Annotated in this window: 53 protein-coding genes and 1 tRNA gene (1 of these 54 running past the window's edge); 23 read left to right on the top strand and 31 right to left on the bottom strand. The window is 59.1% G+C overall.

The annotated features are described in order from the left end of the window. The first annotated feature begins 34 nt into the window (after window positions 1-34). Entirely contained in the window at window positions 35-568 is a 534-nt protein-coding gene (locus WH7805_RS04095) for a hypothetical protein (protein ID WP_006041720.1), read from the top strand. Here WH7805_RS04095 and WH7805_RS04090 read toward each other — a convergent pair. Further along, window positions 507-1,502 (bottom strand): LCP family protein, encoded by a 996-nt coding sequence (locus WH7805_RS04090; RefSeq protein WP_006041719.1) that lies wholly within the window; start codon window positions 1,500-1,502, stop codon window positions 507-509. The genes WH7805_RS04095 and WH7805_RS04090 overlap by 62 nt on opposite strands. 84 nt (window positions 1,503-1,586) lie before the next feature. Here WH7805_RS04090 and WH7805_RS04085 point away from each other — a divergent pair, with 84 nt between their 5' ends. Beyond that, on the top strand, window positions 1,587-2,795 hold the full coding sequence (locus WH7805_RS04085) for a Coenzyme F420 hydrogenase/dehydrogenase, beta subunit C-terminal domain (RefSeq protein ID WP_006041718.1): 1,209 nt from the start codon (window positions 1,587-1,589) through the stop codon (window positions 2,793-2,795). A 12-nt stretch (window positions 2,796-2,807) separates the two neighbouring features. Beyond that, a complete protein-coding gene (gene malQ / locus WH7805_RS04080) occupies window positions 2,808-4,340 on the top strand; it encodes a 4-alpha-glucanotransferase (protein ID WP_006041717.1) in 1,533 nt (510 codons plus the stop codon). Here malQ and WH7805_RS04075 read toward each other — a convergent pair. The 4 genes from WH7805_RS04075 to WH7805_RS04060 form a co-directional block, all read right to left on the bottom strand. Then, complete coding sequence (locus WH7805_RS04075) at window positions 4,304-5,167, bottom strand: RodZ family helix-turn-helix domain-containing protein (protein ID WP_006041716.1); 864 nt, start codon at window positions 5,165-5,167, stop codon at window positions 4,304-4,306. The genes malQ and WH7805_RS04075 overlap by 37 nt on opposite strands. Beyond that, entirely contained in the window at window positions 5,164-5,907 is a 744-nt protein-coding gene (locus WH7805_RS04070; RefSeq protein ID WP_006041715.1) for a pseudouridine synthase, read from the bottom strand. The genes WH7805_RS04075 and WH7805_RS04070 overlap by 4 nt, the downstream gene beginning before the upstream one ends. A gap of 13 nt (window positions 5,908-5,920) precedes the next feature. Then, complete coding sequence (locus WH7805_RS04065) at window positions 5,921-7,012, bottom strand: cell wall metabolism sensor histidine kinase WalK (protein ID WP_006041714.1); 1,092 nt, start codon at window positions 7,010-7,012, stop codon at window positions 5,921-5,923. 65 nt (window positions 7,013-7,077) lie between these two features. Next, window positions 7,078-7,806 (bottom strand): response regulator transcription factor, encoded by a 729-nt coding sequence (locus WH7805_RS04060; protein WP_006041713.1) that lies wholly within the window; start codon window positions 7,804-7,806, stop codon window positions 7,078-7,080. Window positions 7,807-7,915: 109 nt separating this feature from the next. On the opposite strand from WH7805_RS04060, the gene WH7805_RS04055 reads away from it, so the two are divergent. Beyond that, on the top strand, window positions 7,916-8,884 hold the full coding sequence (locus WH7805_RS04055) for an RpoD/SigA family RNA polymerase sigma factor (RefSeq protein WP_006041712.1): 969 nt from the start codon (window positions 7,916-7,918) through the stop codon (window positions 8,882-8,884). A gap of 10 nt (window positions 8,885-8,894) precedes the next feature. On the opposite strand, the gene WH7805_RS04050 is transcribed toward WH7805_RS04055, so the two are convergent. Continuing rightward, window positions 8,895-9,374, bottom strand: a complete 480-nt coding sequence (locus tag WH7805_RS04050; protein ID WP_006041711.1) for a hypothetical protein — start codon at window positions 9,372-9,374, stop codon at window positions 8,895-8,897. A 71-nt stretch (window positions 9,375-9,445) separates the two neighbouring features. Further along, a complete protein-coding gene (locus tag WH7805_RS04045; RefSeq protein WP_038004385.1) occupies window positions 9,446-11,092 on the bottom strand; it encodes an AarF/ABC1/UbiB kinase family protein in 1,647 nt (548 codons plus the stop codon). Window positions 11,093-11,374: 282 nt separating this feature from the next. On the opposite strand from WH7805_RS04045, the gene WH7805_RS04040 reads away from it, so the two are divergent. Then, a complete protein-coding gene (locus WH7805_RS04040; RefSeq protein WP_006041709.1) occupies window positions 11,375-12,772 on the top strand; it encodes an aminotransferase class I/II-fold pyridoxal phosphate-dependent enzyme in 1,398 nt (465 codons plus the stop codon). Then, window positions 12,706-13,704 (top strand): phosphatidate cytidylyltransferase, encoded by a 999-nt coding sequence (locus tag WH7805_RS04035; RefSeq protein ID WP_006041708.1) that lies wholly within the window; start codon window positions 12,706-12,708, stop codon window positions 13,702-13,704. The genes WH7805_RS04040 and WH7805_RS04035 overlap by 67 nt, the downstream gene beginning before the upstream one ends. Here WH7805_RS04035 and WH7805_RS04030 read toward each other — a convergent pair. The 5 genes from WH7805_RS04030 to WH7805_RS04010 form a co-directional block, all read right to left on the bottom strand. Then, a complete protein-coding gene (locus WH7805_RS04030) occupies window positions 13,701-14,330 on the bottom strand; it encodes a DUF2993 domain-containing protein (protein ID WP_006041707.1) in 630 nt (209 codons plus the stop codon). The two genes, WH7805_RS04035 and WH7805_RS04030, sit on opposite strands and share 4 nt — an antisense overlap. Window positions 14,331-14,333: 3 nt before the next feature. After that, window positions 14,334-15,200 carry an alpha/beta fold hydrolase gene (locus WH7805_RS04025; RefSeq protein WP_006041706.1) on the bottom strand — a complete coding sequence of 289 codons (867 nt, stop codon included), beginning with the start codon at window positions 15,198-15,200 and terminating at the stop codon, window positions 14,334-14,336. Next, window positions 15,197-16,318, bottom strand: coding sequence for an iron-containing alcohol dehydrogenase family protein (locus WH7805_RS04020; protein ID WP_006041705.1), 1,122 nt, complete (start codon window positions 16,316-16,318; stop codon window positions 15,197-15,199). The genes WH7805_RS04025 and WH7805_RS04020 overlap by 4 nt, the downstream gene beginning before the upstream one ends. 5 nt (window positions 16,319-16,323) lie before the next feature. Next, window positions 16,324-18,897, bottom strand: coding sequence for an ATP-dependent Clp protease ATP-binding subunit (locus WH7805_RS04015; protein ID WP_006041704.1), 2,574 nt, complete (start codon window positions 18,895-18,897; stop codon window positions 16,324-16,326). A gap of 132 nt (window positions 18,898-19,029) precedes the next feature. Continuing rightward, the gene (locus WH7805_RS04010) at window positions 19,030-19,527 is read right to left on the bottom strand and encodes a GNAT family N-acetyltransferase (RefSeq protein ID WP_006041703.1); all 498 of its coding nucleotides are present in this window, start codon (window positions 19,525-19,527) and stop codon (window positions 19,030-19,032) included. A gap of 59 nt (window positions 19,528-19,586) precedes the next feature. Between WH7805_RS04010 and lysA the strand changes: the two genes are divergently transcribed. The 7 genes from lysA to WH7805_RS03975 are packed head-to-tail and all read left to right on the top strand — an operon-like array spanning window position 19,587 to window position 26,089. After that, window positions 19,587-20,948: a diaminopimelate decarboxylase gene (lysA, locus tag WH7805_RS04005; RefSeq protein WP_006041702.1), complete on the top strand. Its 1,362-nt coding sequence runs from the start codon at window positions 19,587-19,589 to the stop codon at window positions 20,946-20,948. A 17-nt stretch (window positions 20,949-20,965) separates the two neighbouring features. Continuing rightward, window positions 20,966-21,847 (top strand): diadenylate cyclase CdaA, encoded by an 882-nt coding sequence (cdaA, locus tag WH7805_RS04000; RefSeq protein WP_038004383.1) that lies wholly within the window; start codon window positions 20,966-20,968, stop codon window positions 21,845-21,847. Next, window positions 21,844-22,641, top strand: a complete 798-nt coding sequence (locus WH7805_RS03995) for an isoprenyl transferase (protein ID WP_006041700.1) — start codon at window positions 21,844-21,846, stop codon at window positions 22,639-22,641. The genes cdaA and WH7805_RS03995 overlap by 4 nt, the downstream gene beginning before the upstream one ends. Before the next feature lie 26 nt (window positions 22,642-22,667). Then, entirely contained in the window at window positions 22,668-23,645 is a 978-nt protein-coding gene (gene bioB / locus WH7805_RS03990) for a biotin synthase BioB (RefSeq protein WP_006041699.1), read from the top strand. Beyond that, window positions 23,642-24,589, top strand: a complete 948-nt coding sequence (locus WH7805_RS03985; RefSeq protein WP_006041698.1) for a rhodanese-related sulfurtransferase — start codon at window positions 23,642-23,644, stop codon at window positions 24,587-24,589. The genes bioB and WH7805_RS03985 overlap by 4 nt, the downstream gene beginning before the upstream one ends. Before the next feature lie 2 nt (window positions 24,590-24,591). Beyond that, window positions 24,592-25,587 (top strand): DUF952 domain-containing protein, encoded by a 996-nt coding sequence (locus WH7805_RS03980; protein WP_006041697.1) that lies wholly within the window; start codon window positions 24,592-24,594, stop codon window positions 25,585-25,587. 4 nt (window positions 25,588-25,591) lie between these two features. Beyond that, complete coding sequence (locus WH7805_RS03975) at window positions 25,592-26,089, top strand: hypothetical protein (protein WP_006041696.1); 498 nt, start codon at window positions 25,592-25,594, stop codon at window positions 26,087-26,089. Here WH7805_RS03975 and lipA read toward each other — a convergent pair. Together lipA and recR are read right to left on the bottom strand one after the other, a co-directional pair. Then, window positions 26,074-26,973: a lipoyl synthase gene (gene lipA, locus WH7805_RS03970; protein WP_038004999.1), complete on the bottom strand. Its 900-nt coding sequence runs from the start codon at window positions 26,971-26,973 to the stop codon at window positions 26,074-26,076. The two genes, WH7805_RS03975 and lipA, sit on opposite strands and share 16 nt — an antisense overlap. A 10-nt stretch (window positions 26,974-26,983) precedes the next feature. Further along, on the bottom strand, window positions 26,984-27,553 hold the full coding sequence (gene recR / locus WH7805_RS03965) for a recombination mediator RecR (protein ID WP_038004380.1): 570 nt from the start codon (window positions 27,551-27,553) through the stop codon (window positions 26,984-26,986). A 104-nt stretch (window positions 27,554-27,657) separates the two neighbouring features. Here recR and psbP point away from each other — a divergent pair, with 104 nt between their 5' ends. Continuing rightward, on the top strand, window positions 27,658-28,212 hold the full coding sequence (gene psbP / locus WH7805_RS03960; protein WP_038004378.1) for a photosystem II reaction center PsbP: 555 nt from the start codon (window positions 27,658-27,660) through the stop codon (window positions 28,210-28,212). Between the two features lie 216 nt (window positions 28,213-28,428). Here psbP and WH7805_RS14325 read toward each other — a convergent pair whose 3' ends face one another. The 4 genes from WH7805_RS14325 to WH7805_RS03940 are packed head-to-tail and all read right to left on the bottom strand — an operon-like array spanning window position 28,429 to window position 33,715. After that, the gene (locus tag WH7805_RS14325) at window positions 28,429-28,779 is read right to left on the bottom strand and encodes a hypothetical protein (RefSeq protein WP_006041692.1); all 351 of its coding nucleotides are present in this window, start codon (window positions 28,777-28,779) and stop codon (window positions 28,429-28,431) included. A 48-nt stretch (window positions 28,780-28,827) separates the two neighbouring features. Beyond that, window positions 28,828-29,733, bottom strand: coding sequence for an LCP family protein (locus WH7805_RS03950; RefSeq protein ID WP_006041691.1), 906 nt, complete (start codon window positions 29,731-29,733; stop codon window positions 28,828-28,830). Window positions 29,734-29,788: 55 nt separating this feature from the next. Further along, window positions 29,789-31,894 carry a cation:proton antiporter gene (locus WH7805_RS03945; protein ID WP_038004375.1) on the bottom strand — a complete coding sequence of 702 codons (2,106 nt, stop codon included), beginning with the start codon at window positions 31,892-31,894 and terminating at the stop codon, window positions 29,789-29,791. Window positions 31,895-31,906: 12 nt separating this feature from the next. Next, window positions 31,907-33,715, bottom strand: coding sequence for an ABC transporter ATP-binding protein (locus WH7805_RS03940; protein WP_006041689.1), 1,809 nt, complete (start codon window positions 33,713-33,715; stop codon window positions 31,907-31,909). A 98-nt stretch (window positions 33,716-33,813) separates the two neighbouring features. Between WH7805_RS03940 and WH7805_RS14910 the strand changes: the two genes are divergently transcribed. Beyond that, a complete protein-coding gene (locus WH7805_RS14910; RefSeq protein WP_006041688.1) occupies window positions 33,814-34,008 on the top strand; it encodes a hypothetical protein in 195 nt (64 codons plus the stop codon). Between the two features lie 17 nt (window positions 34,009-34,025). Here WH7805_RS14910 and WH7805_RS03930 read toward each other — a convergent pair whose 3' ends face one another. After that, window positions 34,026-34,373, bottom strand: a complete 348-nt coding sequence (locus WH7805_RS03930) for an RNA-binding protein (RefSeq protein WP_006041687.1) — start codon at window positions 34,371-34,373, stop codon at window positions 34,026-34,028. Between the two features lie 246 nt (window positions 34,374-34,619). On the opposite strand from WH7805_RS03930, the gene WH7805_RS03925 reads away from it, so the two are divergent. Continuing rightward, a complete protein-coding gene (locus tag WH7805_RS03925) occupies window positions 34,620-34,817 on the top strand; it encodes a hypothetical protein (protein WP_006041685.1) in 198 nt (65 codons plus the stop codon). Here WH7805_RS03925 and WH7805_RS03920 read toward each other — a convergent pair. From WH7805_RS03920 to WH7805_RS03890, 7 genes are all read right to left on the bottom strand, one after another. Beyond that, window positions 34,814-35,092: a hypothetical protein gene (locus tag WH7805_RS03920; RefSeq protein ID WP_006041684.1), complete on the bottom strand. Its 279-nt coding sequence runs from the start codon at window positions 35,090-35,092 to the stop codon at window positions 34,814-34,816. The two genes, WH7805_RS03925 and WH7805_RS03920, sit on opposite strands and share 4 nt — an antisense overlap. Continuing rightward, window positions 35,089-36,912 carry a DEAD/DEAH box helicase gene (locus WH7805_RS03915; RefSeq protein WP_006041683.1) on the bottom strand — a complete coding sequence of 608 codons (1,824 nt, stop codon included), beginning with the start codon at window positions 36,910-36,912 and terminating at the stop codon, window positions 35,089-35,091. Before WH7805_RS03915 ends, WH7805_RS03920 begins: the two co-directional genes overlap by 4 nt. A gap of 104 nt (window positions 36,913-37,016) precedes the next feature. Beyond that, window positions 37,017-37,379, bottom strand: coding sequence for a phosphomannose isomerase type II C-terminal cupin domain (locus WH7805_RS03910; protein ID WP_038004997.1), 363 nt, complete (start codon window positions 37,377-37,379; stop codon window positions 37,017-37,019). A gap of 8 nt (window positions 37,380-37,387) precedes the next feature. Continuing rightward, the gene (locus WH7805_RS03905; protein ID WP_006041681.1) at window positions 37,388-38,986 is read right to left on the bottom strand and encodes an ATP-dependent RecD-like DNA helicase; all 1,599 of its coding nucleotides are present in this window, start codon (window positions 38,984-38,986) and stop codon (window positions 37,388-37,390) included. Continuing rightward, window positions 38,983-42,672, bottom strand: a complete 3,690-nt coding sequence (locus tag WH7805_RS03900; RefSeq protein ID WP_006041680.1) for a UvrD-helicase domain-containing protein — start codon at window positions 42,670-42,672, stop codon at window positions 38,983-38,985. The genes WH7805_RS03905 and WH7805_RS03900 overlap by 4 nt, the downstream gene beginning before the upstream one ends. Then, window positions 42,669-45,986, bottom strand: a complete 3,318-nt coding sequence (locus tag WH7805_RS03895; RefSeq protein WP_006041679.1) for an exodeoxyribonuclease V subunit gamma — start codon at window positions 45,984-45,986, stop codon at window positions 42,669-42,671. The genes WH7805_RS03900 and WH7805_RS03895 overlap by 4 nt, the downstream gene beginning before the upstream one ends. Beyond that, window positions 45,980-46,636: a metallophosphoesterase gene (locus WH7805_RS03890; protein ID WP_038004373.1), complete on the bottom strand. Its 657-nt coding sequence runs from the start codon at window positions 46,634-46,636 to the stop codon at window positions 45,980-45,982. Before WH7805_RS03890 ends, WH7805_RS03895 begins: the two co-directional genes overlap by 7 nt. 87 nt (window positions 46,637-46,723) lie before the next feature. Between WH7805_RS03890 and WH7805_RS03885 the strand changes: the two genes are divergently transcribed. Beyond that, complete coding sequence (locus WH7805_RS03885) at window positions 46,724-46,969, top strand: hypothetical protein (protein WP_038004371.1); 246 nt, start codon at window positions 46,724-46,726, stop codon at window positions 46,967-46,969. Between the two features lie 171 nt (window positions 46,970-47,140). Here WH7805_RS03885 and WH7805_RS14670 read toward each other — a convergent pair whose 3' ends face one another. From WH7805_RS14670 to nrdJ, 3 genes are all read right to left on the bottom strand, one after another. Beyond that, entirely contained in the window at window positions 47,141-47,281 is a 141-nt protein-coding gene (locus WH7805_RS14670) for a hypothetical protein (protein WP_006041676.1), read from the bottom strand. A gap of 25 nt (window positions 47,282-47,306) precedes the next feature. Beyond that, a tRNA-Ser gene (locus WH7805_RS03880) sits at window positions 47,307-47,391 on the bottom strand. A gap of 71 nt (window positions 47,392-47,462) precedes the next feature. After that, window positions 47,463-49,814, bottom strand: coding sequence for a ribonucleoside-triphosphate reductase, adenosylcobalamin-dependent (gene nrdJ, locus WH7805_RS03875; protein WP_083773560.1), 2,352 nt, complete (start codon window positions 49,812-49,814; stop codon window positions 47,463-47,465). A 202-nt stretch (window positions 49,815-50,016) separates the two neighbouring features. Between nrdJ and WH7805_RS03870 the strand changes: the two genes are divergently transcribed. The 4 genes from WH7805_RS03870 to WH7805_RS03855 all read left to right on the top strand — a co-directional run bounded on the left by WH7805_RS03870 (window position 50,017) and on the right by WH7805_RS03855 (window position 53,611). Next, window positions 50,017-50,730, top strand: a complete 714-nt coding sequence (locus WH7805_RS03870) for a class I SAM-dependent methyltransferase (RefSeq protein ID WP_006041673.1) — start codon at window positions 50,017-50,019, stop codon at window positions 50,728-50,730. Continuing rightward, the gene (locus WH7805_RS03865; protein ID WP_006041672.1) at window positions 50,727-52,364 is read left to right on the top strand and encodes a peptide chain release factor 3; all 1,638 of its coding nucleotides are present in this window, start codon (window positions 50,727-50,729) and stop codon (window positions 52,362-52,364) included. The genes WH7805_RS03870 and WH7805_RS03865 overlap by 4 nt, the downstream gene beginning before the upstream one ends. Window positions 52,365-52,623: 259 nt before the next feature. Continuing rightward, complete coding sequence (locus WH7805_RS14905) at window positions 52,624-52,845, top strand: hypothetical protein (protein ID WP_038004995.1); 222 nt, start codon at window positions 52,624-52,626, stop codon at window positions 52,843-52,845. A 76-nt stretch (window positions 52,846-52,921) separates the two neighbouring features. Then, complete coding sequence (locus WH7805_RS03855) at window positions 52,922-53,611, top strand: CPP1-like family protein (protein ID WP_006041668.1); 690 nt, start codon at window positions 52,922-52,924, stop codon at window positions 53,609-53,611. On the opposite strand, the gene hslO is transcribed toward WH7805_RS03855, so the two are convergent. Further along, the gene (gene hslO, locus WH7805_RS03850; RefSeq protein ID WP_006041667.1) at window positions 53,612-54,520 is read right to left on the bottom strand and encodes an Hsp33 family molecular chaperone HslO; all 909 of its coding nucleotides are present in this window, start codon (window positions 54,518-54,520) and stop codon (window positions 53,612-53,614) included. A gap of 21 nt (window positions 54,521-54,541) precedes the next feature. Continuing rightward, window positions 54,542-55,174 carry an ABC transporter ATP-binding protein gene (locus WH7805_RS03845; protein WP_006041666.1) on the bottom strand — a complete coding sequence of 211 codons (633 nt, stop codon included), beginning with the start codon at window positions 55,172-55,174 and terminating at the stop codon, window positions 54,542-54,544. 91 nt (window positions 55,175-55,265) lie between these two features. Here WH7805_RS03845 and WH7805_RS03840 point away from each other — a divergent pair, with 91 nt between their 5' ends. Both WH7805_RS03840 and WH7805_RS03835 read left to right on the top strand, forming a co-directional pair. Then, a complete protein-coding gene (locus WH7805_RS03840) occupies window positions 55,266-55,715 on the top strand; it encodes a DUF3531 family protein (RefSeq protein WP_006041665.1) in 450 nt (149 codons plus the stop codon). Between the two features lie 6 nt (window positions 55,716-55,721). Then, window positions 55,722-56,227 carry the 5' portion of a 16S rRNA (uracil(1498)-N(3))-methyltransferase gene (locus tag WH7805_RS03835; RefSeq protein WP_006041664.1) on the top strand. Its footprint extends 250 nt past the window's final position, so only the first 506 of its 756 coding nucleotides appear in the window; the start codon lies at window positions 55,722-55,724; the stop codon falls past the right edge of the window.

The raw sequence follows: 56,227 nt of genomic DNA, 5'->3' as shown, positions 1-56,227 counted from the left end.
TCTTCCACCCATCCACTACTTCTAGGCTGCGGTGATGGCAAACAACCTTCTTGTGGTGATTGGAGCCGGAACGCTGGGTACGGGTGCCATGACAGCCGCCTGTCGAAGCCTGGCGGAGGCGTTTGGGGCCACCCTGATGGAACAGACTTCCGGTGCCGCACCCCATCCTTGTCTGCAAGGAATCACCAGCCGATCCACTGACGGACCATTGGAGCCCAAGCTCCTACGGGTGAGTGGCGATGTGGCCGTGGATGAGTGCGGGGAAGGCAGCTGGCTTGAGGCCCTCGCCTGCTGGCATGTCCCTGTTTTGATGCTTGTTGAGCCCAGGGACGACGGACGCTTTGCCGGCATCGTTCCAGCATCAGTCGCCCTGGCCCGTTCGCTTCACGTTGAGCTTCTCGGTCTTGTGCAATTGGGCGGAACCTGGAATCGTGCCGCCCGCAGGGCTGATGGCCTTCCCTGGTGCGGATGTCTCCAGGGGGCTGATGATGATCTCTGCGGCTTGATCAGTTGCCTGCGGACGCGTTGGGCTCAGGTGGCCAGAGGGGAAGGGGCTGATCCGGCTTGAGCTCCCGCAGCTGCTGCTGCCCGGCCCGCGGCGCGAGTTCCAACTGGTTGATCACGGGGGGCTCGGAGCTACTGAGGGCTGCTGCGGTGAGACTCAGTATTTCCGCGGAGCTGAGGTTGGTCGAAACCTGCGCTGAAACTTCGCCGATCACGTCAGGGAGAAGCATTAAGGCATTGGGTTGTCGGAGCTGGTCGTGAATGCCGCGCAGCAAACTCTGTTGGCGGAGTCTTCTTTCAGTGTCGCCATTGGGATCAGGGCGATGCCTGGCCAGCTGTTCGGCTTGACGGCCATTGAGCGTCTGGCGGCCTGCCTGCAGATTCACGCTGTAATTCTGTGCTTTGTCTTCGCGGTTGTACGACTGATTGAGGCTCACTTCCACTTCGCCGAGGCCGTCGACGAGGGCTCGGAGGGCTTGGCGGGGCATCACCAGATAGCGATCAAGTTGGCCTGCAGGAAGTCCGATCATTTCGGCGATGACGTCAGCGGTGAGTGCCACTCCGCCAACGCGGTAGGCACTGGCAAGGGACTGCAGCCCTTCCCGGCCGGGCAGTTGCACAGCAAGCTCCGTTGGCACCTGAAGCACTTGCAGCGCTTCTTTCGCTGTGACATGGATCAGCATCAGACTGTCTGCATTGGCCGGGCCTTTGGGTGCTGCACGGTTTGACGGATCATTGATCGCCTCCGAATCAACGCCAACCAGCAGAACCATGACCGAGCGTTGCGGTAGAGGTGCCAGGCTTGCAGGGTCATCAGGGGTGGGTGGAGCAGCTGCAATCGGATCAGGTTTCGGCCAGATCAGAGCAAGCCCTCCTCCAATGAGTCCTGCTCCGATCACTGCGGCAGCGACCCTCAGCACTGTGCGGATTGGTTTTGTGCCCAGCCATCGCTTCAGACGTGGTTGCGCTGCGTCTCCTGCCGGTGCCGAACCCTCCATGACGCGCAGTGATTGCTTCAGGCGTTCCAGTCTTGCTCAACTCTCACTGATTAGCGTTGACCTCTCTCCAGGCTCGAGCTGTCTGTGACGTCTTCCCCCGCTTCACCGCTTCCCCACGACCAGGCGCGGCCGATTCCCCGTGATCGGATCCGTCCTGCCAAGGACCTCTGCAGTGATTGCGGCCTCTGTGATTCGCGCTGGGTTGCCTATGTCCGCCAGGCCTGTGCCTTCCTGCATCAAGATTTCGATGGGATGGAACGCAAGGCCCATGGCCGTACCCGCAATCTTGATCAAGAGGACGAGCTGTATTTCGGGGTCCAGCAGCGGATGCTCACTGCACGTTTGCAGACACCGATCGATGGAGCCCAGTGGACCGGGATTGTGAGTCGTCTGGGCGTCCGCGCCCTGGAGAGTGGGCTGGTTGATGCCGTGCTCTGCGTTCAGCAGAGCCCTGACGATCGCTTCACGCCGATGCCTGTTCTGGCACGCACTCCGGCGGAGGTTCTTGCGGCAAGGGTCAATAAGCCCACCTTGTCCAACAACCTTTCGGTTCTCGAGCAATTGCCAGGCAGTGGGATCAAACGACTGCTGGCGATTGGTGTGGGCTGCCAGGTTCAGGCGCTGAGAGCCGTGCAGGACACCCTGCCGCTCGACGCGCTCTACGTTTTGGGCCTCCCCTGTGTGGACAATGTCTCTCGCGAGGGGCTTCAGACCTTTCTGGAGAGCGCCAGTGCCTCGCCGGACACGGTGGTGCACTACGAATTCATGCAGGATTTCAGGATCCATTTCAGGCACAGCGATGGTCACGTGGAGACGGTCCCCTTCTTCGGTCTGGACACGCCCGCTCTCAAGGATGTCTTCGCACCAAGCTGTCTGAGTTGCTTCGACTACGTCAACGCCGGTGCTGATCTGGTCGTTGGCTACATGGGTGCTGAATTCGGACGTCAGTGGTTGGTTGTGCGTAATTCACGAGGGGAGGAATTGCTCAAGCTGGTGGAAGCGGAACTCGATCAGGCGCCGGTGTCGAGCCGAGGTGATCGCCGCCAGGCTGTTCAGCAGGGCATCGACGCCTATGACAAAGCCCTGCGACTGCCTATGTGGCTGGCAGAGCTTGTGGGCTGGATTGTGCAGCGGGTCGGGCCGAAAGGACTGGAATACGGCCGCTTCTCCATTGATTCCCACTTCACCAGAAATGCGCTCTGGCTCCGGCGGCATCATCCTGAGATGGTGGAGCGCCATCTGCCCGCCTTTGCGCGACGCATCGTTGAGCGCTACCGCTTGCCCGCCCGCTGATTCATAGCGTCTATGCCCCATCCAAGAGGGACCGCATCGAGTCGCAGGGTTGGTGTGCTCCTGCACCCCACAGCTCTTCCTGGATCACCGGTGTGCGGCAGTTTTGGTGCTGCGGCTCGTGGCTGGCTTCATGCACTCGCTCGCCAGGGAATCAAGGTGTGGCAAGTGCTGCCGCTGGCCCCACCGGACGGCACGGGGTCTCCCTACAGCTCACCATCCAGTTTCGCCATCAATCCCTGGTTGCTCGATGCCCAGGATCTGAGCGACGAAGGGTTCATCGACCCCAATGATGTGATGGCCCTTCCCCAGGAGACTGGGGCGGACGGAGAGGGAGCCGAGACCGTTGATTTCGCCTTGGCCGATCAACGGGCCAATGCGCTGGCCAGATCTCTGCGTCTCCGTTGGTCAGCGCAGTCCGCTGATCGCCACCAAGCCTTTCAGCGGTGGTGTGTCGATCAGGCGCGTTGGCTCCGTGATCACTCTGCCTTCATGGTGCTGCGTCATGAGTCTGCAGGGTTGCCTTGGTGGGCTTGGGCCCATGAGCTGGCAGTGCATCGCGACACGGCACTGGAGCATTGGCGCTGCTCACATCAGGATGAACTTCTTGAGCAGGATCTTCTCCAGTGGCATCTCGATCGTCAGTGGCGTCAGCTCCGCGCCCTTGCGCGCGACCTTGGGGTGGAAATCCTTGGTGATCTTCCCTTCTATGTGGCTCGCGACAGCGCCGATGTATGGAGCAACCGCTCGCTGTTTTCGATTGCCGGTGATGGACGTCTCCATCAGCAGAGTGGTGTTCCGCCGGATTACTTCTCTGCCACCGGCCAGCTTTGGGGGACACCCGTTTACACCTGGGGGCGCCATCGTCAGACAGGTTTTCGCTGGTGGCGTGACCGCTTAAGACGTCAATGGGATCTCGCCGATAGGCTTCGACTTGACCATTTCCGTGCTTTAGCGGCTTACTGGTCGGTTCCCGGTGACGATGACACGGCGATCAACGGACGCTGGCAACGCTCTCCTGGTGGTGAGCTTCTGGCCTGTCTAAGACGTGATGCCGGTGGACGTTTGCCAATCGTGGCCGAGGATCTCGGTGTGATCACCCCTGATGTGGAGCGACTTCGCGATCGTTTTCATCTCCCCGGCATGAAGGTTCTTCAGTTCGCTTTTGATGGCAATCAGGTCAATCCCTACCTTCCAAACAACATCAAAGGCAGCGGCTGGGTTGTTTACACCGGAACCCATGACAATCCCACAAGCCTGGGTTGGTGGGAGCGTCTGGATCAGTCGTCAAAAGACCAGTTCGCTGCCACGCTTCAGCGAACCGTTGAGGCCCCCGGGTGGCAGCTGCTTGAACTGGGTCTGTCGACGTCCGCTGCGTTGGTGGTGGCTCCTGTTCAGGATCTGCTTCATCTGGATGATTCGGCCCGTTTCAACACACCAGGCACGGTGGGGGGCAACTGGATGTGGAGATTGCCAGCCTTTGATGCAGCTCTCGTAGGTGCTCTTGAAGGCTATGGATTGCGTGCTGAGGTTTGGTCGAGGCGGTAAAGCTCAGGTTTGTCTTTCACAGACTTCAAAGCGGCGCCATCCCAAAGAACTGATCCAGCTTGAGGAGCTGGCTGGATTTTGATCTGCAAAGGAGGAAGGAGCTGGAGAGTGAACGAACCGATCGCTCCCTGCAGTTTGGTCCGATCGCCTCCTTCGCTGCTCAGATCAATGCTGCTTGGCTGATTGAGTTGGATCTCCAGCACTCCAGTGCGTGGCTGTGGTGACGAGAGATCAGGAAGCGCTTCAAGGGGGGTGGAGCTACGAAGTTCCGTGAGCGGGCGAAGTCCCTTGAGCAACGCCTCGGACTCGCTTGGACGATCAAGGGGAATGGGAGCGAGAGTGATCGTGTTGCTGCTCGCCAGTTGCCGCTGCTGGTGGTTCAGTGCAAAGACTGAACCAAGGATCACCAACCCGTACAGCACACTTCCCTGCCAGGTCGTGAAGATATCGATGCTGCCCACTGTGAACCGGGTAAGCCGATTCTTTCGAGGGTCCTGCGATTGAAGGGTCTGCTCCGGCAGGGCTCCCTGGAGGCTGCCCGGCTCAAGTTCAAGGCACTCCTCCAAGCGGTGCAGCATCGCTGTCAGATAGGCAGCCTCCGGTAGGCGATCCTGCCAGTTCCGCTCCAAAGCCTCCAGTACGGGGGTGGTTATGCGAACTTGTCTGGACAGATCCCTCAAGCTCAGTGCGCGTTGCTCGCGCTGCTGTCGCAGCAGTTGCCCAGCAGCTTCTGCAGGGTCAACAATGCTGTTTGTTTTTGATGTGTCGGGCGAGTGCTTGCCGGATTGGCGTCGGCGCCACTGGAGAAAGCGTTTGATCAACATCATGTCTTGTTGATGAGCGGCCTCCCTCGGTGCTGGATCAAACCTGACCATTCTTGCCTGGAAAGTTCTCTCCAGCAGCCCTCTGCTACAGAGCCAAGCATCAGGTCACCGATAGCGATCCGCTGGAGATCAAGAACGCGATGGCCGAGGGAGAGTGCGATTCTGCGGATCTGGCGGTTGCGGCCTTCACGAAGAACGACTTCCAGCACACTGGACCGGGTTGTCCCCTCGAGAAGCGTCACCTCGGCTGGGCGCGTGACCGTGCCGTCGAGAACCACGCCTCGCCTCCACTGCCTCAGCTGCTTTTCAGGGGGCAAGCCAGCCACCGTGACTCGGTAAGTCTTGCAATGGTTGTAGCGGGGGTGAGTGAGTTGCAACGTGAGTTCCCCTTGGTTGCTGAGCAGCAGGGCTCCTCTGCTCTCTGCATCCAGTCGACCGACGGGGTGCAGACCATCCCTCAGATGCGCTGGCACAAGGTCGAGCACGGTTTTGCGTTGCTGTGGGTCACGGCAGCTGCAGATCACTCCCGGTGGTTTGTTCAGCAGAAGAACGCGTGGTACTAGGGCTCGTTGAAGGGGGCGCCCGTCCACCTCTACATCGTCTTGGTCGAGATCAGCCTGGTCGCCGATGGCTGCTAACTGTCCATTCACTTTCACCCGATGCTGTCGCAACAGATCCTCGGCCCTGCGTCGGGAACAGATTCCTGCAGCAGCAATCAGTTTCTGCAGTCGTTGACGCGTCAACGTTGGGCTCCCCTCATGCCGGTCCCTTCGGGAGCAGAAGTTCCATGGATGTTCCCCCTTCTGGATGATTTCTGGCTTGAACGCGGCCACCGTGATTCACTGCGATCTGTTGGACGATGGCCAAACCGAGTCCACTACCGCTGCGGTTGGATCGGGCCCTGGAGGGATCGCCCCGATAAAAACGCTGGAACATATTGCTGAGATCGGTTTCGCTCAGTCCTGGCCCGTGATCTCGGACACAGAGCAACCACCATCCGCCGCTGGGAAGAATGTCGACTTCGACAAAGCCGTGATGGGGGGAATAACGCAGTGCGTTGTCGAGGAGATTGAGAACAGCGCGATGCAATCGTCGTTGATCTCCAAGGAGTGGTCCTGGTTCATGGGTGTTGATTGACAGGGACACATCCCTTTGATCAGCCAGGGGGCGAATGCTGTTCCATGCCCCTTCGACAAGTTGCTCCAGGTTCAAAGCCGAATAATTACTTTCTTCCCGCGGAAGGATGTTCTCTAGGCGAGAAAGCTCCAGAAGATCCTCAACCATCAACTGCAACCTGCGGAGTTCTTTCTGCAGCCGTTCCACCAGAACGCCATCATCGGCGCTCACGGCTCCCTCGAGCCTGTCGCTCACCAGCATCAAGGCTGTCAGTGGGGTTTTCAGTTCATGGGCAACGTCGCTCACCCATCGCTCCTGCTGCTGCTGCTGCGCTTCCAGGGACTGTCTGTTTTGCAGCAGGACCAACAGCCATTCATCCGATCCTGGAATCACGATCGCCTCCAGCGGAATCCCTTGTTGCTCCCACTCACAGCGCTGAGGGCGCTGTTGATGACGCACGCTGAAGATGGACTCTTCAAGCTCAGGCACCGAGAGAACCTCATCGAGTGGCAGGCCACGGACCAGCAGATTTCTTGAAAATTGGAGCAGGCGTTCAGCCTGGGAATTGATATATCCGATCGTTAGATCAGGCGTGAGAATTAACCATCCCTGGGTGGCCGCATCAATCCAGGCCAGCAGTTGGGGAGTGGTCAGCGAATGTCCTGCCAGCAGCGGTGACGTCAGGTTTTCTTTGGCACCGCGTGCCGATGAGCGTCGCTTTCGAGTGGCCAAGAGCCAACTACCGGATACACCGATGACGAATCCGAGGACAACTCCAGTTCCTAGGCTCACAATCTTTAGCCGAAGCGGTAGCCGAATCCCCTGACAGTGCGAATGTGTTGGGGAGAGGATGGTTCTTCCTCAATCTTTTCTCTCAACCAGCGGATGTGCACATCAACGGTTTTGGTGTCTCCGACAAAATCGATTCCCCAGATTCGTTCCAGCAGCTGGTCTCTGCTCCAGACCCTCTTGGGATTTTGGATCAGGAGTTCGAGGATTTTGTATTCCTTTGGCGAAAGCGTGAGGTCTTCGCCGTCGCGGGTGACACGGCACTCGCGTACAAAAAGACAGAGATTGCCACTCTGGATGACTTGTCGATCTTGATTTGAAACGGATTCACTCTGTTGAGAACGCCGCAGCAAAGCTCTGCAACGGGCGACAAGTTCACGTAAGCCGAAGGGCTTGACGAGGTAGTCATCAGCACCAACTTCAAGGCCAAGAACCCGGTCCGTTTCACTATCCCGAGCGCTGATGACCAGCACGGGAGTGTTGTTATTGAGTTTGCGGAGCTGCCTGCATAGATCGAGTCCGCCTAGTCCAGGGAGCATCAGGTCGAGCACAAGCAGATCCACTCCCATTGAATCCGTCGCAGTGAGAAGGTTCATGGCTTCTGCGCCGTCACCGCACGCTCTGACCTCGAACCCCTCAGCCCGAAGGGCTTCTTCAACGGTTTCTCTGATCGAATCATCGTCTTCAACAACCAGCAGTTTCGCTGTACACACCGAGCTTGTTGCGGAAGCGACCACGAGGAATCATTCGCTAGTTCCATTCTGCCCATGGTTCAACGCTTTGGGTTGAGTGGGGGGCGGCATCAGGATTGATGTAAGATTAAGAAACCTGTAGGTTTCGTAACTCATGGCACCCCTGGCCCTGCTTCCCGATGCAGACCTGGTGCGCTCCTACCTGCGTGATATCGGTCGTGTGCCGTTGTTGAGTCATCAGCAGGAGATCACCCTGGGCCGTCAGGTGCAGGAGCTGATGGAGCTGGAGTCCGTGGAAGCCGAGTTGCAGGAGAAACGCGGTGGTGAAGCGGTGCTTGCAGCGGAGTTGGCCAAGGCTGCGGGATTGAGTGCTGTGCAACTGAAGCGCAAGTTGCAGGCCGGTCGCCGCGCCAAAGAGCGGATGGTGGCGGCCAACTTGAGGCTTGTGGTGAGCGTCGCGAAGAAATACACGAAGCGGAATATGGAGCTGCTGGATCTGATCCAGGAAGGGACGATCGGCCTGGTGCGTGGTGTGGAGAAGTTCGACCCAACGCGGGGCTACAAGTTCAGTACCTATGCGTACTGGTGGATCCGTCAGGGAATCACCCGGGCAATTGCGGAGAAGAGCCGGACGATCCGGCTGCCGATCCACATCACCGAGATGCTGAACAAACTGAAGAAAGGTCAGCGTGAGTTGAGCCAGGAACTGGGGCGAACGCCATCAGTGACGGAGTTGGCGTCGTTTGTGGAGCTGCCGGAGGATGAGGTGAAAGAGCTGATGTGCCGTGCCCGTCAGCCAGTGAGCCTGGAGATGAAGGTTGGGGATGGAGATGATACGGAGCTGCTGGATCTGCTGGCTGGCGATGGAGAACTGCCGAGTGAGCAGGTGGAGGGCGAGTGCCTGAAGGGAGATCTGAGGGATCTGCTGGGCCAACTGCCTGAATTGCAGGAGCGCGTGCTGCGGATGCGGTATGGGATGGATGGTGAGGAGCCAATGAGTCTCACCGGCATCGCTAAAACACTCAAGATGAGTCGGGACCGCACACGTCGTCTAGAACGTGAGGGTTTGCAATCGCTGCGTCAGGCACCTCTTGAACTTAGGGATTACACCGTGGCTGCCTGAGACAAATCAATCAAAAGAATTCGTCGAAGTTATCGAAATCAACAGCTTTGAAGTTTCCAGATTCCACCTGGGCCATCAGACCCTCCAGCTGGACCCACAAGGCTCCGCCGGTGAGAATTGAGAGCAAGAAGGCAATCAGATAAGCCGCTCCGGATGCAAAACCAAAAACCTGGAGGGACCCTCCGATAAAAAGGCTGATTCCGATCAGTGTTCCGGCAAAACTGATGCTGGTTTCCGCTGTCCCTAGGGGGAGCATTGCCAATCTGTCATTTTTCCAGCCATCCAGCCGGTTCTGGACAAGACGGGCGAAGGTGAGACCGCAGAGCACACCAATGGCCAATCCAAGGCCGGCTACGAGATAAGGAGGCTGCTGGAGCGGGGCGAACTCCAGAAGAATGTCATCAGCGCTGAGATCACCGAACGCTCCGGAAAGGAAATCCAGGTCGGCTTGATCAAGATCGATCGGTGCGAAGTCTGGTGCGATCGACATGGGGGCCGTACGACTGAATCAAGTGGGCATTATCACCGCCGGAACCTTGTAGCGGAGGGTCCGATGCAAGATCAGGCTGCAAGAGGGTTGAGTCCTTGGAGCATCCCCTGCGCGAGGCGAGCCGGACCAAAGGTTCGGCGCATCAGATCGGTGAGATTTTTCAAATCCGTTGTGTCCAGTCGATCGTCCTTGATCAGGGTGAGCAGAAGCCTTCGGCGCAGGTCGCCTCCATCGCGCCCCAGCAGCAACTTCAAGCCTGCCCCTGCCACTGGTATCAACTCTGTTCCGACTTGCGTCTGCTCTTTCCCCACAACATCAAGAAGGCTTTCAAGTCGTTCAAGCCTCAAGCTGCCATCACCGTCGAAAATCACCTCCATCAATTTTTCCCTCATTTCGTGGGTGTCCCCAGCAAGCAAACGCTTGGCCACGTAGGGATAGGCCACGGCAATGATCTTGAACTGCGGATCGAGGCGAAGGGCCAAGCCCTCCTGGCTCACCACAGCTCGGATGATCAGGGCGAAGCGGGCCGGCACTCTGAATGGATAGTCGTACATCAATTCTGAAAAGCGATCAGTGATCGCTTTGAAATTGAATGACCCCACAGAATCACCGAGACTTCCTCCTAAAACATCCTCAAGCGCCGGAATGATCGGAGCAAGATCGGCGTTACTCGAGAGAAAACCAAGTTGCTGAAAATCGCGTGCGACAGCCTCGAAGTCACGATTGATGAGGTGCACAACGGCGCCTGTCAAGGTGAGGCGGTCGCTGTCGCTGATGGAATCCATCATGCCGAAATCGACGTAGGCCACATGCCCGAGGTCACCGCTTCGGCCGCTGAGTGCGAACAGGTTGCCTGGGTGCGGGTCGGCGTGGAAATACCCGAATTCGAGAAGTTGTTGCAAGCCACTGATGACGCCGGTTCGGATCAGAGCGGCCGGATCAAGTCGTTGGGCTTTGAGTTCCTGGCGATCGCGCAGTTTGGTTCCATGAATCCAGCTGGTTGTCAGGACTCGCCTGCTCGATAACGAACGCTCCACTGTGGGGATCGTGACAGCAGGATTGTTGGCAAACAGGGCTGCGAAACGCTCGGCATTGTCGGCTTCGCAGAAGTAATCAATTTCTTCAAACAGGCTGCGGCCGAATTCATCGATGATCTCACCCAGGCCGAAGCCAAGGTTGAGTGGCAAGAACGGAGCTGTTAGTACGCCCAGACTCCGGATCAGCACCATGTCGCGCCGGAGGATGAACATCAAATTGGGGCGCTGCACCTTGACGGCTACCCAGTGCTCACCGTGAACCCTGGCTTTGTACACCTGGCCCAGGCTTGCTGCAGCAATAGGACAATCGGGAAACTCTTCAAACAGTTGATCGGCCGGTGACCCCAGCTCGGTTTCAATCGTTTTCAGAGCAGTGGCATGGCTGAACGCAGGCAGGTCGTCCTGAAGTTTCGTTAGTTCATCGAGCCAGTCCCGTCGAATCAGGTCGGGGCGGGTGGACAGGGCCTGTCCCACCTTGATGAAGCAAGGGCCAAGATTCGTGAGTGTGCGCAGGAGCATGCGCGCCAGATTTCTCTGAACCTTGGGATCACTGCTGTTGCCTCGGATCAGCAAGCTCAGCACCAGCCCGGACAATGCCCAGACAATCTGGAGAACACGGGGTATGGAGATCCACGGACGCAGCAGCAGCCAACGGGCATCTCGGCCAGGGTTGTACCGCACAGACTCCACGCTCAGATCTCAACTCCCGCGGCAGATCCTAGAGAGTTCTTTTCATCAGGGTGCCGATGCCGGCGGTCGCCGAACCAGTGGATCAATTCAGCCAGCACCAACGACGGCCAGTGATGAGCTGCTCCTGATTGGTGACTCTCTCAGGCGTTCACACACAAACAAGGGGTTCGTGTGTGTGTAAGTACTGCTCCATGGGGTGGGCACGGTTGATGCCACGATTCAGCTTCTAGCCGCAGTTCGAGCGGGTGGCTGCGGTGTTTTGTTGTTGTATTCATGTCCCTGCTGCGGATCCTGCTCGATTCAAACCCGCGATTCGCTCTGCATCTTCCCGTGCATGGCCGGGGTGAAGCCTTGCCACCGCGGCTTAGATGCCTGTTGCGTCGGCAGCCGGGACGCTGGGATCTTCCTGAATTACCAGAGATCGGCGGGCCTCTGGAACTGGATGGGGCTGTCGTAGAGAGCCAGGCTCTCTGTGCTGCCCGCATGGGTGTGGATTGCTGTTGGTTTGGTGTGAACGGAGCCACCGGTCTTCTGCAGGCAGCACTGTTGGCGATGGCCGCCCCTGGTGAGGCTGTTCTGCTGCCTCGCAATGTTCACCGCAGCCTGATCGCCGCGTGCGAACTGGGGGGATTGCTGCCGGTGTTCCTCCCGGTTCCATTCGATGGGGAACGGGGCCACCCCAGGGCCATGACGGCCGATGGTTTGATCCGCTCCCTTGATGCCCTGCCAGACCTTGGCTGTCGGGTCGCCGCCGCAGTGCTTGTTCACCCCACTTATCACGGGTACGCCGCAGAGATCGCTCCTCTGGTGGACTGTCTTCAGGCGCGTGGTTTGCCGGTGTTGGTGGATGAAGCCCACGGCACCCATCTCGCGTTTGCCCCTGGGATGGGATTGCCGTCGTCGTCCCTGACCACCGGGGCTGATTTCGTTGTGCATTCACTGCACAAATCAGCGCCTGGGCTGGCTCAGACCGCGGTGCTCTGGCAGCGGACGACGCGCATCTCCTCAACAGCGTTGCGTCGCTCCCTCCAGCGTTTGCAGAGCAGCAGTCCCAGTGCGCTGCTGCTGGCCTCCTGTGAAGCAACCCTTGATTGGATGCTGTCAACCCGATGGAGAAGCCTTCTGCATCAAAGGCTGGTGAAAGCCCGCAAGCTGACTGATGATTTGCGTCGCCATGGCGTAGCGCTGCATGAGAGCGACGACCCCCTACGGCTCATCCTGAACACAGCCTCTGTTGGGGTGAGTGGCTTGGAGGCAGACACCTGGTTCATGAATCATGGGGTGATTGCCGAGCTCCCGGAGCCTCTTTGCCTGACCCTGTGCCTGGGATTTGCCAGGCATCGTGGGCTGACAGCGCGGCTTCGGCATCTCTGGCAGTTGTTGATCAAGGAGCAGGGCGGGCCATCCCTCGCCGCCGTTGCAGCGCCTCCCCTTGATTCGGTAAGGGGCGCAGAGTTGTCTCCCTCTGCTGTCCTCCATCGCCCCAGTCTTGAGCTTCCTCTTGATCGATGTGCTGATCGGATCGCAGCGGAGATGATCTGTCCCTATCCGCCAGGGATTCCCTTGTTGGTGCCTGGAGAGCGCATTGATCACGCCCGGGTGCAATGGCTGCAACTGCAGCACCGGCGCTGGCCCGAGCAGGTGCCGGGTATGGTGAAGGTTCTGGCCTGACAGGCCGCGGGATCCAACGGGTGGTTGCTGACGGCACAATCAGAGAAGCGACTCTCAGGCGCAGCGGCATCGATCGCAAGCGTCTCAGTAGTGGTCTTCTGGCCGGCGTGTTCGGGGTTGTTGTCGTTGGTTTGGGCGGTTGGTGGTTCACCATTGCCCTTGGCGTGATTGTTCATCTCGCCCTGTTGGAATACTTTCGGATGGCCCAGTTCAAGGGCATGCGTCCAGCCACGAAAACGACCCTTGTGGCCTGCCAGCTCCTGCTCGTCAGCACCCAGTGGTCTGTGAACGGGGGACTGGCCTCACACCTTGCTGATGCCGTTTTGCCCCTGTCAGGTGCTGCGATCTGCGGTTGGCTCATTCTCCAGCCCATTACAGGATCAATCGCAGACATCGCGGCATCGATTTTCGGATTGTTCTATCTGGGGTTTCTGCCCAGTCACTGGTTGCGTCTTCGCAACCTCGTGACTCCAGATGCTGCGCCGATCCTCCAGTCAGTCAATGGATCCTGGATTAGCTCAGGTCTGCTCATCACTTTTGCCGCCTGTCTGATGGTGGTGGCCAGCGACATCGGTTCTTATGCCATCGGCCGTCGCTTTGGATCCCGTCCTCTCTCGCCGATTTCACCTGCCAAGACCATTGAGGGTGCCTATGGAGGTCTTGCCTCCGCCATCGTGATTGGTGCCTGTGCCGGTGCGCTGTTGATGTGGCCCCTTGGATGGTTCACGGGGGGATGTCTTGGTGCTCTTGTCGCTCTCTTCGCGCTCGTCGGCGATCTCACCGAATCGATGATGAAACGGGATGCAGGGGTGAAGGATTCCGGCGATGCCTTGCCTGGTCATGGGGGAATCCTGGATCGCATCGACAGTTATCTCTTCACTCCTGCCGTTGTTTTTTATGCCGTCACCCTTGCGTTGCCGGTGCTTTCCTAAGGCTGAATCTTGGCCGTTCCCTTCAACACGAGCTGGCCGGCCTTGAGAAGGACTTCCTCAATCTGGATCGCAGGATCCATCGGAATCAGCATGCCTCCTTCAGCGTCACAGTGATCAACCCGGATCGTTCCCTGTTCGGCGTACAGGCGGAAGCTGCGGCGTACGGGGTCTTTCCCAGTGATCACATCAGCCGTCAGCTTGAGGATGTCGTTGTCAATGGTGAGGGATCTCAGGGGAGTCAGTCCCATCAGTTGTTCCGAAAGCAGGTCGCCCAACCAGCGCCAGCGATCACTGGCGAGGGCTTGGTTGAGTTCGACACCCGAGAGCACCACTTCACCCGATACCAAGAAAGGTTCTTCGAATTGCACCGGTTGAGTGGGCTGACCCGGCCGTAGCGAAGCCTTCAGTTCTCCTGATTGAAGCTCAGCCCTGACAAGAGGCAGTTGCTGGAACTGAACATGTTTGGCCTGCAACGTCACACCCTTGAGGCGGCCTTTCAACAACGCGAAGGCGGACCCCTGCAGCGAGAGAGTCAAGTCTTCAACAGAGTCGCATTGGGAGCGGATCCATCGCTGCAGACCGCTGGCCAGCAGCTGTAAGACGGGGCCTGAACTGTGGCTGGACATGGATCAACCAGGCAGGAACACAGTGTTGCATCGTTCCGAGACGTCCTGAGGTCGATCAATGTGCGGGAGATGACCACAGGCGTCGAGGGCTTCCACCGGATGCTCCAGCAGGGCGCTTAAGGCTTGTTGTTGTCCCGCCCTGAGAATCCTGTCGTTGTTTCCCCAAAGCACATGCATGGGTTGTTGAGGCAGTGGGTGGCCACTGCCTGAGAAGCCACCGCTGCGGGCAAACGCTGCCAGCGCTTCACTCCAGCCTGGACATTGAAGATGGAGAGACGCAATCTGCTCTTCCGCAGGACCGACATCACGGTCTGGATCGGCAAACGCCTGTCGGCAAAGACCACGGCGCACGCCCGGGCGGCTGAGAAACCAGGCACCGAGTCGATCCAGTAGGGGTGGCACGGGCATGGGACGCCCGGTCAGTCCAGCCGGTGCCAGCAGGAGCAGTGTGTTGATCCGATCTGGCTGGCGACGGGCGATCTCCACCGCGACAGCCCCTCCCATCGATGCGCCGACGACACCGATCGGATGGTTGCCGGGGATCCGTTGAAGAACGCGCTCCAGATGGAGCAGAACCGGTTCTCTGCCGTAGTGAGCCGTGCGTGGTCTTGGGCTGAAACCGAAACCGAACAAGTCGGGGATGAACAACTGGAACCGACTGCAAAGCAGTGGTGCGAGCCGTCTGTACTCCAGAAAACTGCTATCGAATCCATGGAGCAGCAAGAGGGGCTGCCCTTGGCCGAGAACGGCGACAGGAAAAGGAGAATCGATCCCCAGTTCAGGGAGGTCCCACCACTGCAGATGGTCGAGAAGCGCAACAGCCTGGGGGTCCAACAGGTTGGAGCGGATGGCCTCGAGTTGAGTTTTCAAGGGCGTCGAACGGCGGGTTCGGCTGCTCCCACAAGAGCTTCCAGAAGCGCTCCAGGCGTCACGGAGAAGGGAAGATGGTGAAGGTCGGATCCTTCACGGCAGGCAAACTCGCACACCTGTTGAAGGTCACTCAAACTGGCATTGGAAAGACCGAGATCGTCGAGGCTCACCGGTAGTCCGAGTTGGATGAGCAGGGGTAACAATTGGCGATGGGCTTGTTCTGCCAAGCGATTGCCACCCAAACGTTCTTCGAGTCGCAACTGAACCAACACTCCGAAGCCCACTTTTTCGCCGTGGAGGGATCCGTGACAAGCCTGGAGTTGGGTGAGCCCGTTATGAACAGCATGGGCTGCAACCGTGCGGCAGCGAGCTCCCCCTAGTCCTCCGATGAGGCCGGCTGTCAGCCCGCAGGCTTCAATCACTCGCACCCAGGCGTCTCCCCCGGGGGACTGCATGGCATCCACACTGTCAATCAAGAGCTGATCCCGCAGCACCCGCGCCATCTGGACAGCTTGCTGAATCAGTCCATCGTGGCTGGCGCCGCTGCTCACTGAGGCTTCATACCACTTGGCAAGGGCATCAGCGATGCCACTGGCGAGAGTGCGGGGTGGTGCCTGGCGAAGAAGATCGTGGTCGAACACCAGAAGATCAGGACAGCGTTTCAAGGCCTGATCGCCAAGAAAGGCTCCTTCAGGGGTGTACAGATTGGAAAGCGCGGTCCAGCCGGCACAAGTTGACGCACTCAGTGGCACTGTGATGCACGGCAGATCAAGACGATCGGCCAAGAGCTTGCCAGCATCCAACACCTTGCCCCCGCCTGCGGCAATGACGGCATCACCGCGGTGAACTGTGAAAGCCGCTTCGAGACGACTTAAATCCTCTTCGCAGCAGTCGTGATTCAGGCATGCAGGCGTGACGTCAAGGCCTGCGGATACCAGGCTGGTAATCAGTCCGTTGCGCAGTGGTTGGGTTGCTGCGCTTCGACCCAAGAACAGTGGTCTGGAGCTGAGCGCACGGATCTTGGTCAGAGCGCTTTGCCATGCACCGGAGCCGCGAATCACGAGGTCCGGTGCAATGCAGTGTTGAGAGATCAAACAGTTGCTGTCTGTTGAGGACATCCAGGTCAGCGACCGGCACTGGCCAGCTCGGGTATGTCGCTGGGCGTGCGGTTGAGGTGTTTAACAACCACCTTGCCATCTTCCACATCAACTTCGGCTTCGTCCCCATCCTTGATGCGACCCGTGAGAACTTCCTCAGCAAGGCTGTCTTCAAGCAGGCGCATGACGGCACGACGCAGTGGTCTTGCGCCGTATGCAGGGTTGTAGCCCTCCTCGACGAGTCGTTCCTTGAACGCATCGGACACAGTGAGAGTGATCCCTTTCTCGCCGATACGCCCGAAGACTTCGCGCAGCATGATTTCTGCGATCTCTTTGACTTCGTCGCGATTGAGCTGCCTGAACACAATGATTTCATCGAGTCGGTTCAGGAACTCAGGGCGGAAGTACTGCTTCAGCTCTTCGTTAACGAGGGAGCGGATTCGGTTGTATTGATTCTCTTCGGCATTTTCGCCGGAGAACTCAAAGCCGAGGCCGCCGCCACCTTTTTCAATCACTTTCGAACCAATGTTCGACGTCATGATGATCAAGGTGTTCTTGAAATCCACAGTCCGACCCTTCGAATCGGTTAAGCGGCCGTCTTCGAGGAGCTGCAGTAACAGGTTGAAGACATCAGGGTGCGCTTTCTCAATCTCATCAAACAGAACCACTGTGTAGGGCCTGCGACGTACGGCTTCAGTGAGTTGGCCGCCCTCATTGAATCCCACGTAGCCCGGAGGAGATCCAATCAGTTTGCTGACCGTATGCCGCTCCATGAATTCCGACATGTCGAGGCGGATCATGGCGTCTTCACTTCCGAAGAAGTAAGCCGCTAGTGCTTTGGTGAGCTCGGTTTTACCCACACCAGTCGGGCCAGAGAAGATAAAGCTGGCAATGGGACGATTGGGATTTTTAAGACCGACACGAGCCCGACGAATGGCCTTGGATACGGCTTTAACAGCCTCGTCCTGACCAATCAAACGCTTGTGCAGCGTTTCTTCCATGTTGAGAAGTTTCACTGATTCACTTTCAGTGAGCTTCTGAACAGGCACACCCGTCCAAGAGGCAACGATTTGGGCGATATCTTCTTCATTCACGACCGGGGTTGTGCCGGTGACCGCTGATTCCGATGTTTCGGACCCTTCCGTTGCCAATGCAGGCTCTCCGGAATTTTCATCTGAAGCCTGCTGCTCAGCGGGGATGTCTTGGCGTGAGGTCTGCAGCAGGGATCTGATCTTGTCTCGAAGCTCAACTTCCTTATCTCGTAGTTCGCCTGCTCTGGTGAAATCTTGCTCGCGAACGGCATCTTCCTTTTCCTTCTGAACGGAGCGAAGTTCCTTGTCCACCTCCTTGGCTTCAGGAGGAAGCTTGGAATTTAAGAGGCGAACGCGGCTGCCGGCTTCATCGATCAGATCGATGGCTTTATCAGGAAGAAAGCGGTCGGAGATGTAACGATCACCGAGGGTTGCTGCCGCTTCAAGAGCTTCATCAGTAATCCGCAGTCTGTGATGTTGTTCGTAGCGCTCACGCAGTCCTCTGAGAATCTCAATGGTGTCCTCAATCGAAGGTTCTCCAACCATGACGGGCTGGAAGCGTCGTTCAAGGGCAGCATCACGCTCAATGTGTTTGCGGTACTCATCGAGGGTGGTGGCTCCGATGCACTGAAGTTCGCCTCTTGCTAAGGCCGGTTTGAGAATGTTTGCTGCATCGATGGCACCTTCAGCGGCACCTGCGCCGATCAAGGTATGCACTTCGTCAATCACAAGAATGACATTCCCGGCTGACTTGATTTCCTCCATAATTTTTTTGAGGCGCTCCTCAAATTCACCTCTGTATTTCGTTCCAGCGACAAGAAGACCTATATCGAGAGTAAGCACACGTTTGTCTTCAAGGATGTCTGGTATGTCTCCTTGTTGAATCCTCTGAGCGAGCCCCTCAGCAATTGCGGTTTTGCCGACACCTGGCTCACCAATCAAAACTGGATTGTTTTTGGTGCGTCGACCAAGAATCTGAATTACGCGATCGATTTCGTTATGACGACCAACAACCGGATCTAATTTGGCTTCGCCAGCAAGCTGGGTGAGATTGTTTCCGAACTCATCGAGTGTCGGGGTCTTCGTGGATCCCTTTGCTCCGGAACCACTGCCACCCCCTGCTCCTACTTCCGCAGTTTCTCCAAGCATGCGAATCACCTGCGTCCGCACCTTGGCAAGGTCGACTCCAAGGTTCTCCAGAACGCGGGCCGCAACGCCTTCACCCTCCCGGATCAGTCCGAGCAGAAGGTGTTCAGTTCCGATGTAGTTGTGACCAAGTTGACGAGCTTCTTCCAGCGAGAGTTCGAGGACCCGTTTGGCTCTCGGGGTAAAGGGGATCTCGACGGCGACGAACCCAGACCCGCGACCAATGATTTTCTCAACCTCGACTCTGGCGTCTTTGAGATTGACGCCCATGGATTTGAGCACTTTGGCGGCGACGCCCGTGCCCTCTCCGATCAAACCCAGGAGGATCTGTTCTGTGCCAACAAAGTTATGGCCGAGGCGACGAGCCTCTTCCTGGGCCAGCATGATCACCTTGATGGCCTTTTCCGTAAACCTTTCGAACATCGTTCAGGCCGGCAGCTGTTGGGACCAAGCTATCAGGAGTAACGGGTTTGCGTGACCTAAAAGGGCTCTGTGCGAGATCCCTGTGATGCCGAGGGTTGAACGCCGTAGAAAGTATTAATCAATGCCGAAATGTTATGGGTTTTCTGTTTGTTCAGTGTGGATATCCCTACCCGTTTTGATTTTTAGCCGCTGCAGGAGTGCATCACTCCCATCTCGGTAGTAATCACGTCGGAATCCGGTGGTCACGAAGCCCAGACTTCCGTACAAGGCAATCGCTGCGGGATTGTTGCTTGAAACATCCAGGTTCGCTTCGACAGCTCCTTTCAGCTGCCCTCGTTGGATCAAGGCTTTCACGATCAAGCTCCCTAGCCCTCGCTTCCTCTGATGGGGGGCAACAGCTACAGCCGTGATCTGGAGTTCGTCAGCCACCAGCCACCCTGCAGCAAGGGCGATGAGGTCGCTTTGTTCGTCTTCCAACCCCAACACAAGCCTGGATTCATCGGTCAGTTCCCTCTCCCATTGTTCTGGCGTCCAGAGGCCCTTCAGCGCGATGCGATCGAGGGCCAGGCAAGCGCCCAGATCTGCTGGACCGAGTGGATGCGGCCCTCTCAGGCCTGGAGGTGGCTGCATGAAAACTCTCCCTATGACGTGGCTCCGTACATTGCTTTTCACTGTTGGTCCACACTTCAATGCCTCAGCCTTTCGACCCCGGGTGTGACCTGAAGAGTCCCAACCGGAACCTCGCACCGATCACCGCGGAGATCGATGACCAGGGAAAGCTTTCCATCGGCGGTTGTGTGTTGAGCGAACTGGCGGAGCGCTATGGGACACCGTTATACGTTTTGGATGAAGCCAGTATCCGCCAGGCTTGTAGGGCCTATCGAGAGGCTCTTGAGCGTCACTATCCGGGCCCTTCTCTGGCGATCTACGCCTCCAAAGCCAACAGCTCGATGGCTCTCACAGCTGTCGTGGCTTCCGAAGGACTCGGACTCGATGCGGTATCGGCTGGGGAGTTGATCACAGCTCTCGATGGAGGCATGCCCGCCGATCGGATGGTGCTGCATGGCAACAACAAATCTTCTGAGGAGCTTGCTCTTGCTTATCGGAACGGCGTGATGGTGGTCGCCGACAATCAACACGATCTGGATTTACTCCAAACCATCGTTCCAGACCAGGGTGAACCGGTGCGGCTCATGCTCCGCTTCACGCCAGGGATCGAATGTCACACCCATGAGTACATTCGTACCGGCCACCTTGACAGCAAGTTCGGCTTCGACCCGGATCAGCTGGAGCCGGTCCTCCGTTCTTTGCAAGGCGCGTCCTGGGCCAGGGTCGAGGGTCTGCATGCGCATATCGGCTCTCAGATCTTTGAGCTAGAGCCCCACCGAGATCTCGCCGCCGTGATGGCCGATGCCCTCCTTCTGGCGAGAACTCTTGGGCACCCTGTTGAGGATCTGAATGTGGGTGGAGGTCTGGGGATCCGCTACACAGCCAGTGACGACCCCCCAAGCATTGATGCATGGGTTCAAGTCGTCGGTTCGGCTGTGGCGTCCGCTTGCCGAGAACGGAATCTTGAGTTGCCGCGCCTTCTTTGTGAACCCGGTCGATCTCTTGTGGCTACAGCAGGAGTGACGCTGTACACAGTCGGTGCAAGAAAGGTAGTGCCAGGGATCCGTACCTATTTGTCTGTGGATGGAGGCATGAGCGACAACCCCAGACCGATTACCTATCAATCGCAGTACACCGCCTGCCTTGCAGATCGCCCCCAGGCAAGAGCTGAGGAAATGGTCACTATCGCCGGCAAGCACTGTGAGTCAGGTGATGTACTGCTCAAGGACCTCGCCTTTCCCTCCTGCAGCAGTGGGGACATTCTTGTTGTTCTTGCGACTGGCGCTTACAACAGTTCGATGAGCTCCAACTACAACCGAATCCCTCGACCTGCTGCTGTTCTGATCAGTGCGTCTGAAGCGGAGCTGGTTCAGCGGAGGGAACAGCCAGAGGATTTGCTGCGCTACGACCTGCTGCCAGAACGGCTGCGATCGTTAGTCTAAAAAAAGAGGAGGGATGGATGAACGTGTTGGCGGTAATGCAGTGGCGCCAGCTGTTCGACCTTGTCTGGGCTTCAGTTGTGCAGTGGCGCCTTCTCGACATCCTTTGTGCAGTATTGGTCGGGTTCTTGCTGTTCTCTCGCGTCAGGGAACCGCGAACTCTTTGGTTGCTCAGAGGATATCTCTTTCTTGTTTTTCTGGCCTGGTTCTTCAAGTGGTCTGGGAAGCTCCCTCTCACATCAACGTTCATTGATGCGTTGGTTTTGGCATGCTCTTTGTCGCTGGCCATTCTCTGGCAGGGTGAGCTGCGAAGGTTGATGGAACTTCTCGGCACAGGCCGGTTGGCAGTGCTGCTTGGGAATCCACAGAGTCGACTCAGAACGACTGCTAGCACGGTTGCTCAGCTCACCGAGGCTGCTGGGCGCCTGTCGAAGAGCCGTCGTGGGGCTCTGATCGTGGTTGATCTCGGCAGTGATCTCAGGCCTGAGGACTTTCTCAATCCTGGTGTGACTGTCGATGCGCAGCTCAGTAAAGAGCTGCTTCTCAATCTGTTCGCTTCCGATACCCCTCTTCACGATGGTGCGGTGGTGATTAAGGGGAATCGCATCATTTCAGCTGGTGTGATCCTGCCTCTGTCCAGGCAGGGGGTCAGTCGCTACGGCACCCGACATCTGGCAGCACTGGGAATCACCGAACGCTTCGACCGCTGCATCTGCGTGGTGATATCCGAGGAGTCTGGAACCCTCTCGTTGGCAAACCAGGGAAGGCTCGAGCGCCCGATCACGAGTTCTCGTCTTCAGGACCTCCTCACCGAATTAATTGCCGCTTCTGTTTCATCGGCATCGATGAAAGTTCCGTCTCCACGTAGCGTTAAGACAGGAACTCAGGAATCTTTGCCTTGAGTCGTCAACTGGCCACCAGTGCCGATCAGGTTCATTCCAGATGCATTCCCGACGGTCTGGATCTGTCCAAGCTTCCTGGGCACCTAGCGGTGATCATGGATGGCAATGGACGCTGGGCCAAAGCTCGAGGGTTGCCCAGGGTGATGGGTCACAGAGCAGGTGTCGAAGCACTCAAGTCCACACTCCGACTCTGCAGCGACTTGGGCATCCGTGCCCTCACGGCCTATGCGTTTTCGACGGAAAACTGGTCGCGCCCCGGAGAGGAGGTGAATTTCTTGATGACCCTGTTCGAACGGGTGCTGCAGCGGGAACTCCATGCTCTGGAATCAGAGCAGGTTCGAATCAGGTTTCTCGGTGATCTGGAAGATCTCCCATTGCGACTGCAGACGCTGATCGCTGATGCCATGAGGCGAACTGCCGACAACCGTGGCATCCATTTCAATGTTTGTACCAACTACGGCGGACGCCGGGAGTTGGTCAGAGCGTCACGACGCCTCGCTGAGCGGGTAGCCCTTGGGGAACTTGAGGTTTCCCAGATCGATGAGAACACACTGGCCGCAGAGCTTTACACCGTTGGAGAGCTCGATCCGGACCTTCTCATCCGCACGAGCGGAGAGCGGAGGATCAGCAACTTCCTGCTCTGGCAACTGGCCTATGCGGAGATTCATGTCACCGACGTGTTCTGGCCGGATTTCGGTGCCGATGCGCTGTTCTCCGCTCTGCTCGACTACCAGAGTCGTTGCCGGCGCTTTGGTGGCCTTGACGGGGTCACGCCGGATGCTCTGGGATCCTGATCACTGCAGGACACGTGGCTGGTGCGATGAGCGAACAGGTAGATCAACGCCATGACTGGACTCTGGGGGAGATTGAAGACCTTCTCCAGAGCCCTTTGATGGATCTTCTTTGGAGTGCTCAGGGTGTCCACAGGGCCGCCAATCCCGGCTACAGAGTGCAACTGGCTTCACTGCTCAGCGTCAAGACCGGAGGCTGCGAGGAGGACTGTGCGTACTGCCCTCAGTCGATGCATCACAGCAGTGATGTCACCGGTCAGCCGGATCTTGAGGTGAGGGCGGTTCTGGACAGGGCCCGTGTGGCCGCCGAGGCCGGTGCGGATCGCTTTTGTATGGGATGGGCTTGGCGTGAGATACGTGAGGGGCCTGCATTCGAATCGATGCTGGCCATGGTGCGTGGTGTACGGGAGCTTGGCCTCGAGGCCTGCGTGACCGCGGGCATGCTCACTGACATGCAGGCTCAGCGACTGGCGGAGGCTGGGCTCACGGCCTACAACCACAACCTCGACACCAGCCCGGAGCACTACGACAACATCATCACGACTCGCACCTATCAGGAGCGTTTGGAAACGCTTCAGAGGGTTCGTCAGGCGGGCGTGACGCTCTGCTGTGGCGGAATTATCGGCATGGGCGAATCGCTGCGGGATCGCGCCTCAATGCTGCAGGTGTTGGCGTGTCTGGATCCCCATCCTGAGAGTGTGCCGATCAATGCGCTCGTTGCTGTGGAGGGAACCCCACTGGAGGCCCAACCGAGCATCGACCCCTTGGAGCTTGTGCGCATGGTGGCTGTCGCCCGCATCTTGATGCCCCACAGCAGGGTACGGCTGAGTGCTGGGCGTGAGCAGCTCAATCGAGAAGCTCAGATCCTCTGTCTGCAGGCGGGAGCCGACTCGATTTTTTATGGAGATTCCCTGCTCACCACCAGCAACCCAGCGGTTGAGTCCGACCGTGCCCTTCTCGCTGCAGCTGGAGTGCAGGCCAGCTGGCAGGAGCGCTCTGTCGCATGAGCCTGAAGCCTCCGGCTCCATCCCGGTTCCTGGTGGCTGCGTTCTACGCCTTCACGCCGCTAGAGGGGGACACGCTCGCACGATTGCTGGAGGAGCTTCCAGCACTGGCTGCTCAGGGGAACGTTCTCGGATCCGTGCTGCTCGCATCTGAGGGGGTGAATGGAACCATTTCCGGTTCCGATGAGGGGGTTGGCCAACTTCTGAAGCGCTTGCGGTCTGACCTGCAACTTGGCAATGCGCACTTTGAGCGCCTTCAGGTGAAATTCAGTCACTGTGACCGCCAGGTCTTCCGGCGGTTCAAAGCGAGGCGGAAAAAGGAGATCGTGACCATGGGTGTCCCGTCGGTCGATCCGCGCGCGCGAGTGGGCACGTACGTTTCCCCGTCCGAATGGAATGCTGTGGTGGACGATCCGGACACGCTCCTCATCGACACGCGCAATCGCTACGAGGTGGCCATTGGCAGCTTTGAGGGTGCTGTCGATCCAGGCACCGATAGCTTCAGAGAGTTTCCTGAATGGGTTGAAAAGGAACTTCGCCCGCTCGTAGAGAGCAGGGCTCCAGCTCGGATTGCCATGTTCTGCACTGGTGGCATCCGTTGCGAGAAAGCCAGCAGTTATCTGATGCAGAACGGTTTTCCTGAGATTCATCATCTTCAGGGAGGGATTCTCAGCTACTTGGAGCAGATTCCCGAATCCGCAAGCCGCTGGAGGGGGGAGTGCTTCGTGTTCGATCAGCGTGTCGCTCTCAACCACCAGCTTCAACCTGGGCAGCACAGGCTTTGTCATGCCTGCGGCCTGCCGCTCACGCCTGAGCAACGGACCATGGAGAGTTACATCCCCGGTGTGCAGTGTCTTCACTGCAAGGACCTGTTCTCGGATCGGGATCGTGCCCGTTTCCGTGAACGCCAACGCCAGTGGGAGCAGCAGCACGCAGGTGGTCACTGACCATGACAGCCCTGCCGATCCTCTACAGCTTCCGGCGTTGTCCTTACGCGATGCGAGCCCGCTGGGCCATTCTCGAGGCAGGCCTCCTGGTGCGATGGAGGGAGGTGGAACTCAAGGCGAAGCCCGCCGCCATGCTGGAGAGGTCGCCGAAAGGGACCGTTCCTGTTCTTGTGCTCTCCGACGGGACGACCGTCGATGAAAGTGCGGATGTGATCCACTGGGCTCTGCACCAGGCTGATCCCCGCGACCTCGCCCGTCGGCAGTGCCTCAAGCAGCAAGCCGAGATCCGTGATCTGATCAACGCCAACGATGGTGTGTTCAAGCATCATCTGGATCGCTTCAAATACACAGATCGTTATCCCGGAGCCTGCAAAGAACACCACCAACAGGCTGGTCTGGAGATTCTCCATCGCTGGTCGCAGCGGATCGACGGCCATGGAGGCTGGCTTCTCGACGGTGGATGTTCGCTGGCGGATGGGGCCTTGTTCCCATTTGTGCGTCAGTGGCGGATTGCCGATCCGCAGGGATTCGACAGTGATCAGGGGTTGAAGGGCCTGCGCGGCTGGTTGCAGGGCTTCCTCGACAACCCTGGATTTGAACGCTTGATGCAACGGGCCGATCCATGGGCTCCAGGGGGGCATCAGCCCCATTTCCCAGCCGACGCCATTGCCGTACCCAAGGACCAACCTCTGTTCCATCTGGCTCTTGCAGAGGACTGGTCGCAGGCCGAGCGTTGCGGCCACTACTCCACCTCAACCCGAGGGTTGTCTTTGGAACAGGTGGGTTTCATTCACCTGTCCTGGCGAGACCAGATACCCGATACCTTTCGGCGTTTTTACGCTGATGCCGGTGATGTTCGCTTGCTCACCGTGGATCCGATGCAGATTCAGGCCCCCTTGCGCGCTGATGCCGTTCCCAGTGGAGAGCTGTTCCCCCACCTCTATGGCGCCTTGCCTGTTGAGGCGGTGACCTCGGTCACCTCTTACCCCTCAGACTGAGCCAATGCTGGATCAACTTGAACGCGAGGCTTGCAGCCGCGACCTGTTGCTGAGGTTGCAGGTGGGACGTCCCCTGGGCCTGTGGAGTCTGCGTCTTGTGGTGGCCCGCTCCAGCGAGGAGAGGCTGCAGTTGCTCGGGGAGATGAAAGCCTGGGCCTATGGACGCTCCGGTGGACTTCAGCTCGACACGCTGCGTGTTCTCCCCGGTGCACCGGCGGGATGCGCTGATCTGATCTGGGCCGCGACTATGGCCTGGGCCCTTGAAGCCACCCCGTGCCGCCGTGCCCGCTTGCTCGCCATCAGAGATGACGAGCGTCAGCATCGGCGACTGGTCCGCTACTTCCAGGCCAAGGGATTCCAGTCGGTGCGGGAGGTGCAGGCTGCTCTTTTGGATCTCCCTCTGCGCATGGTGTGGGGCGGTGCAGGTGAACTGATGGTGGGCGACTGTGCTGTTGTGCTCGAAGGCGCTCTTGGGCGTTGGCGTGCTCAGGCCGCGGCGTGATAACTGCTGCGCACCAGTGGTGCGCTGCGCACTACGGAGAAGCCAAGCTCCCTGGCGATAGTCCCCAGTTCCGCGAATTCATCCGGATGCCAGTAGCGGGCGACGGGAATGTGGGCCAGGGAAGGCCGCATGTACTGACCGATGGTCAGGCGCTGGCAGTTCACAGAGCGGAGGTGCTCCATGGTTTGGATCACCTCCTCCCGGGTCTCGCCTAGCCCGAGCATCAGTCCGCTCTTGGTGGGAATCTCAGGTGCGAGTTCCTTCGCAGCGGCCAGCAATCCAAGCGAGCGTTCATAGGTCGCTCCCCGTCTCACTTCGCCCTGCAATCGCTCAACGGTTTCCAGATTGTGGTTGAAGCAGATGGGTAGGGCATCCAGAACCGTTTTCAATCGCTGCCGCTGGACCTGGACTCCTTCGCGCTGGTCTGGCCGCCCGCCCCAGAAGTCTGGAGTGAGCACCTCGATCGCGATCAACGGATTGCGCTGTCGGATCGCCTCCATGGCACTGGTGAAGAGGGATGCTCCATGGTCCTCAAGATCGTCTCGGGCGACTGCGGTGAGCACCACATAACGCAGCTCCATAGTGATCACGGCATCCGCCACCCGCTCTGCTTCCAAGGGGTTCAGGGCTTCGGGGGCCCGGCCCTTGTCCACCTGACAGAACGCACAACTGCGGGTGCAGATGGACCCACCCAGCAGAAATGTGGCCGTGCCGGCGGCATAACACTCGCCCCGATTCGGGCAGCGTCCTTCTTCACAGATGGTGTGAAGAGCGTTGGATTTCACAAGGGTCTGAACACGTTCGATCGCGGAGGCGTCGCCTACGGATCGCCGCAACCATTCGGGTAGACGTTCCCTCGGTGGGATGGAGGAATAGCGACTGATCTGACCCATGTCACTCGACAGCCCTTCGCCCTTCGAGCGCCCGGCTGAGGGTGACCTCGTCGGCGTATTCCAGTTCGCTGCCCACCGGGAGTCCGTAGGCGATTCGGCTCACCGTGGTGAAAGGTTTCAGCAGCCGAGCCACATAGAGGCTCGTGGTGTCTCCTTCCACGCTGGGTGTGAGGGCAAGGATCACTTCTTCGGTGTTGCTGGCTGCAACCCTTTTCACCAAGCTGGAGATCTGAAGCAGGTCGGGTCCGATTCCATCCATGGGCGAGATCAGGCCTCCAAGAACGTGATAGTGGCCGGAAAATTCCCGTGTGCGCTCTAGCGCCAGGAGATCGCGTGAATCGGCCACAACACAGATCTGGCCGTTGGACCGTTCGGGATTGCGGCAGATCTCACAGATTGGCTCTGCGCTGAGGTGGTGGCAGGTCTGGCATTGGCCGACCTCCGTTCGCGCTGCCAAGAGTGCATTGGCAAAACTGTGGATCTGCTCCTCCGGTTGGCGAAGCAGATGCAGGGCCAGTCGCTGGGCAGTGCGTGGTCCGATACCAGGCAACCGCTCGAATTGATCGATCAGCCGTGCCAGTGGGCGGGTGAAGCCGCTCAGAACTCTTTGGCAAGTGTCTGAAATCTAGGCAGGCATTTGCGCGGGCAGAATGGCCACATCCTGACGATGGCCCGATGCGTTTTTCGCTGCACTCTTCGCTCAGAACGTTGTGCGCACTGCTCTGCATCTTGATGCTGACCGCTTGCAGCGGAGCGGGGGCGGGGCTCAACTCCTTCAAGAGCCCAGATGGACGTTATGCCTTCCTCTATCCGACCGGGTGGACTCGCGTGGCCGTGACCGGGGGGCCGCAGGTGGTCTTTCACGATCTGATCAATAGCGATGAGACCGTCAGCCTGGTGGTCTCGGATGTGGATCCAGACGATGACCTTGAAGAGCTGGGTAGTGCCGTTGCCGTTGGCGAACGACTCCGCCGGGACGTGATTGCTCCGGACGGCAGTGGCCGTGAGGCAGATCTCATCGAAGCGCGTGAACGGGAGAGCGACGGTCATACGTTTTATGACCTGGAATACGCGGTTCATCTTCAGGACCGTGATCGACACGAGCTGGCCACTGTCGTGGTCGATCGCGGTCGCCTTTACACCCTGGCCACCAGCACCAACGAGGAACGCTGGACAAAAGTGCAGGGTTTGTTCGAGTCAGTGATCACCTCCTTCACCCTGCTGATCTGAGTTGCTGCCGTTTGTTTGAACTGTCCTCCCGCCTGAAGCGGCAGTCGCGAGTCAGCAGCAGGATGTTTTTTTGACGACATCCAGCCGGGTTGAACGACTCAGAGGTCGCTTGAGTGGCCTCTCTGACCACCAGCAGGTGGGGACGTTTTTGGTTGGCATCGGCGGTTTATTGGGTCTTTGGCTGATTTTTTGGCCTGTCCCGACCCAGGTGGAAGGTCAGGGCGTCTGGAACGGCAGCTCGAGCAGCAGAAAGGCAATCTCGAGCAGCTGATCCTTCAGAACGAGAAGCTCAACCAACGCGATGCACTGCGCATCGCCACTGCCAAGGCAGCCCTGGACACGGCTCTGGCCAAGCTGGATGACATCGAGATCCAGCGCAAAGATGAAATCGCAAAGTTTCAGGAGATCAAGCTTGGTATCGAAACCGAACAACTCGATTGAACCTTCCAGATCGACGATCTCAAGCGCAAGCTGAAGGTGACGGAAGCCAAGATCGCCTTCGATGGCACAGGTGATCAGGATGCTGTGACCCAGTCGAAGACTCTGTCGCAGCAGATTGCTGTCCAATCCATTCCTGACATCTCCGACAGTGTGGTTTTCTCCTCTGCCTTTGGCTCAGAACAGAAAGCGATAGCGCCAGCTGCTGGACTCAGTGGCATCGCTGCCCCGGGGCCTCTCACCCGGCCACTCCGTCTCCAGATAACTGATTCCATTGCGATAGAAGGGTCGCGCCGGTAGCCGTTCGGTTTCCAGTTCGGTGAGACCCATCGCCGTGATCAACCCCCCCAGTTCCATCGCGCCGAGATCTGTGTCGAGATTGCGGCCCGCCGCCTTGATCAGCGCTGGGAGCTTCAGCAGATGCTGGGGTTTCGTCAGGGTGCTGAACAGGCTTTTCAGAACCAGCTTTTGACGTTCGAGTCGTCCGAGGTCTCCTTCCCCGTCATGGCGCCAGCGCAGGAATCCCTCCAGCTCACGGCCGCGGAGCACTTGGGGGCCCGGCTGTAGATCGATCAGCAAACCCTGGCTGTTGTCGCGGTAGTAAAGCCGTTTGGGAACATCCACTTCCACGCCGCCCACCAGATTGCTCAGGGTGCGGATTCCTTCCAGATTCACAAGGATGTGATGGTCGATCGGACGTCCCATCAGCCGTGAAAGTTCCTTCTTCACGGCGTCCGCGCCACCACGAGCAAACAAGGCATTGGCCTTGAGCGGACCGAAGCTGCGTGAATCGATGTAACTGTCCCTAGGAATTTGGGTGATCGAAGTTCGGCCCGCTTCGAGCCTCACGGTGAAAATGGCGTCGGTGTTTCCGCCTCCTTCATCCACCCCCAAAACCAGGATCTCGCGATTGTCGAAGACCGACCAGGCCGAGAATGGATTGCTGACCGGAATCATTGGCGGGGCGTCCGCATCCGGCATCAGAGCTCGGCTCAGCGGAATTGCCAACAGAAATCCTCCTGCCAGCCCTCCGGCAGCCGCCATGAGAAGGGTTTTGATTCCGACGCGCTGCCGGTAGTTCATGCCTTTAACTTAGGCGGTTATTTCCCAGCTCTTAAGGCTTTCTTCACGTTGCTGCTTAGTGCAGGGGGTCGCTGACCACCAAGGAAGCGCACTTCAGCTGGTTCACCAGATTGCTTGTGCGGTCACTGGCAGGGATCGGCAGACCTGCAACTCGCCGTCGCTGAGAGCGCAGGATCACCAGATCGTGATTACGGCTCTGGACGTGAATGAATCGATCGATTCCAGGCCCTTCGCAGAGTTCAATGCGCAGATCAAGTCCTTCGGCGTCGTCCCGAGCAGACCAACTGAGCAGTTCTTCACGCATCCAAGATCGGTCATGCCGATTGAAGCGAGGGTCATGAATGTGGAGGAGGGTGATTCTTGCGCCATTGGTCTCCCCTGCGCTGCCCTGAAGGCGCAATGCCAGCTCGAACTGTTCCCGCGCATTGGAGGAGAGATCCTTGATTGGAACAAGGATTCTGCGGAATTCCGTCTCGGTCTCTTCCTTCAGATTCACCACCACCACGGGACAATGCGCCGTTCTGCAGACTCCATCCACCAAGTCGCCGAAGAGCCAGTTGCGCAAGCGATCGGGACGGCCAGCACCTATCAGAAGTAAATCGGCTCCTTGCTCAAGGGCGCTGCGGCTCATGCCGCCAGGGATGTCCTCATCCAATCGGAGTAAGCACCGTGTGTTCACCGAGAGGTGGTTGCCGATCACTGACGCCTCTTTGAGGCGCTCTCGTGCCGCGGCCAGGGCTCTGTTCAGACCACCTCTTGCATCCTCGAGATTGGGGCTGACCAGGGCCAGGGGCAGCAGCTGTCCGCTCTTGGCATCGTCTCCTTTGAGCAAGCGTGCAGCAATGGTCAGAAGGCGCCTCTCTGTGTCTGGATTCGAGATGGGCACAACCACGTTCAGGGGCCTTCGGACCACGGCTCGGATGCGCGTGTTGGCGGTTTCATTCCTTGCTGAGCCGCTGAGGATCGGATTGGAGCTGCTCTCATCTGGTTCCATCAGCGCCACAACGGAGCGGGTGGTCAGGGTCGGGCCAAGGGTCGCCGTCACCACCATCACGGCGAGCACACTGTTCAGCACCGTGGCATCAAGCAGTCCGGCTTGAAATCCCACGAAGGCTGTGGCCAGGGTGGCGGCCACCTTCGGCATCGCCAGGGACCACATCAGCAAGATCTGATTGTTGCTGTACCGGAACCAGCGGCCGGCGATCACAGCGGCCAGGGCCTTGCAGCCAAGAGCCCCAATCAGCATCAACGCGGTGAAGTCGAGCGTGTTCACGCTCGCGGCGAGGTCACTGAGATTGAGCAGCAGCCCAAGGTGGATGAAGAAGATGGGAATGAAGAGTGCCCCACCGACGAAGATCACCTGCTCCTTCACTCTCCCTTCCGGCAACACGGAATTAACGGCTAGTCCGGCGAGAAAAGCGCCCACAATTTTTTCGACACCTGCGAGTTCAGCGCCAAGTGAGGCGATGAACAGAGCAAGCAACACTGTGAGAAAAACTCGGTTTTCATCGGTGATGCTTCGCATCCAGAGACGTCGTCCGAGCCATCGGATCGCCCAGACCACCCCCAGAGAGAAAAGCGCGATGCTGGCGAACAACCCTGTCATCCCCGCTGCTGTGAGGTTTCCGCGACCAAGACCCAGGGCGACAGCGAGCAGGAGCAACGCGGCGATATCCGTGAGGATTGTGCTGCCAACGCTGACGATTACCGACTCATCACGCTGGGCTCCATAGCTGCGCACGATCGGGTAGCCAAGGGGGGTGTGCGTTGCCATCAGAGCCCCGAGGAGCAGGCTGGGGACCAGGGAGAAACCAAAAAGCTGGCCGATACCGACCCCTGTGGCGACGCCGAAGGCAAACACCAACAAACCGAATCCCACCGAGCGGTTTTTGACGCGGTTGAATTCCTCGAGATCGATCTCCAGCCCGACGGTGAACAGCAGGTAGATCGCGCCGATGTCGGAGAGCAGGGTGATGGTTTCTCCCTGGGCATCAAGCCATTGCAGGCAGTGGGGACCCACCAAAACGCCTGCTGCCAAAAGGCCCACGAGGTCTGGTAGTCGCAGGCGTCTGGTGAGAGGTGGCACCAGCACGGCGATGGCCACCAGCAGGGCGAAAATGCCCAGCGGATGCTCCATCATGTGATGTATTGAAGCTGACATCAGCTCCTGCGATTAGAGGACCAGAGCTTCGTCGCTTCGGAGACCGGCTTGCACGCGCCAAAGGTCCGCATAGGCACCTGGCTGATGCAGAAGTTGATCATGGGTTCCGTCTTCAACGATGCGTCCCTGATCCATGACGACGATTCGATCGGCATGACGCACCGTGCTGAGGCGATGGGCAATCACCAGTGTGGTGCGGTTGGCGGTGATGTGCATCAGGGATCGCTGGATCGCCGCTTCAGTGTCGTTATCAACGGCGGCTGTGGCCTCATCGAGCACCAGGATCGGCGCATCTTTCAGGATGGCCCGTGCGAGGGCGATGCGCTGACGCTGACCACCCGAGAGCCTCTGGCCTCGTTCGCCCACCACCGTGTCAAATCCATCCGGGAGGGCGTCGATGAAGTCGAGCGCTTCGGCCTGTCGGGCCGATTCACGCACCGCCGCTTCGGTGGCCTCCGGAGCCGCATAGGCGATGTTGTCCCTCACGGTGCCATGAAACAAGTAGATGTCCTGGCTGACGAGAGCGATCGCTCGCCGCAGGTCACCCAGTTGCAATTGATCGATCGGGATGTCATCGAGAAGGATCTGGCCTCCGCTCAGGGGATACAGACGCAGCAGAAGTTTCACGAGAGAGCTTTTCCCTGATCCGGTCGCGCCGACAATCCCCAGGGTGCTTCCTGCCTTGATGGTCAGATCGAAGTGATTCAGGAGAGGTGGCCGGTCCCGGTACGAGAAGTTCACGGCCTGATAACGCACTTCGCCCCGGATGCGGGCTTGATCCAGCGTCCGGTTGCCTCCAGCGATCCGGATCGGTGTGTCGATCAGATCCAGTACCCGGTGGGTGGAGGCCATGGACCGCTGGTAATCATCAAGCGTGCGGCCGAGCGTGGTGAGAGGCCAAAGCAATCGCTGGGTGATGAATACCAGAAAGCTGTAGGTGCCAACAGCGATCACGCCTTGCCACGCCTGGAGACCTCCGATCAGGAGGATTGCCAGGAACGCGAACAAGATCGCAAAGCGAATGAGGGGGATGAAGGCAGCCGAGATGCGAATGGCGCTGCGGTTGCAGTGCCGGTAAGCATTGCTCTCCTCCCGCAGTTGCTCCATCTCCCAGGCCTCGTTGGCGAAGCTCTTGATGGTGAGCATTCCCCCTAGGTTGTTGCTGAGTCGGGCTGCCAGGTTGCCGGCCCGTTCACGAACCTCCCGGTAGCGCGGAGCCAGCTGGCGTTGAAAACGCAGGGATCCCCAGAGAATCACTGGAATGGGCAGAAAGCTGAAGAGCGCCACCCCTGGAGCCACAACGGTCATGGCGCCTCCTACCAGCAAAACGGTTGTGATCAGATGCAGGATTTCGTTGGCACCGTGATCAAGAAAGCGCTCGAGCTGGTTGATGTCGTCATTGAGAACGGTCAGCAGCCGGCCGCTGCTGTCGCGCTCAAAAAAATCCATCTCCAACTTCTGGAGATGGTCGTAGGCCTCAAGCCGAAGACTGTGCTGCGTGGATTGGGCGAGATTTCGCCAGAGCACTCCATATAAGTACTCAAAGAGCGATTCAGCTGTCCAGACGATGAAGGACATCCCAGCCAGCACCGTGAGCTGGGTCGGCACCGTTGTCGCACCGAGTTTCGCCAGCCAGGACGTGTCCTGCTGGACGACAACATCCACCGCAAGGCCGATCAGCACTGGCGGAGCGAGGTCGAAGATCTTGTTGATCACTGAACAGCTTGCCGCCACCCAGACTCTCCGCCGATAAGGCCTCAAGTGGAGAATCAGACGGCTGAGTGCGGCCGGACTTCGTGCTGGAGCAACAGAGAACGGCATCTGCGGATTCTGCAGTCCTTGTATTCAAGCGTTGTGTTGCACCTGAACATCCACAAGAGCAAGGGCGCTGTAGACCTGAAGAAGAACGAGGAGGACCTATGGCCCGTTCCCGCGACAACACCCGATTTAATCGCTATCTGGCAAAAAAACATCGCCAAGATCTGAGGGGAGCTGTTCCTTCACTTTGCGCTGATGCAGGTCAACCCATTGATGTCAGTGGGAGGTTGATGAAGCGTGCCATCAGCCTTGACCAGCGACTTGAGTTCTTGACCGAGGAGGAGCCGGCCTTTTGAGCCGGCTCCGGCAACGGTTACCAGCGGTTTCCACCACCGTCGTATCCGCCGCCTTCTCCTCCGCGGCCGCCACCACCGCCGTAACCGCCACGGCCGCCGCCGCCGCCGCCACCACCAGTGCGCTCACGAGGAGTTGCCTTGTTGACACGGATCATGCGACCCATCCATTCGACGTTCTGAAGGTCGTCAATGGCCTTCTGTTCGTCTTGATCGCTGTTCATTTCCACGAATCCGAAACCGCGCTTGCGGCCGGTTTCGCGATCAAGAGGAAGGCTGGCACTCTTCACCTCGCCGTATTGGCTGAACAGATCGAGCAGATCTTCCTGCTCGGCCTGAAAGGAGAGGTTGCCGATGTAGATGGTCATTTCCTGTTGGGACCGATGGACATTTGATCAGTGAAGCCGTGGTCCGAATTGGAAAGTCCTTGATGCTGAAGCCGGAAAGCTGAAGCCTGGGGGAGCGAGCCGTTCAGAGCCGAACGCTGAATCTGATGCATTCCCAAGCTACAGCCTGGCCTGTAGCAACGTCACGACAATCAGAAGACAATTGGAAGGGGTGGGCGAATTTCCTTCAGGGCAGGGCATTGTCAGGAGACCCTGACGGAGAAGTTGATGACTGCACTCAGCCTTCGTTGTCTCGGATGGACGGCCGAGGGAGAACTCGATGCATCCGATCAACTTGAATTGTTGCAAACGCTGTTGTTGGGCGCGCAGCCGGATGTTCAGATCGAATTGATTTATTTGATCGAAGCCACAGCACTGCGCCAGCCCTGCGCAAGCCTCGAAATCACTCCATTGACAAGCTTTTAGAGCTTGTAGCGGTCAGCTGCTTTCTGCTTGCAATTGTCCTGAGCGGATTGGATTGACACTCCTGCATTCACCTCATCGAGAAAACACGTGCAGGTGTATTCGCCCATTCCCGCAGGAGGTGTCTTGCCGGCGCTGGCCATGGCACCGTTGAAGCCAGCCATGCACAGACGATGAATCATGTTTTGATCTTCTGATGCAAGCGCGGGCAAGATCGGTGCGACCACCAAGCTCAGCGCAAGAGTGATCGCAGAGAAACCGGCAGTCGTCAGGGTCATGAAGCTTTCGTGATCTGCAATTCCCGATTCAGCACCTTAAGGCGTTGCAGCGAATCGAAAACATCGTCAGGCATACCCTTCGGTAGGTCTACCAGGCTGTGGGATTCAAAGATCTGAATCCGACCGATCATCCGTCCCTGAAGACCAGATTCGTTGGCGATTGCTCCCACAAGATTGCCCGGCTTGACTCGGTCGCGATGGCCAACTTCCACTCGGTAGCGCGTCATGTTGTCTTCGGGAGGGCGGGCATCACGCTCGGGGCGACGGCGATCCCGCCCTCGATCCCCCCGCCGATCATCGCGGCGCTCGGTGCGCACAGGCGCCTGAAGCCAGCTCTCATCACCACTCACCAGCAGCGGTTGATCGCCAACCACAAGTCTCAACGCAGCCAGGGCCAGTTGATCTGCTGAGAGCTCATGCTCCTGGGCCACGCGCTGAATGAGCTCCTGCAGGAGGGGAGTCTCGTCATCGGCCTCGCAGACAGCAGCCTCACTCAGGCGATTTCTAAGTCGATCCAAACGACTTTGATTGATTTCCGCGTTGCTGGGAATGTCCATCGGCTCGATCGACTGATTCACAGCCCGTTCGAGGTTGCCTACAAAGCGCCGTTCACGCGGTGTGACGAACAGGATGGCTTCGCCCGTTCGACCTGCTCGACCCGTGCGGCCGATGCGGTGCACATAGGCCTCGCTGTCGAACGGCATGTCGTAATTGATGACAAGGCCGATGCGGTCCACATCAAGGCCGCGTGCTGCAACATCGGTGGCCACGAGGATATTGACAGTCCCCTTTCGCAGCCGATCAACGGTGCGCTCTCTCTGGTTCTGCGGGACGTCTCCATTGAGGACTGCGACATCGTGACCCGCCGCTTCCAGAGATTCAGCCACCGTCAGGGTGATTGCCTTGGTGCGGGCAAAAATGATCACGCCTTCGCCAGTGACGGCCTCGAGTACACGATTGAGAGCTTCGATCTTGTGTGAGTTCTGCATCGTGATCGACCGCTGGCGGATGCGTTTCGCCTCTCGATCCTTGGTTTTGATCGTGATTTCAGCGGGTTCCTGCAGATAACGCTTCGAGAGGCGACGAATTTCATTCGGCATCGTTGCCGAGAAGAGCACCACCTGTCTCTCCTCAGGGAGCTGGTCAAGAATCCACTCCACGTCATCAATGAAGCCCATCCGAAGCATTTCATCGGCTTCATCGAGCACCAGGCTGCGAAGCCCTGTGGTGTCGAGGGTGCCTTGCCGCATGTGATCCATCACCCTCCCTGGGGTGCCCACCACCACATCGACACCTCGTTTGAGGGTATGGATTTGGGAGCGGAAATCCGATCCCCCGTAAATCGCCAGCACGTTCAGATGGGGATGACCGGCGGCGTAAGCCTTGAACGAGTCAGCCACCTGCATGGCCAGTTCCCGGGTTGGGGCCAGCACCAGCACCCGGGGCTTGCTGCTGCGTCCTTCAAGACGCTCGAGAAGAGGAAGGGCGAAAGCTGCTGTTTTGCCTGTTCCGGTCTGGGCCTGACCAACAAGGTCACGACCGAGCATCAGCTCGGGAAAGGCTGCTTTCTGAATCGGGGAAGGCTCCTTGTATCCCTTCTCCTCCAGAGTTCTCAGCAATGCTTCGCTGAAGCCAAACCCGGCGAATCCAGACTCTTCTTTGGTCGACTCTTCTGCGATGGACTCTGCGGGTTCTGCGTCATTGCAGGGAGCGATCACGGTGGTGAACAGCTCCTCGTTGGGGAGTGTTTCCGAAGACTGCTCGGAAACAGTGAGATCCACGGCGCAAGGCACTGCGGCCTGCGGGGGTGTCTGGGTCATGGTGAAGACGGCGCTCAGCCTGATTGATCCTTCAAATCAGGCTTGCAACGTCCCATCGGCAAATGCCGCGCAGTATTGCTTGCCGTCTGTTCAAAGGTGAATTTTTAATTTATCACCCGGCCAAAGTCATCTTCGAGGCGTTCGATATCACTTTCCTCGAGCGTGCCTCCGTGTTGTACCTCGATGATCAGGAGATCGCCCGGCCCACCACTGGCGCGGTGAATCGAGCCGCAGGGGATATGGAACGTGGTTCCTGCCTTGGCTTTCACTAGGTGACCATCGCAGAGCAGCTGTCCTGTTCCAGCCACCACGGTCCAATTCTCGCTGCGATGGCGATGGCGCTGCAAGCTCAGTCTGCAGCCATGGCGCACCAGCAGTCGCTTGAGTTTGTAGCCAGGACCTGAAAGCAGGTCTTCATACCAACCCCAGGGGCGTTCCACCCGTGTTGACACGCTTTGAACCGTCACTGCTTCTCTCACAGCATGCCGTCATTGACGGCATGCGCCAGTCGGTACAGCTTCAGCTGTTGGCGTGCCCGAGTCATCGCTGTGTAGAGAAGGGCGGAAGAATCCAACGCGTCTTGCGGAGGCCACAGCAGAATCACATTGGTGACCTCACTCCCCTGCGCCTTATGGATGGTGAGGGCCAGCGCTGGCTCCAGCTGGCGGATGCGCGCAGGATGAATCAGTCGGAACTGGCTGCCTGCATTGCCGTCGTTGCAGCGGAACAAAAACCGTCGCGACGCACCCTTGCCGACCGCGAGACCCAAGTCGCCATTGGCGAGTCCGAGATCCATCTGATTTTCGCTGCACAGCACCGGCAGACCTTCAGGCCATCCCGAAGGATCATCTCCTTGGACCAGATCGCGATGCAGGGAATCAACACCCCATGGTCCCCGGCGGCGAGGACAAAGAACGATGAGATCGTCGAGCCGACTGAGCAGTCCTGCGCTGGTTGTCGGGTTGGGATGGCCCTCTGAGTCGGTGGAAAACTGGGCCGTTGAGCGGCCGAGTTCCGCCAGACGGTTTCGCAAGACTTGAATCACGGTGTCGGGGATCCGACGGTCATGGCAAATCTGGAGGGCGACATTTGCCTGCTCGTCCAGCCCGTTGCACGCGTCCCAGAAAGCCTCTTCCCCCGCGTTGCGCAGCAGACTCCCCAGCCGTGCCAGCTCTCCTCTGTTGCGGTAAATCCGGTTGAGGCAGATGGCGGCATCACCGAAACGGTGCCGGCGTTCTGGGTGCTGGAGGTGTTGCCAGACCGCTCCAACGCCGATGGGCGGCAGTTGGTTGGCGTCTCCCACAAGCACCAGCTGTGCCTCTTGAGGTAGGGCCGCCAGCAGTGCCTGAGCCAGGTTGAGATCCACCATGGATGCTTCATCAACCACGAGCACATCAAGATTCAGTGGGTGCCGGCTGTTACGGCCGAAGCCTCCTGGGCGCGCTTCCAAGAGGCGGTGCAGGGTGGTGCAGTGCAGGCCCTTGGTTTGCGGGTCGCTCTGAAGCGCTTCCTCCAGGCGTCGGGCCGCCTTGCCGGTGGGAGCCGCCAGATGGATACGCAAGGCCTCGCGTTCAGCCATTGCTTGGAGCAGCATCGCCTGCACGGTGCTGGTTTTCCCCGTCCCCGGGCCGCCGCTCACCATCACCAGGCGATGGCGTGTGATGGCTTGGACAGCGGCCCGCTGCTCCGCATTGAGCGTCCCGAGCTCTGGCGGATTCACGGCGTTGGCTTGGCCCCCGCTGGGCAGGGTGTGACTGCGATCGATGAGTTCCTTCTCCAGGCACTGCATGGCTTGATGCCATCGCTTCCAGTGCAATTGATCGCCATCGAGAACCATCAACTGGGGCGGATCAGTCAGCCATCCGCTGCGCTCGAGGAGCTCGCGCTGCCCTTCCTCGATGCTCAGGCTTGTTTCTCCCACGCTGAGAGCTGCCGTGAGTGCCTGTACGAGATCCTCGAGCGCCTGTTCATCCGTTGCTGACAGGCTTGCCACGGGCGGACGGCGGCGGCGCAGCATGGCCATGATTCCGTTGGCGAGTTGCTGGCTGAGTTGTGCGCCTTCGCTGCGGTTCATGGCTGGGTTCCTTGGAGCAGCTGATTCAGACGTTCCAGCCGCTGCAACGGTGCCGGTTCGAGGATCACGCCGCTCCCCCCCCGCTCGCTGACACCGCGAAGAAAGACGTAGGCATAGCCGCCGAGATGGCGATCCGGGGAGTAGTCGACCAGGCGCCACCGCAGGAAGCGATGCAGGGCCACCAGGTAAAGATGGGCTTGGAGGGGGTAGTGGTGCTGGAGCATCTGCTCCTCCATCGCGGATTGGGTGTAGTGCCGTGGGCCGCAATAAAGGGGCTGTCCTCCGCCGTCCCGCTCGCCGATCCAGTTGCTCTTCCAGTCGGCGACCCACCAGCGGGCAGTGGCGAGATCATCACCATCGGTGAACACCAGATCGATTGAGCCTGTGAGGAAGCCCCGGCTGTGAATGTCCAGGGTCTCCAGTCGAGCGGCATAGTCCGGACCGAACCGCTTGTGGGGGTCGCGGCGGAAGGCACTGGCGAGAGCCGATGCCCGCACAGCTCTGCCCGTATGGGCCACGGGAAGATCGAAGCTGAGTTCATGCAGGCGCCGACCGCTGTGGAGATCAGCCAGGCGCAGACTGTCGAGGGGGCCGCCGAGGGGTGAGCGGAGCACCGTGTTGACGGCCTTGAGAACGTCCTCTTTCAACGTGAGATCCAGGCCGGAACGACTCAGCTCGCGCTCGACGAGCTCATGGTTGCTGGGCTGATCGATCGGCTGATCGAAGGGAATCTGCTCCAGGATCCGGTGCAGGCAATCGCCTGCTGTCGCTCCACGCGGAAACGTACCGAGAGAGCCGGTGCGCGGCAGTGGCTCTCCGCTTGGCTGGACGTCTGGCACCTCGTCTGGCCCCAGGTCTCGTGCGCTTGTGGATGGCGCTTCGGTTCCGGCATCCACATCCCGGCCTTCTTCGAGTTCGTGGGGGTTGTTGCGATTGCTTTGGTGTGGGCTGGAGGCACTAGCAATCCATGCTGAGTAGCTGCTGCGTCCCCAGGAGCGATCCAGGGCTTCCTTCGGTACCGGTCCGCACTGAAGCGACTGGGGTTGTCTGGATGGACTCCAGCGCAGGTCTGGAGGGATGGATCGCGGGTGATGCAGGCTGATTCGCGGATCGTCATCGCCTGCGCGTGCATCCAGCCAGGGATCCAGAGGATTGCCGCTGGGGTTGGCTTCACCGGCACTGAAGAGCACCAAATGGCGTTCAGCGCGGGTGACTGCCACGTAGGCCAGGCGTTCGGCCTCCGCCATGCAATCCAGGGCATCGGCGCAGGCGGCTGCGTGCCCGCTGCCCCAGTGCGGATTCAGGGCCACCCTCCAGCTCCCTGAGCGATCACCTGCGGGAAGACGCCACAGCGGCCCTTTCCCAGGGGATGGCGCCTCCCAGAGGTAGGGACAGATCACAACTGGATATTGCAGACCCTTGCTGCGGTGCACCGTGACCACGGCCACTGCGCTGGCCACTAGATCGCTGTAGGGCTGACGCTGTTCCGGCACGTTATCCGGTGGATGCAGGCGTTGCCGGCGCAGCCAGTCGGCTCCGCCTGCAGCATTGAGTCCTTGTCGGTGCATGGAGTCCTGCACCAGGCGTGCGCATTGCTGCAGATCTCCCAAGAGACGTCCGCGTGTCGACAGGTCGGCCAGGGTTTCCCCTTCCAGGAGCTGGGCCAGGCAGCCCATCACTCCAAGCCGAGGCAAGGCATCGGCGAGGGCCTGGAGTTTGGCGGCGAACTGGTCGAGTTGCCCGTTTCGATCGCATACTTCAAGGGTGTCGGCAGGCCATTGCATCAGGGCTCCTGCCGCCAGTCGGCGCAGTCGTTCATTGTCCGCCGGGCGGGCCAGACCATCAAGAAACCATTGCAATTCAACGGCTCCACGGCTGCTGAGCACATCCCCGGGGCTGATCAGGCGGCTGGGCAGGCCCACCCTTGAGAGCTGGTCACGGATTGCTTCAGCCTGCCGGTGGCGACTGACAAGAATGCAGAGGTCTGCAGGCGTGAGGGAGGTGTCGTTGCTGAGGATCTGAAGCAGCAGATCCGCAGCGAAGCAGGGGATGCTTGCTTCCAGATCGGTTCGGCTCCTGCTGCCGCCGGCATCCTCGGGATTGAACGCGAGGATCTGCAACGGTGCCTCGCCTGCCGGCAGTGACAGAGGGGTGCAGCTGGCCTTCGCCGATACCGCTGGTACGGCGAGTTCGGAGTGTTTGAGTCCTGGAGACATCAAGCGATTCATGGCCTCCATCAGGGGAGGTGTGGTGCGCCGGTTGTCGAGCAGATCGTCGATGCGATCGACCTGAGCGCGTGCACTCTTGTAGGTGTTGAGATCACCGCCGCGAAAGCGATAGATCGCCTGTTTGGGGTCCCCCACCATCAGCAGGAGATGCTCGCGGGAGGCAAAGGTCTGGCGCAGGAGTGTCCACTGCAGGGGATCGGTGTCTTGAAATTCATCGATCAACGCAACCTTGTAGCGGGCCCGCAGGGCTGTAATCCATGGTTGAGACCTGGATGGATCCGTGGGGTTCAGTGCATCCAGTAGGCCGGAGAAACCCACCACTCCACGACGTTGGCGTCGTTGATCGATCTCGCGCAGTCCGCGCATGAGCAAATAGCGCCAGGTCTGCTCCCCAGGTCCATCCCAGAGCGCAGCGATGGCTTGCATCAGCTCTGGTCGAGGCAGGCTTGGTGAGGTTTCGCCGCATTTGCGGGCTGTTTTGGAGAAGACGCCTGGGTGGAAAAAAGTGCCAAGAATGGCCTGGCTGCGCACGTCTTCGTAACGAATTGGTAACGATTGCGTGTCATTGCGCGTTTCAATCCAGCTGCTCAGCAGGGCGGCGCGATTCTTCGTGGGTTTGCGGCTGTAGGGCTTCGTGTCCTTGCAGCCGAGGCTGTGCCATTCCTGGGCGCAATCGCGAAGGCACTGCTCCAGTTCAACGCCTTCGCTGCTCCAGAGCTCGTGGAAGTGCAGCCATCGCTGCTTGAGCCAGAGGGGAAAAATATCCCGTAGAGCGTCCTCAGGATTGATGGTCTCGGCGTGTTCGGCGATGCGCACACCGCAATCGCCATCAAGACGCAAGAGTTCAGCCGTCAGGGTGTCTTCCCGCAGTCCTGTCTGCAGGAGCCCGGCGACATCCCCGGGATCAAGCGTGAGAATCTGCTCGCGCCAGAGGTCATGGGCCACCTCTTCCACCAGGGTCTGAGGGTCATCGTCGAGCGAGAGATCCAGGCTCCTGCCACTCTCCAGGGCTTGCCGGCGCAAGGTGCGCCGGCAGAAGCCATGAATGGTGGTGATATCGGCTCGCTCAAGCGCTTCGAGAGCTTCAAGAAGCAGGCTGGCCTTGTTTCTGCGCCCTGCTCGATCGCGGCCGTGCTCCTCCAGCCACTCCAGGAGAACCGCATCGCTTGCCGTTCCCCCGCCATCGTCTCCCTGTTCTAGACGCAGGAGCCCTTGAAGCGCTCCGTCGAGTCGCTTGCCGATGCGGTCACGCAGTTCATCAGCTGCTGCTTCTGTGAACGTCACCACAAGAAGTGCATCGAGCTTGAGCTCTCTTTCCACCACAAGCCGCATCACCAGATGGGCCAAGGCAAAGGTTTTGCCGGTGCCTGCGCTGGCCTCCAGCAATCTCAGCCCCGGGGTGAGCGGGTAGCGGTTCGGCTCGAAGCGGATGGTGCGGGCTTCCCCTTGACCTGTCATTGGCTTCTGGCCTCGAGAAGCGGGGCATACAGGCTGTCGAAGGCGCTGTCGAACCCGGGGCTGTTGAGGAGATAGTCCGCATCACAACCGTCACCGAAACAGGCCTGGAGATCACCTCGATCCCGTTCGGCCCAACGCTTGATCCCGCCATGCCAGCAGGTGCTGAAGGCGCGGTCGGCAACGTCTCTCCCTTTGGCCAGGGTGATCGCCCTGGCCAGTCCGCTTTCCGGGGGGATCGGCCAGCAGATCCGGAGCCCCTCATCAGCCAGTGCAAACAGGTCGCTGAGCAATCCATCAGCCTGCTGCGGCTCCATCGGCATCCAGCGCATGGCGACGGAGAACGTCTCGGCTTTGCTGCTGCTATCACCGCGGCAAATCACCACGGTCGGAGAGCCTCGGCCCTCCCGCTGGTTGAGAAGGTGTTTGAACCAGCCCTCCAGCACGGTGCGGGCCTGAAGCTTGGAGGTGCTGATCATCACAGCGGTTTCTCCCGCCACTGGCAGTGGCGGAATCGCGAGCTTCTGCCATCGCGGAGGCTGCTGCAGGGTTCCGAGGCTGAACAGGGCGGTTTGTAGGTTTTGCCAGCGCTGTTCCAGGCGGCTGTCGTCCAGCGCCGCCCCAGCCCCGGGCGGTAGCAGCCCTCGGCCGCAGCTCCATTGCAACCAGTCTCCGGACTTGGAGGTGTCCCACCGGGCCTCAGGGTCTCTCGTGAGCCCATCGAGTTCATCATGCAGGCGCTCTGTCATCAAGGCGCGAAGGGCGCGTTCGGGTAGGGCCAGCGGTGATCGATCTTCAACGGCATCACACCACTCCCCAGCTTCGATGCCCCGCTGCCGGAGCCAGGCCCGTTGGGGAGCTTGCAGCCAGCGTTCCAGCTGTTCCACTTGGTCGCTGTTCAGAGTGTTGGCCTGCGCTGCCGCGGGTTTCGCTTCCAGGGTCCAGTGAATGGGCAGGGCGAGACCGAGGGGGGCATGGCCTGGGGCCGGGCGTTGCGGATCATCGAGGCACTGCCTGGCCTGAAGCAGGCGACGATCACAGCTCAACGCGTCAGTTTTGGCAGGGATGAAGTTGGCTGCGTCCAGAGGGTTGGCCGGTGGTTCGATCAACACCTGAGCCATCGCCTCCTCGCTGAGCTCCTGTCGCAGCAGGCTGAGCCACTGCTGCACGGGCGGACAGGGTGGCAGGGTGTCTCCGCGTCGTTCATCACGGCTGCTCCAGCTGATCAACAGGTGCTGACGGGAGGAGAGCAGCGCCTCGAGTAGCACGTAGCGATCCTGATCCGTACTGCTTGGATCCCCAAGCCTCCGCTGCCGCTCCAGCAGATGAAATCCCGGGCGTTCCCGTGTACGAGGAAAGGAGGCGGCATCCAGCCCCATGAGCACGATGACCCGATGGGGAATGGCACGCATTGGTTCGAGGGCGCTCACGGTCATGGCACCGCTGCGGTGCCCGAAGCGGCCACTGTCGGCCGAAAGTGCTTCCTCGAGAACCGAGATCACCACAGTGGTTTCCAGGTTGAGTTCGCAGTGGCCAGCCTGTAGCACCCAGCAGTCCAGGCATTGCTGGATTGCTTGCAGTTCCCAGTCCCAGGCACCACCGTCGCCGAAGAGATCGGAGAGCAGCCGCCGCAAGCGTTCCACCCACGCCGAGCAGCTTCCGCTTTGGCGCAACTGAGCGATCCATCGTGCAACCTGATCCAAGAGCGGCCACCAGCGCTCGAGCTGCTGAAGGCTCAGATCTGGGAGGGCGGGAGCACAGGTGCCAAGTGCTAGGCCAGGCTCATCGGGGAGGATCAGGCCGATGAGCCAGCGATCAAGACACCAGCGCAGGCTGTGGGTGTCATCGCCATGGCGTTCCTCACGATCGAGTCCCCAACGGAAGCCGCTGCGTTGCAAAGCCGCGGTGATGTCCATCGCCTCCTGGGCTACGAGACCCTGAAGACTGAGAAAGGCCGGATTGCTCATCAGTGCTTCCAGTCCTGTGGCGGTGAGACGCTCCGCACTGAGCTGAAGCAGGGTCATGAAGGCCTGCTGCAATCCAGGGCTGTTCTGCTGACTGCGGTCGGTGAGGCGCCAGGGCAGATCCACTCCGGTGGCGTCCTGGTCAGAGAGCACTGAGGCCAGCAGCGGGGCATAACGCTCAACATCAGGCGTCATCACGAGGATGTCCCGTGGTTGAAGCGTGGGATCGTCGGCCATCCAGCGAAGAATGCGATCCCGCACCAGCTGCACCTCCCTCCAGGGGCCTGCGCAGCCCATGAACAGCAGGGATTGATCCGAACGCTTGAGCTGTAACGAAGCGTGCTCGGGGCTTGCGAGCTGTCGTTGTAGTTGCTCCAGCAACGACGCCTGCCGGCCTTCGGAGGCTGCCATCGCCACCGGGTCGGCAAACAGATCAGCCTGGTCCGTGCTGCTGAGCAGGCAGTCACCACTGCCCTCCAGCAGCAGCTGGAATTCCCCTCCCATGCGACCGAGGATGGCTTCCAGTTTCGGGGCCTCGATCAGCCAGGTTCCATCTGGGGATGCGGTCCAGTTCTCGCCCAGTCGGCGCCGTCTTCGCGCTGATCGCTCCCATAGATCCGGGCATGGTGTGAGCAAATAAAGCTCCACCTGCATCACTCCGGCCAGCGCCTGAAGCAAATCAATCTGCACCGGGGCGAGGTTGCTGAGACCGAACAGCCTCAGGCGCCTCGGCAGCGTTGTGGCCGGTGCTTGCCCCAAGCGGAGGTGATCAACGGCCCGTTGAACCTGTAAGCCGAAGGGATCGCTCGGAAGCCGGTCAGCGAGCGCACGCACGAGAAGGGGCTGCCAGCGCAGCACGCCCGGGAGGTTCCCCCCGTCATCTCCAGCCAGCCAGTTAGCCAGTTCCTGAGGTCTGTAAAGCGCGTAATCGTCCACCGCATCCGCCAGTTGGCGGGCGAGCAACCACTGCTCCCGCGTCAGAGTCTCGGATGCTGTGCGGTGACTGTTCCACCACTGCCTGAGCGGTTCAGCCTCCTTGCGCTGCATCAGTTGCGGCAGCACAGCGAGCACCGTCCAGACCAACCGTTCGGCTCGCCAGGGATCATCAATGGGGGGCTCCGTGCTCAGCACCGCTTGCACCAGTTGGCGCAGGCGGCTCCCGGGGAAAGGGAAGCGCACAAGAGCGCTGATTCCGTTGATGCTGGCCAGTCGTTCCCCCAGCCAACGGCTGGTAGGCCAGGTATTGACCACCACCTCGACCTGTTCAAACGGGTTGGGAGGGTTGAGATTGAGATCCTGGGCGAGGAGCTGAGCCAGAAGCTCCGCTCTGTTGCTGCGGTAGATCCTCAGCAAGGCAGCCCTGTGGCCAGTTCCTGTTGGTGCGCTGGACTCACAGACACGGCTCTGGGTCCATGCACCTGAACTACCGATTCGGTTTCAGGGCAATAGGCGGTTAACAGGCCTCCGAAGACCGCGCCGGTGTCAATCATCACGATCTGGCCTTGAAACTCAACAGTCGGACGCGGGGTGTGCCCCACCACAACCTTCCCGTAGCGCCCGTTGTAATGCTCCCAAAAGGGTTCACGGATGTTCAGGTCGGGGCGACCACTGTCGTCAAATCCTGCGTGGGTGGCGACCCACCCATCGCCTTGAAACACATCAGGAAGCTGCTTAAGACGATGCAGCCACTGGTGCGAGAGACCGTCCCCAAGTTGGCGGTAGGTGTCCATCGTCAAGAGTTCGGGATGGCCGATGGCGGGGGAACTTTCGAGTCCCAAGATCAAGGCCTGCTCATGGTTGCCACGCAACCATGTGGCCCGTCCTTCGCAAACCAGCTCCCAGACCAAATTCATGCAGTCGGCGATGGCTGGACCTCGGTTGATCACATCACCGCAGAACACCAAGTGATCGTTGCGTGGCAGAACCGACAGCAACCTGACGAGGGCTTCGTGGCACCCATGCACATCACCGATGATCCAGTGGTGTTGCGGCGGAGGTGCCATTGCCATGAACAATCTCTAGAGATTCTGCCCGCTGAGCCTGCTTCTGTCAGTGGACGTGGTTACGGTGAGCGGCTTTCGTCGCTGGTTATGGATCCTCGTTCCCTCCCTGTGGCCCGTCGGGTCACCCTGTTGGTTCAGGCTCTTGATGGAGCGAAAAAAACGAACGAGGCCTTAGCACGCTGCAACAACGGAGAGGAAATGCTCGATGTCTTATTGGGTGCGTCTCAAAAGCTTGGGCTTGGGCTGACGCGCGAGCAGCTGGCCAACACCCCACCCATCCGGGACTGGGTGTGGTGGAAAAACAAAGAAGCGCCGATCACAATTGGCAGTTAGAGGCGATCACCAATAGTTAGTTCTGTAGTGACTGTGGAGGAGCTTGAATGAATCTACATTGGATGCAAATTGATGTGATTTAAGGTGTATTTTAGGTGGATTGGTTCGATGGATGTTTGCGTTGGAAGCGTCATTAATCGCGAGAGAAATATGTTCTCTTTGCTCTGATTCTCAGTTTTTTTGTTGAGTGTTTGCTGGCTGCTCGTTCGGCACGGCTTCGAACAACACCACATCCAGTTCGCCGACCCAAGCCACGATGGCGATCAGTCCAATGATGGATCCAAAGGCCAGTATCAGGCGGTTCACAGTCATGCGTTGGAACTACTGTGAAAAAGAACGGAGAGGGTGGGATTCGAACCCACGGATGCTTTCACATCGCTGGTTTTCAAGACCAGAGCCATCAACCACTCGACCACCTCTCCTGACACAACCCTCACTGAAGGTTGAAAACCCATCTTAAAGGAGTCCCTCTGCAGGGACTCCTCCATTGTGGTCAGGAGTTCGGCTTGGCCAGAGGCAGCAGGCATTTATCGGAATCGCAGCCTGCAGGACCCGCCTCGCTGATCTCTCCCATGTCGTAACGCTGGAGGGCTTCGAAGAAGTCCGCGCTCACGCGGCGCTGGATCACCTCGTTCTGCATGCGTTCATAGGTGTCGGCATCAATGGGCTCAAAAGGGAGCCTCGGGAACGTGGCATTAGCGTCGAAACGGGCCAGCAGGGCTGCTGAGATGTAGCCGTCGCCGTTTTCGATGGTCTTGTGAAGAGCATCGGTGAGTGTTTCAATCTCGTGCTCGCGGAACTCGATGGTTGCCGAGGTGTTGTGCGCGGTGTAATGCGTCTGAACCTGCATGTAGAAGTCGAACTGCGCCATTGCCGAGAACGCGTTGATGTCCACGGCATCAGCCCCGGGAAGATTGGCCCAGCTCACTTCCGTGGGGATTTCCACCAACCATTCAGTGCAGCGCGGATCAAATGGATCATCGAGAAGTCGACCCTGCTCGTCCTTGTCGGATTGCGATGGCACAACGGTGTAGCCGTAGTCCATGCACGCCATGGCAACGGGGTCGTTCTTGCGGAAGGTGATGCGGCGGATGAAACGCTGGGCCTTGGGGGGGTGCCAGCCTGGTGCCGCGCCAGTGAGCAGGCTCTTGGTGCCTGCGGGTTGCACGGTGGTGCAACGGTTGGGGCGACGCAAGCCATGGCGGTCGCAGTACTCCCACACGGCCTCATTCACCGTGGCTTTCCAGCGGCTCAGGTACTCCGCTTCACGCCGTTTGAACTCCTGGCCTTCCTCGGTGTTGGGTCGTCCGGCTTCCCACCACTGCAGCCAGGGGGTGCCGAAGGCATGCACGAAGAAGTCGAACAGGCCGGTGAAGCTCACGCCCACAATCGGATCCCAGGCACGACTCTGGCGGTAGCGCTCCACTTCAAATTGATGGTTGAGCAGGCAGGCCACTGACAGCGCACCCGCGCGGAAGGCATCGCGTTGGCCCTCGTCATCGCTGGGGTCGATCTGGTTGAGGTGGATCTCCGCCAGGTTGCAGTGGAAATCGGCACCGAGAATTTCGCCGCAGGGGTTGAGGCCGTAACGGCCAAGACGGTGCTCCAGTTCGGCCACATCCATGGGCCCGTGGTTGAGATCGAGCCAGCGGCCGGCCTCGTCCCGGCCTTGATCGCAGTAGATCTCGATGAACTCCCGGCGCAGTTCCGGTGTGTTGAGGAGATCGGCGTTTGAACGCGCGATCGCCTCAGGCGCGAACTGAATGGCACCCTCACCACTGTGGAATTGGCGGGTGACAGCTTCAAGGAGCACGTCGCGAGTCGGACGCGTGTGATAAACGCGAGTGTGATTGGCCATGCGCAGAGCATCCCGTTCAGGATCGATGCGCCAGTTGCCCTCGTCATCCTGTTGCCAGAGATTGTCCTTGGCACCGGCTGCGCTGGAGTCGTCAGAGGCGAACTGGCGCATGCCAGCACTGCGACGGATGTTGCCCGCCACGATGGTGACGGCGGCTTCGTCGATGAGCAAGCAGCACTCCACGGAGGTGAGCTTGCGGCCGATCGCTTTGCCGAGAAGACGTGCAACCCTCCCATACAGATCTTTGAGCTTCACTGGATTGGCCATCCCGCCGAAGCCCTTAAGGGTTTCGCCGACCGGGCGGACATCAGAGAGATCAACCTCAACCTTGACGGTTCTGCCAGCAAACCGAGCATCACTGCTGAGTTCCAGCAGAAGTTGGTAACTGTCCACCCAGCCGCGTCGGGTGTCTCCGACCTTGATGGAGACCAAGTCATTGCTGATGGTGTGGCTGGTCTGCTCTTGACGCTCTCCAGCGGGGGTGACACCGATGTCAGACACCGAAAGGATCTCAATCGGGTTACTGACCATCGGCAGACGCTCGATCAGATGGGGCTCAATGATGGCTCCAGTACCACAGCCCATCATCGCCAGATCCATCATCAGACCAAAGGCTTCCCAATCCACAAGGTTGGTGGAGGTGCAGTTGTAAGCACCGGAGAAATTTTCCTGCTGCTCGATCCACGGTGTGCCACCGATCCAAAGCCATCGTCCGGATGGGAGTGCTTTCTTCTCGGCTTGCATCCGAGCCATCAACTCCATTTCCTCGGACGTGAGGCTGCCGAGCTTCTCCAGTCCGCCAAGGTTGCGTGCGCCGACCTGCGTCCAGCTTTCCCGTCCCACGCTGCTGCGACGGCTGTAGGTCCGGTAAAAGACGGGATTGGCGGCGGGGGCGGTCGCTGGGAAATCGCCATTCCCAGGCAGCGTTGCATTGGTGTCCGAGCTGACGCTGCGGGTTGGAGTCAGGGTCACAGGGCTTGGGATCATTACTGGCACCCTAACGCCAGCGATGGGGCCAGCAAGGGTGTGCCAGCACCACCTGCAGTGTTCAACTCGGCGTTGTGTCTGCCTTGGTAGCGGTGGCTGCATTCACCCTCATCGATGCATCCTTTCGGTTTCTGAGCGCGTCGGCCATCGCGCGTCCCTTTTGAAGTCAGACTTTGGAATTGAAGTCCACTGACTCGACCCGATGATCCAGCGGACGCCTGAGCCGGAGCTCATGAATGAGCCACTGCAGGTGAAGGCTTACGCGGCGGCGGATTTTGCTTCAACTGACCAGGCGCTGGTGGAGCGCCTTGATCAGTTGCTGCGGGACGCTGATCGTTGGCCTGCCCATGGCGACTGCCTGATTGATCTTGGTTGCGGTCCCGGCAACATCAGTGAACGTCTGGCCCGGCGCTGGCCGCGTTGCACTGTTGTCGGTGTGGATGCCGCCGAACAGATGATCCTTGAGGCGGAGGACCGCCGCCGGCAAAATAGTATCCCCAGTGATCGGCTCCAATACGTCGTCGCTCCGCTCCCCTGGCATGCGCCCTCATCCCAGGCGTCTTTGATTGTGAGCAATAGCCTCCTGCATCACTTACATGATCCTCAGAAACTCTGGGGATGCCTTCGTCTCCTCGCCGGTAGCCACTGTCTGGTTCTGCATCGGGACTTAAGGCGACCGTCCAGTTCATCTGAGCTGGATCAGCTCTGTGAGTGCTACACGGCTGATGCTCCGGAGTTACTTCAGAGGGACTATCGGGCTTCTCTTCACGCAGCTTTCACGGTCGAGGAGGTGAAAGAGCAACTGCGGGACGCCCAACTCGATCACCTCCAGGTTCGAGAACTTGAGGATCGCTATCTCGAAATCAGTGGCTGGATCACGGGCTGTCAGGCTGGTCTCGATCAGCCCAGCGCATGAGCACGGAATCAGGTCCACAAGACAACAGCGAACTGTTGGAGGCGGTGGCACGCCGCAGAAATTTTGCGATCATTTCCCATCCAGACGCGGGCAAGACCACCCTCACAGAAAAACTGCTCTTGTACGGCGGTGCCATCCAGCAGGCTGGAGCCGTCAAGGCCCGGGGAGAGCAGCGCAAGGTGACCTCCGACTGGATGGAGTTGGAGAAGCAGCGGGGGATTTCGATCACTTCAACGGTGCTGCAGTTCGACTACACGGGCAACACCATCAACCTGCTCGATACTCCCGGACACCAGGATTTTTCAGAGGACACCTACCGGACACTGGCGGCGGCTGACAATGCCGTGATGCTTGAGGATGCGGCCAAGGGATTGGAGCCTCAGACGCGCAAGCTTTTTGAGGTCTGCCGAATGCGGCAGATCCCGATCTTTACCTTCATCAACAAAATGGATCGACCAGGGCGCGAGCCTCTGGCGCTTCTCGATGAAATCGAAGCTGAACTGGAATTGACGCCCTGGGCTGTCAACTGGCCAATCGGCAGTGGCGAGCAGTTTCGAGGTGTGATCGACCGGCGGACCCGTGAGGTGGTGTTGTTCAGTCGTGCTGAACGCGGCAAGCAGTCAGAAGAACGTCATCTGTCTCTGGATGATCCAGAACTTCTGGATCTGGTGGAGTCCGACCTCCTGGATCAGGCGGTTGAGGAGATGGATCTTTTGGACGCTGCCGGAGCGGAGCTCGACCTCGAGCTGGTGCATGCCGGTGAGCTCACGCCGGTGTTCTTCGGATCAGCGATGACCAATTTCGGTGTGCGTCCTTTCCTCAACGCCTTTCTGGAGATGGCGCAGAAACCAGTGGCTCGACTCGGTCATGACGGGCCTGTTGATCCATTGAGCCCAGATTTCAGTGGCTTCGTGTTCAAGCTTCAGGCCAACATGGATCCACGCCATCGCGATCGTGTGGCTTTCGTGCGGGTGTGCAGCGGCAGGTTTGAGAAGGACATGACCGTCCGCCACGCGCGAACAGGCCGAACCATTCGTCTCTCCCGGCCCCAGAAGCTCTTTGGTCAGGATCGTGCTGTGGTGGAGGACGCCTATCCCGGGGATGTGATCGGTCTCAATAATCCAGGCATGTTTTCGATCGGGGACACTCTTTATGTGGGTTCCAAGGTTGAGTACGAGGGCATTCCCTGTTTCAGTCCGGAGATCTTTAGTTGGCTCCGCAATCCGAATCCCTCAGCCTTCAAAAATTTCCGCAAAGGTGTGAATGAGCTGCGCGAGGAGGGTGCCGTGCAGATTCTCTATGACACCGATGAGAGCAAACGCGATCCGATCCTCGCGGCTGTTGGTCAACTACAGCTTGAGGTGGTTCAGCACCGTTTAGAGAATGAATATGGCGTAGATACCAGGCTTGAACCTCTGGGTTATCAGGTAGCCCGCTGGGTGAATGGTGGTTGGCCAGCGCTAGAGAAGGTGGGTCGGATTTTCAACTGCAAGACCGTTCGCGACGCATGGAACCGCCCGGTGTTGTTATTCAAGAATCAGTGGAACCTCAATCAGTTGTCTGAAGAGCATCCTGCTCTCGAGCTCAGCACGGTTGCTCCTGTGGTGAGTGGTGTCGAGCCGATCAGCCTTTGAACCAGACGTTGATCAGAGCTTGAAGCCACGTCTTGACATCGTGGGCAGCAGCCTCGGGCCAAGTGCCTGACTCAAACGCCAATGGCTGGCTCTGACGAGTGGATGGGGGTCGGGTCAGGGTTTGCATCACAGCCTCTTTCATCTCCATTCAGCCTTAACCCACTCTTTACTTGCGTCCGGTGTGGCTGTCCGTATCCCCGGATGGTCCTCACGGCAGCAGATTGAAATCGCCAGACTGCATATTCTTGTGCGGTGTGGTTTGGACACCCTCTGGCTGCTTCGGCCCTGTGATGACGGAGGAACGGATTACGTTTGCTTCCGTGATTGCAGAGATCGCGTGGAGGTGCTTGAGGGATATCACCTGCCGCCGCAGATGCCGTTGATCAAGCATCGCCAATTTCTTCTCAGCACTGAAGTTCCCGGTTTCCGCCATCGTTGCGAACGTCAACAAGGCTTCCGGCATGGGCCCCCTCTGTTCTGAATCGTTTGTCGATGGCGGTTGATCAACTCATCTGGTCTTCATCCTCGATACCATTCATCAAGAGAAGAGAACATCGATGGCGGCAGGGCTGAACCCTGGTGAGGACTCCGATGGACAGGATCCTTACCAGCTGTTGCAAATTCAGTCCGACGCCAGTTTTGACGAGGTGCAACGCGCCCGTGATCGAGTTCTCAAGGCCTGCGGTGACGATGTAGTGGCTCGCGCGAAGGTCGAAGCGGCCTATGACGGCGTTCTCATGGATCGTCTTCGCGATCGTCAGTCCGGCCGCCTGAGCGCTGAAGCGGCGACAGCTTCGCGCGTAGAGCGTCAGCAGGGCGAGGGAGGGATGGTTCAAACCACCAACGGACCGGCGGCTCTGCTCACTCGGTTTCGCAATCTTTCACTTCCAGCTCCTTCTTTTAAGGGATCGGCGATGGTGCCCGATCTCACGCTTGTTGAAGGTCAGGGGCTGTTGGTCCGCCTCTCCCTAGGAGCTCTTGCTCTGCTCTTGTTGCTGTTTGCACCGCAGACGATCGAGCTGCTTCTCGCTTTGGGAACGATCGGTTTGTTCCTTAGTCAGATCCGCCGTGGACGCCGTCCCCTTAGCTCCTTGGGTTGGGGCGTCTTGTTGTTAATCCTCGGTCTTGTGGTTGGGGCCTTGCTCAGTGTTGCCGTGACCGGCTCGGGTCTGCCTTTCACCATGGAACAGTTGCAAGCATTGCCTGCCCTGCTGCTGCTCCTCGCTGGAACGCTGCTTCTGGCCTGATCAAGCCAAGGTTTTGATCAGTTCCGCAAGCTCAACCTCATCGACCTTGTACACCTCGCTGCAGAAGTGACAGGTGAGCTCTGCGCCCCGATCGTTTTTCAACATGTCGGTGAGCTCATCAGGGCCAAGCAGCGTGAGGGCTCCCAAGCTGCGCTCTCTGCTGCAAGGGCAGTGGAACGACACTGATTGCATCGGTTCACCACTCGGAATCGGTTGTGGATCCAGATCGGGGAAGACTTGTTGGATCAATTGCTCCGGATGATCACCGCAGCTGTTCAGCTGTTTGCTGAAATCCTGAATCTCACGGCAGCGTTCCTCAAGTAAGGCCACCAAGGCGGGCTCTTCAGCGGCTTTGGGAAGAACCTGCACCAGCAGTCCACCGCTGCTTTCCAAGCCATCGCTGTTGATGGTTTCACCCACAAACACTGCCGATGGAGTCTGTTCGGAGTGCAGCAGGTAGGACGCCACATCCTCACCGATGCATCCGCTCACGAGCTCGACCGTGCTGCTGAAAGGTTCACCTTTCCCTTCGTCTCGCACCACATGCAGGTAGCCCGTTCCCGCGGCCGTTGTGAAATCAAAACTGGCTTGACCGTTGGTGGAGCGGACTGGATCGAGTTCCAGATTTGGATTGCCCACATAGCCACGAACCCGTCCATCCCGTCCGGCGTCCACCGAGAGACCTCGGATAGGGCCGTCCGACCCCAGTCTGAGATTGACCCTTCCGTGGCTCACCTTCATGGAACTGGCCAGAAGCAGCCCTGCACTCATGGCCCGTCCAAGCATCACGGTGGTGAGATAGGAGAGCCCGTGGCGAACCTGGGCGTATCGGGTTGTGTCGCTGGTGGTCACGGCGACAAGCCTGATTCCCCCCCCAGCTGCGGTCGCCCGCACCAGCCGATCAGCCATGGCTGCCCTGCATCGCAGCGGTCATGGTGACAGAGCGAGCAGCTGGCCGTCGCGCAGTTGGTTGTGCTTGCAGTTCCAGCTCCGGAACAGATCGGGTTCATGGGTCACCACGATCAAAACATGCTGTCTGGATAGGTTGAAGAGCAGGTCCAAGACCTCACCTCGAACCGACCAGTCCAGGCCCGCGGTCGGTTCATCAAGGAGCAGGACCTCTGGTTTTCTCAGAAGCTGCACGGCCAAAGCCAGCCGTCGTTGTTGCCCGCCACTGAGCCGCTCCGGAGCCTGTCGGTTGTCCACCCCATGCAGTCCCACCTGGCTGAGGACCTCAATCTGGTCGTCACCGGCCAGTCGGCGATGACCCAGTTTCAGTTCCTGGCTCACGCTCAGTCCTAAGAAGTGACGTTCAGGAAATTGGAACACGACACCGCAAAGCCAGCGTCGCTGGCGTTGATTCAGGCTTGCTCCCTTCCAGGTGATGCTGCCGGATTGGGCTCCGACCATGCCGCTGATGATCTCCAGGAGGCTTGTTTTACCGCTGCCGCTTTCCCCTGAAATCAGCAGGGGGCTGCCCTGTTGCGCCGTCAGGGAGACTCCGTTGAGGATGGAACTTCCTGCGGTTGCCGGTTTGTAGTGGATATCGGTGAGTTCCAGCATTTCCTAAAACGCGCTGTATCCCTTATCCAGGCAAACCCAGCATGGTCGATCAGGCTGAAGCCAGCGATGATGCGGTGGTCATCTGAAGGCCATGCACGTTCGCTTCCGAGAGGTTGATCCCTTCAACTGCTGGCTCTGGCTGCGCTTCAGCGAAGTTCCTAGCCAAGGTGAGCGCAACTATGTCGATGGAATCTTCGACAGCTGGTACGTGCTGGGAAGGCTTGGAGGCTTCAATGCGGAATCCATGCAGGTGCACGAAGAGGGTGATGAGCTCAGCTGGATGAGTTACGACAATGAAGAGTCCACCTCAGTGATGCCGGCGTTGATGCACAACATGGGCCAACTCGAGTATGAGCAGGATTGGGCTCGTTGCTGGGTCGATCTTGGAACGAGTGATGGGTTCTCCCTTGATGTGCTGATCAACGCCTTGCGTCAACTCGATTCTGATCTTGTACAGATCGAGGAACTCTTGATCGGAGGCGTGAATGAGGATTGGCCAGTTGAGGACCATCCAGACAGCATCTTCCCGGGTATGACCTGAGCGGCTGTGGCTGAGCGACGGCGGCTGCTGATTGAACCCGCCAGGCTTCGTAGCGCTCAGGCGCTGAGCCGCATTGGGCTCACCGTGGCGGAGGCGCGTTACCTCAAGCGAGTGCTCCGCTTGCGGCCCGGTGCTGAGGTGCACGTCGTGAGTGGTTGCGGCCAGTTGTTCAGCACTCGACTCACAACAGAGGGTGATCTTGCGCTGGATAGTGAACTTGGCGCGCTCCCTTACACCGTTGCAGCACCCCACCCACCGTTAGGGCTGGCCGTGTCCTTGATGCGCCGCGGTATGGATGAGGTGATGCGCATGGCCTGCGAGCTGGGGGTGGATCGCTTGCAACCTCTTCAGGCCCAACGCTGTGTACCGCAGGCGGAGTACAGGCCTGATCGCTGGGGAGTGATCCTGCGCGAGGCGGTAGAGCAGTGTGAACGACTCTGGGCTCCTGAGCTTCTGCCTGTCCTGTCGACCGACGACTGGTGGGGCAACCCTTCCGCGGAGCACCTCCGCCT

It is taken from the genome of Synechococcus sp. WH 7805 (assembly GCF_000153285.1).
Classification (GTDB): Bacteria; Cyanobacteriota; Cyanobacteriia; order PCC-6307; family Cyanobiaceae; genus Synechococcus_C.
Note: the sequence above shows the minus strand (reverse complement) of the source record. Positions and strands in the feature narration are given on the sequence as shown.

What these genes read in the sequence shown, in the direction of transcription:
- WH7805_RS03985 (WP_006041698.1), top strand. Translation starts at nt 23,642, where the DNA reads ATGAGCCTGAAGCCTCCGGCTCCATCCCGGTTCCTGGTGGCTGCGTTC.
- WH7805_RS03930 (WP_006041687.1), bottom strand. Translation starts at nt 34,373, where the DNA reads ATGACCATCTACATCGGCAACCTCTCCTTTCAGGCCGAGCAGGAAGAT.
- WH7805_RS03925 (WP_006041685.1), top strand. Translation starts at nt 34,620, where the DNA reads ATGACTGCACTCAGCCTTCGTTGTCTCGGATGGACGGCCGAGGGAGAA.
- WH7805_RS04090 (WP_006041719.1), bottom strand. Translation starts at nt 1,502, where the DNA reads ATGGAGGGTTCGGCACCGGCAGGAGACGCAGCGCAACCACGTCTGAAG.
- WH7805_RS03945 (WP_038004375.1), bottom strand. Translation starts at nt 31,894, where the DNA reads ATGTCAGCTTCAATACATCACATGATGGAGCATCCGCTGGGCATTTTC.
- malQ (WP_006041717.1), top strand. Translation starts at nt 2,808, where the DNA reads ATGCCCCATCCAAGAGGGACCGCATCGAGTCGCAGGGTTGGTGTGCTC.
- WH7805_RS03845 (WP_006041666.1), bottom strand. Translation starts at nt 55,174, where the DNA reads ATGCTGGAACTCACCGATATCCACTACAAACCGGCAACCGCAGGAAGT.
- WH7805_RS04075 (WP_006041716.1), bottom strand. Translation starts at nt 5,167, where the DNA reads ATGATGTTGATCAAACGCTTTCTCCAGTGGCGCCGACGCCAATCCGGC.
- WH7805_RS04035 (WP_006041708.1), top strand. Translation starts at nt 12,706, where the DNA reads ATGGCTGCAACTGCAGCACCGGCGCTGGCCCGAGCAGGTGCCGGGTAT.
- WH7805_RS03905 (WP_006041681.1), bottom strand. Translation starts at nt 38,986, where the DNA reads ATGAACCGCAGCGAAGGCGCACAACTCAGCCAGCAACTCGCCAACGGA.
- psbP (WP_038004378.1), top strand. Translation starts at nt 27,658, where the DNA reads ATGCGTTTTTCGCTGCACTCTTCGCTCAGAACGTTGTGCGCACTGCTC.
- cdaA (WP_038004383.1), top strand. Translation starts at nt 20,966, where the DNA reads ATGAACGTGTTGGCGGTAATGCAGTGGCGCCAGCTGTTCGACCTTGTC.
- WH7805_RS04095 (WP_006041720.1), top strand. Translation starts at nt 35, where the DNA reads ATGGCAAACAACCTTCTTGTGGTGATTGGAGCCGGAACGCTGGGTACG.
- WH7805_RS04055 (WP_006041712.1), top strand. Translation starts at nt 7,916, where the DNA reads ATGGCACCCCTGGCCCTGCTTCCCGATGCAGACCTGGTGCGCTCCTAC.
- WH7805_RS14910 (WP_006041688.1), top strand. Translation starts at nt 33,814, where the DNA reads ATGGCCCGTTCCCGCGACAACACCCGATTTAATCGCTATCTGGCAAAA.
- WH7805_RS03855 (WP_006041668.1), top strand. Translation starts at nt 52,922, where the DNA reads ATGGCGGCAGGGCTGAACCCTGGTGAGGACTCCGATGGACAGGATCCT.
- bioB (WP_006041699.1), top strand. Translation starts at nt 22,668, where the DNA reads ATGAGCGAACAGGTAGATCAACGCCATGACTGGACTCTGGGGGAGATT.
- WH7805_RS14670 (WP_006041676.1), bottom strand. Translation starts at nt 47,281, where the DNA reads ATGACTGTGAACCGCCTGATACTGGCCTTTGGATCCATCATTGGACTG.
- WH7805_RS04010 (WP_006041703.1), bottom strand. Translation starts at nt 19,527, where the DNA reads ATGCAGCCACCTCCAGGCCTGAGAGGGCCGCATCCACTCGGTCCAGCA.
- WH7805_RS03840 (WP_006041665.1), top strand. Translation starts at nt 55,266, where the DNA reads ATGCACGTTCGCTTCCGAGAGGTTGATCCCTTCAACTGCTGGCTCTGG.
- WH7805_RS03980 (WP_006041697.1), top strand. Translation starts at nt 24,592, where the DNA reads ATGACAGCCCTGCCGATCCTCTACAGCTTCCGGCGTTGTCCTTACGCG.
- WH7805_RS04050 (WP_006041711.1), bottom strand. Translation starts at nt 9,374, where the DNA reads ATGTCGATCGCACCAGACTTCGCACCGATCGATCTTGATCAAGCCGAC.
- WH7805_RS03890 (WP_038004373.1), bottom strand. Translation starts at nt 46,636, where the DNA reads ATGGCACCTCCGCCGCAACACCACTGGATCATCGGTGATGTGCATGGG.
- hslO (WP_006041667.1), bottom strand. Translation starts at nt 54,520, where the DNA reads ATGGCTGATCGGCTGGTGCGGGCGACCGCAGCTGGGGGGGGAATCAGG.
- WH7805_RS03900 (WP_006041680.1), bottom strand. Translation starts at nt 42,672, where the DNA reads ATGACAGGTCAAGGGGAAGCCCGCACCATCCGCTTCGAGCCGAACCGC.
- WH7805_RS03865 (WP_006041672.1), top strand. Translation starts at nt 50,727, where the DNA reads ATGAGCACGGAATCAGGTCCACAAGACAACAGCGAACTGTTGGAGGCG.
- WH7805_RS03915 (WP_006041683.1), bottom strand. Translation starts at nt 36,912, where the DNA reads ATGACCCAGACACCCCCGCAGGCCGCAGTGCCTTGCGCCGTGGATCTC.
- WH7805_RS03940 (WP_006041689.1), bottom strand. Translation starts at nt 33,715, where the DNA reads ATGCCGTTCTCTGTTGCTCCAGCACGAAGTCCGGCCGCACTCAGCCGT.
- nrdJ (WP_083773560.1), bottom strand. Translation starts at nt 49,814, where the DNA reads ATGATCCCAAGCCCTGTGACCCTGACTCCAACCCGCAGCGTCAGCTCG.
- lysA (WP_006041702.1), top strand. Translation starts at nt 19,587, where the DNA reads ATGCCTCAGCCTTTCGACCCCGGGTGTGACCTGAAGAGTCCCAACCGG.
- WH7805_RS03885 (WP_038004371.1), top strand. Translation starts at nt 46,724, where the DNA reads ATGGATCCTCGTTCCCTCCCTGTGGCCCGTCGGGTCACCCTGTTGGTT.
- WH7805_RS04020 (WP_006041705.1), bottom strand. Translation starts at nt 16,318, where the DNA reads ATGTCCTCAACAGACAGCAACTGTTTGATCTCTCAACACTGCATTGCA.
- WH7805_RS04030 (WP_006041707.1), bottom strand. Translation starts at nt 14,330, where the DNA reads ATGTCCAGCCACAGTTCAGGCCCCGTCTTACAGCTGCTGGCCAGCGGT.
- WH7805_RS03950 (WP_006041691.1), bottom strand. Translation starts at nt 29,733, where the DNA reads ATGAACTACCGGCAGCGCGTCGGAATCAAAACCCTTCTCATGGCGGCT.
- WH7805_RS03870 (WP_006041673.1), top strand. Translation starts at nt 50,017, where the DNA reads ATGATCCAGCGGACGCCTGAGCCGGAGCTCATGAATGAGCCACTGCAG.
- WH7805_RS04040 (WP_006041709.1), top strand. Translation starts at nt 11,375, where the DNA reads ATGTCCCTGCTGCGGATCCTGCTCGATTCAAACCCGCGATTCGCTCTG.
- WH7805_RS03920 (WP_006041684.1), bottom strand. Translation starts at nt 35,092, where the DNA reads ATGACCCTGACGACTGCCGGTTTCTCTGCGATCACTCTTGCGCTGAGC.
- WH7805_RS03975 (WP_006041696.1), top strand. Translation starts at nt 25,592, where the DNA reads ATGCTGGATCAACTTGAACGCGAGGCTTGCAGCCGCGACCTGTTGCTG.
- WH7805_RS04015 (WP_006041704.1), bottom strand. Translation starts at nt 18,897, where the DNA reads ATGTTCGAAAGGTTTACGGAAAAGGCCATCAAGGTGATCATGCTGGCC.